The sequence below is a fragment of the Streptomyces sp. NPDC001678 genome (genome assembly GCF_042892945.1).
In the GTDB taxonomy this organism is placed as follows: Bacteria; Actinomycetota; Actinomycetes; order Streptomycetales; family Streptomycetaceae; genus Streptomyces.
The window spans coordinates 114,404-171,045 of record NZ_JBIAUP010000014.1 but is presented as its reverse complement, the minus strand read 5'-3'; the positions used below and the strand labels follow the sequence as shown (position 1 = coordinate 171,045).

At 73.8% G+C, this 56,642-nt stretch carries 48 protein-coding genes and 1 riboswitch (1 of these 49 cut by a window edge); of the genes, 16 read left to right on the top strand and 32 right to left on the bottom strand.

Annotation, left to right across the window (positions count from 1 at the left end; all coding sequences use genetic code 11):
* The first annotated feature begins 113 nt into the window (after positions 1–113).
* The 3 genes from ACFYZR_RS26420 to ACFYZR_RS26410 all read left to right on the top strand — a co-directional run bounded on the left by ACFYZR_RS26420 (position 114) and on the right by ACFYZR_RS26410 (position 3,270).
* On the top strand, positions 114–638 hold the full coding sequence (locus ACFYZR_RS26420) for a DM13 domain-containing protein (protein WP_391914450.1): 525 nt from the start codon (positions 114–116) through the stop codon (positions 636–638).
* 63 nt (positions 639–701) lie between these two features.
* A complete protein-coding gene (locus tag ACFYZR_RS26415) occupies positions 702–2,231 on the top strand; it encodes an FAD/NAD(P)-binding protein (protein WP_391914448.1) in 1,530 nt (509 codons plus the stop codon).
* 94 nt (positions 2,232–2,325) lie between these two features.
* Positions 2,326–3,270 (top strand): oxidoreductase, encoded by a 945-nt coding sequence (locus tag ACFYZR_RS26410; RefSeq protein ID WP_391914446.1) that lies wholly within the window; start codon positions 2,326–2,328, stop codon positions 3,268–3,270.
* A 17-nt stretch (positions 3,271–3,287) separates the two neighbouring features.
* Here ACFYZR_RS26410 and ACFYZR_RS26405 read toward each other — a convergent pair whose 3' ends face one another.
* From ACFYZR_RS26405 to ACFYZR_RS26395, 3 genes are read right to left on the bottom strand one after another with little or no spacing between them, the layout of a single operon-like run.
* The gene (locus ACFYZR_RS26405) at positions 3,288–3,950 is read right to left on the bottom strand and encodes a methionine ABC transporter permease (RefSeq protein ID WP_391914444.1); all 663 of its coding nucleotides are present in this window, start codon (positions 3,948–3,950) and stop codon (positions 3,288–3,290) included.
* Complete coding sequence (locus tag ACFYZR_RS26400) at positions 3,947–4,957, bottom strand: methionine ABC transporter ATP-binding protein (protein WP_391914442.1); 1,011 nt, start codon at positions 4,955–4,957, stop codon at positions 3,947–3,949. The genes ACFYZR_RS26405 and ACFYZR_RS26400 overlap by 4 nt, the downstream gene beginning before the upstream one ends.
* Positions 4,958–4,960: 3 nt before the next feature.
* The gene (locus tag ACFYZR_RS26395; protein ID WP_391914440.1) at positions 4,961–5,839 is read right to left on the bottom strand and encodes a MetQ/NlpA family ABC transporter substrate-binding protein; all 879 of its coding nucleotides are present in this window, start codon (positions 5,837–5,839) and stop codon (positions 4,961–4,963) included.
* 223 nt (positions 5,840–6,062) lie between these two features.
* Here ACFYZR_RS26395 and ACFYZR_RS26390 point away from each other — a divergent pair, with 223 nt between their 5' ends.
* The gene (locus tag ACFYZR_RS26390) at positions 6,063–6,971 is read left to right on the top strand and encodes a 2OG-Fe(II) oxygenase (protein ID WP_391914439.1); all 909 of its coding nucleotides are present in this window, start codon (positions 6,063–6,065) and stop codon (positions 6,969–6,971) included.
* Here ACFYZR_RS26390 and ACFYZR_RS26385 read toward each other — a convergent pair.
* Positions 6,946–7,653, bottom strand: a complete 708-nt coding sequence (locus ACFYZR_RS26385) for a response regulator (RefSeq protein ID WP_391914496.1) — start codon at positions 7,651–7,653, stop codon at positions 6,946–6,948. The genes ACFYZR_RS26390 and ACFYZR_RS26385 overlap by 26 nt on opposite strands.
* A gap of 11 nt (positions 7,654–7,664) precedes the next feature.
* Entirely contained in the window at positions 7,665–9,725 is a 2,061-nt protein-coding gene (locus ACFYZR_RS26380; RefSeq protein WP_391914437.1) for an ATP-binding protein, read from the bottom strand.
* Positions 9,726–9,943: 218 nt separating this feature from the next.
* Here ACFYZR_RS26380 and ACFYZR_RS26375 point away from each other — a divergent pair, with 218 nt between their 5' ends.
* The 4 genes from ACFYZR_RS26375 to ACFYZR_RS26360 all read left to right on the top strand — a co-directional run bounded on the left by ACFYZR_RS26375 (position 9,944) and on the right by ACFYZR_RS26360 (position 16,991).
* Positions 9,944–11,005 (top strand): radical SAM protein, encoded by a 1,062-nt coding sequence (locus ACFYZR_RS26375; RefSeq protein WP_391914435.1) that lies wholly within the window; start codon positions 9,944–9,946, stop codon positions 11,003–11,005.
* A gap of 44 nt (positions 11,006–11,049) precedes the next feature.
* A complete protein-coding gene (gene lanKC / locus ACFYZR_RS26370; protein WP_391914433.1) occupies positions 11,050–13,632 on the top strand; it encodes a class III lanthionine synthetase LanKC in 2,583 nt (860 codons plus the stop codon).
* Positions 13,633–13,769: 137 nt separating this feature from the next.
* Entirely contained in the window at positions 13,770–16,286 is a 2,517-nt protein-coding gene (gene lanKC, locus ACFYZR_RS26365; protein WP_391914431.1) for a class III lanthionine synthetase LanKC, read from the top strand.
* 153 nt (positions 16,287–16,439) lie between these two features.
* Complete coding sequence (locus tag ACFYZR_RS26360; protein WP_391914429.1) at positions 16,440–16,991, top strand: hypothetical protein; 552 nt, start codon at positions 16,440–16,442, stop codon at positions 16,989–16,991.
* Between the two features lie 64 nt (positions 16,992–17,055).
* Here the strand turns inward: ACFYZR_RS26360 and ACFYZR_RS26355 are convergent, their stop codons facing one another.
* The 10 genes from ACFYZR_RS26355 to ACFYZR_RS26310 form a co-directional block, all read right to left on the bottom strand.
* Complete coding sequence (locus ACFYZR_RS26355) at positions 17,056–17,790, bottom strand: hypothetical protein (protein WP_391914427.1); 735 nt, start codon at positions 17,788–17,790, stop codon at positions 17,056–17,058.
* A gap of 196 nt (positions 17,791–17,986) precedes the next feature.
* The gene (locus tag ACFYZR_RS26350; RefSeq protein ID WP_391914425.1) at positions 17,987–19,558 is read right to left on the bottom strand and encodes an MFS transporter; all 1,572 of its coding nucleotides are present in this window, start codon (positions 19,556–19,558) and stop codon (positions 17,987–17,989) included.
* A 162-nt stretch (positions 19,559–19,720) separates the two neighbouring features.
* Complete coding sequence (locus tag ACFYZR_RS26345) at positions 19,721–20,584, bottom strand: alpha/beta fold hydrolase (RefSeq protein WP_391914423.1); 864 nt, start codon at positions 20,582–20,584, stop codon at positions 19,721–19,723.
* Positions 20,585–20,666: 82 nt separating this feature from the next.
* Complete coding sequence (locus tag ACFYZR_RS26340) at positions 20,667–21,272, bottom strand: response regulator (protein WP_391914421.1); 606 nt, start codon at positions 21,270–21,272, stop codon at positions 20,667–20,669.
* Positions 21,273–21,325: 53 nt separating this feature from the next.
* Positions 21,326–21,568, bottom strand: coding sequence for an antitoxin (locus tag ACFYZR_RS26335; protein ID WP_391914418.1), 243 nt, complete (start codon positions 21,566–21,568; stop codon positions 21,326–21,328).
* A 105-nt stretch (positions 21,569–21,673) separates the two neighbouring features.
* Positions 21,674–23,842 carry an FUSC family protein gene (locus ACFYZR_RS26330; RefSeq protein ID WP_391914416.1) on the bottom strand — a complete coding sequence of 723 codons (2,169 nt, stop codon included), beginning with the start codon at positions 23,840–23,842 and terminating at the stop codon, positions 21,674–21,676.
* Positions 23,843–23,993: 151 nt separating this feature from the next.
* The gene (locus tag ACFYZR_RS26325; RefSeq protein WP_391914414.1) at positions 23,994–24,611 is read right to left on the bottom strand and encodes a DsbA family protein; all 618 of its coding nucleotides are present in this window, start codon (positions 24,609–24,611) and stop codon (positions 23,994–23,996) included.
* Between the two features lie 91 nt (positions 24,612–24,702).
* Complete coding sequence (locus ACFYZR_RS26320) at positions 24,703–25,197, bottom strand: MarR family winged helix-turn-helix transcriptional regulator (RefSeq protein ID WP_391914412.1); 495 nt, start codon at positions 25,195–25,197, stop codon at positions 24,703–24,705.
* 65 nt (positions 25,198–25,262) lie between these two features.
* A complete protein-coding gene (locus ACFYZR_RS26315) occupies positions 25,263–27,830 on the bottom strand; it encodes a phosphatidylglycerol lysyltransferase domain-containing protein (protein WP_391914410.1) in 2,568 nt (855 codons plus the stop codon).
* Entirely contained in the window at positions 27,827–29,173 is a 1,347-nt protein-coding gene (locus tag ACFYZR_RS26310; protein WP_391914408.1) for an alpha/beta hydrolase, read from the bottom strand. The genes ACFYZR_RS26315 and ACFYZR_RS26310 overlap by 4 nt, the downstream gene beginning before the upstream one ends.
* A 172-nt stretch (positions 29,174–29,345) precedes the next feature.
* Here ACFYZR_RS26310 and ACFYZR_RS26305 point away from each other — a divergent pair, with 172 nt between their 5' ends.
* Complete coding sequence (locus ACFYZR_RS26305) at positions 29,346–31,490, top strand: hypothetical protein (RefSeq protein WP_391914406.1); 2,145 nt, start codon at positions 29,346–29,348, stop codon at positions 31,488–31,490.
* On the opposite strand, the gene ACFYZR_RS26300 is transcribed toward ACFYZR_RS26305, so the two are convergent.
* The 4 genes from ACFYZR_RS26300 to ACFYZR_RS26285 all read right to left on the bottom strand — a co-directional run bounded on the left by ACFYZR_RS26300 (position 31,477) and on the right by ACFYZR_RS26285 (position 35,617).
* Entirely contained in the window at positions 31,477–32,631 is a 1,155-nt protein-coding gene (locus ACFYZR_RS26300) for a SagB/ThcOx family dehydrogenase (RefSeq protein ID WP_391914404.1), read from the bottom strand. The genes ACFYZR_RS26305 and ACFYZR_RS26300 overlap by 14 nt on opposite strands.
* A 249-nt stretch (positions 32,632–32,880) precedes the next feature.
* On the bottom strand, positions 32,881–33,663 hold the full coding sequence (locus ACFYZR_RS26295; protein WP_391914402.1) for a class I SAM-dependent DNA methyltransferase: 783 nt from the start codon (positions 33,661–33,663) through the stop codon (positions 32,881–32,883).
* A gap of 271 nt (positions 33,664–33,934) precedes the next feature.
* Positions 33,935–34,957, bottom strand: coding sequence for a hypothetical protein (locus tag ACFYZR_RS26290; protein WP_391914400.1), 1,023 nt, complete (start codon positions 34,955–34,957; stop codon positions 33,935–33,937).
* Positions 34,958–35,020: 63 nt separating this feature from the next.
* Positions 35,021–35,617: a hypothetical protein gene (locus ACFYZR_RS26285; RefSeq protein WP_391914398.1), complete on the bottom strand. Its 597-nt coding sequence runs from the start codon at positions 35,615–35,617 to the stop codon at positions 35,021–35,023.
* 228 nt (positions 35,618–35,845) lie between these two features.
* Between ACFYZR_RS26285 and ACFYZR_RS26280 the strand changes: the two genes are divergently transcribed.
* Entirely contained in the window at positions 35,846–36,268 is a 423-nt protein-coding gene (locus ACFYZR_RS26280; protein WP_391914396.1) for a YchJ family protein, read from the top strand.
* 139 nt (positions 36,269–36,407) lie between these two features.
* On the top strand, positions 36,408–36,863 hold the full coding sequence (locus ACFYZR_RS26275; protein WP_386723871.1) for a hypothetical protein: 456 nt from the start codon (positions 36,408–36,410) through the stop codon (positions 36,861–36,863).
* Positions 36,864–37,092: 229 nt separating this feature from the next.
* On the opposite strand, the gene ACFYZR_RS26270 is transcribed toward ACFYZR_RS26275, so the two are convergent.
* Entirely contained in the window at positions 37,093–37,443 is a 351-nt protein-coding gene (locus ACFYZR_RS26270; RefSeq protein WP_391914394.1) for a hypothetical protein, read from the bottom strand.
* A 719-nt stretch (positions 37,444–38,162) separates the two neighbouring features.
* Here ACFYZR_RS26270 and ACFYZR_RS26265 point away from each other — a divergent pair.
* Positions 38,163–38,537, top strand: coding sequence for a hypothetical protein (locus ACFYZR_RS26265; RefSeq protein ID WP_391914392.1), 375 nt, complete (start codon positions 38,163–38,165; stop codon positions 38,535–38,537).
* A 49-nt stretch (positions 38,538–38,586) separates the two neighbouring features.
* Here ACFYZR_RS26265 and ACFYZR_RS26260 read toward each other — a convergent pair whose 3' ends face one another.
* From ACFYZR_RS26260 to ACFYZR_RS26215, 10 genes are all read right to left on the bottom strand, one after another.
* Complete coding sequence (locus tag ACFYZR_RS26260) at positions 38,587–40,125, bottom strand: carboxylesterase/lipase family protein (RefSeq protein ID WP_391914391.1); 1,539 nt, start codon at positions 40,123–40,125, stop codon at positions 38,587–38,589.
* Positions 40,126–40,216: 91 nt separating this feature from the next.
* The gene (locus tag ACFYZR_RS26255; protein WP_391914389.1) at positions 40,217–40,690 is read right to left on the bottom strand and encodes a C40 family peptidase; all 474 of its coding nucleotides are present in this window, start codon (positions 40,688–40,690) and stop codon (positions 40,217–40,219) included.
* A gap of 4 nt (positions 40,691–40,694) precedes the next feature.
* A riboswitch (cyclic di-AMP (ydaO/yuaA leader) is annotated at positions 40,695–40,872 on the bottom strand.
* Between the two features lie 233 nt (positions 40,873–41,105).
* Positions 41,106–42,074: an endo alpha-1,4 polygalactosaminidase gene (locus tag ACFYZR_RS26250; RefSeq protein WP_391914387.1), complete on the bottom strand. Its 969-nt coding sequence runs from the start codon at positions 42,072–42,074 to the stop codon at positions 41,106–41,108.
* Positions 42,071–42,778, bottom strand: a complete 708-nt coding sequence (locus ACFYZR_RS26245; RefSeq protein ID WP_391914385.1) for a spherulation-specific family 4 protein — start codon at positions 42,776–42,778, stop codon at positions 42,071–42,073. The genes ACFYZR_RS26250 and ACFYZR_RS26245 overlap by 4 nt, the downstream gene beginning before the upstream one ends.
* Positions 42,775–43,701, bottom strand: coding sequence for an NAD-dependent epimerase/dehydratase family protein (locus ACFYZR_RS26240; protein WP_391914383.1), 927 nt, complete (start codon positions 43,699–43,701; stop codon positions 42,775–42,777). The genes ACFYZR_RS26245 and ACFYZR_RS26240 overlap by 4 nt, the downstream gene beginning before the upstream one ends.
* Before the next feature lie 9 nt (positions 43,702–43,710).
* Positions 43,711–44,424 (bottom strand): sugar phosphate nucleotidyltransferase, encoded by a 714-nt coding sequence (locus ACFYZR_RS26235; protein ID WP_391914381.1) that lies wholly within the window; start codon positions 44,422–44,424, stop codon positions 43,711–43,713.
* Positions 44,425–44,480: 56 nt separating this feature from the next.
* A complete protein-coding gene (locus ACFYZR_RS26230; protein WP_391914379.1) occupies positions 44,481–45,482 on the bottom strand; it encodes an SDR family NAD(P)-dependent oxidoreductase in 1,002 nt (333 codons plus the stop codon).
* Between the two features lie 35 nt (positions 45,483–45,517).
* Positions 45,518–46,966, bottom strand: a complete 1,449-nt coding sequence (locus tag ACFYZR_RS26225; RefSeq protein WP_391914377.1) for a hypothetical protein — start codon at positions 46,964–46,966, stop codon at positions 45,518–45,520.
* On the bottom strand, positions 46,963–48,480 hold the full coding sequence (gene pelF / locus ACFYZR_RS26220) for a GT4 family glycosyltransferase PelF (RefSeq protein ID WP_391914375.1): 1,518 nt from the start codon (positions 48,478–48,480) through the stop codon (positions 46,963–46,965). The genes ACFYZR_RS26225 and pelF overlap by 4 nt, the downstream gene beginning before the upstream one ends.
* A 63-nt stretch (positions 48,481–48,543) precedes the next feature.
* Positions 48,544–50,712, bottom strand: a complete 2,169-nt coding sequence (locus tag ACFYZR_RS26215) for a hypothetical protein (protein WP_391914373.1) — start codon at positions 50,710–50,712, stop codon at positions 48,544–48,546.
* Positions 50,713–51,473: 761 nt separating this feature from the next.
* Between ACFYZR_RS26215 and ACFYZR_RS26210 the strand changes: the two genes are divergently transcribed.
* A complete protein-coding gene (locus ACFYZR_RS26210; protein WP_391914371.1) occupies positions 51,474–52,658 on the top strand; it encodes an ABC transporter substrate-binding protein in 1,185 nt (394 codons plus the stop codon).
* Between the two features lie 141 nt (positions 52,659–52,799).
* Positions 52,800–53,732, top strand: coding sequence for a carbohydrate-binding protein (locus ACFYZR_RS26205; protein WP_391914370.1), 933 nt, complete (start codon positions 52,800–52,802; stop codon positions 53,730–53,732).
* A gap of 36 nt (positions 53,733–53,768) precedes the next feature.
* Here the strand turns inward: ACFYZR_RS26205 and ACFYZR_RS26200 are convergent, their stop codons facing one another.
* Positions 53,769–54,701 carry an NADP-dependent oxidoreductase gene (locus tag ACFYZR_RS26200; RefSeq protein ID WP_391914368.1) on the bottom strand — a complete coding sequence of 311 codons (933 nt, stop codon included), beginning with the start codon at positions 54,699–54,701 and terminating at the stop codon, positions 53,769–53,771.
* An 82-nt stretch (positions 54,702–54,783) separates the two neighbouring features.
* The gene (locus tag ACFYZR_RS26195) at positions 54,784–55,353 is read right to left on the bottom strand and encodes an SRPBCC family protein (protein ID WP_391914366.1); all 570 of its coding nucleotides are present in this window, start codon (positions 55,351–55,353) and stop codon (positions 54,784–54,786) included.
* Positions 55,354–55,468: 115 nt separating this feature from the next.
* Here ACFYZR_RS26195 and ACFYZR_RS26190 point away from each other — a divergent pair, with 115 nt between their 5' ends.
* Positions 55,469–56,224 (top strand): DUF2334 domain-containing protein, encoded by a 756-nt coding sequence (locus ACFYZR_RS26190; protein WP_391914364.1) that lies wholly within the window; start codon positions 55,469–55,471, stop codon positions 56,222–56,224.
* A 13-nt stretch (positions 56,225–56,237) separates the two neighbouring features.
* Positions 56,238–56,642, top strand: the start of a protein-coding gene (locus ACFYZR_RS26185) for a glycosyltransferase (RefSeq protein WP_391914362.1). Its footprint extends 714 nt past the window's final position; the window shows 405 of its 1,119 coding nt (coding positions 1–405); it begins with the start codon at positions 56,238–56,240; its stop codon lies beyond the right edge, outside the window.

Genomic DNA, 56,642 nt, shown 5'->3' with positions numbered 1-56,642 from the left:
CGCGTAAGACTGACGAAGCCGCGTAAGACTTTCGTCATCGGAAATCCGGATCCCCGGCCCGTCTTCCCGGCGTTTCCCCATGTGAGAACGGAAACGGCTTCGGGAGGCGGAACATGGGACGCGTACGGCGACTGCTGCGCAAGAAGGTGGTCATCGGCATTCTGGCCGCCGGGATCGTGCTGGCCGGCGCGGGGACGTACTGGTTCCAGCCGTGGAAGCTCTGGGTCAGCGAGACGGTGCGCGAGGCCGCGCCGGCCGCCGCCGCAAACGGGCCCGGCGGGGCGCCGAGCACCCTGGCCACCGGCCGGCTGATCAGCCACGAGCACACCACGAGCGGCACCGTGCGGATCCTGCGGCTGCCCGACGGCTCGCGCACCCTGCGCCTGGAGAACCTCGACACCAGCAACGGCCCGGACCTGCGCGTCCTGATCACCGACGCCCCGGTGAAGGAGGGCCGGGCCGGCTGGTTCGTCTTCGACAAGGGCGCCCACGTAAGCCTCGGCAAGCTCAAGGGCAACAAGGGCGACCAGAACTACGCCCTGCCCGCCGGCCTCGACCTCGATCGCTACACCAGCGTGAGCATCTGGTGCGACCGCTTCGACGTCTCCTTCGGCGCCGCCGCCCTCACCCGCGCGTGAGCACGCATTCCCGCGCCTCCGCCCGGGCAGGGTGAGAGGGCGAACGGGAAAGGGGAGGTGCCCATGGGGCGAAGCGGGCGGGCCGGGCAGGGCGCGGCGCGTGATGTGGTGATCGTGGGGGCCGGGGTCGCGGGAACCAGCGTGTTCCTGTGCCTGGTGCGCGCGCTCGGCCGGGGAGACGCCGGGCGGGTGCGGTCCGTCCGGATCGTCGACCCTAACCCCGTCGGCCGGGGCCTCGCCTTCGGCGACACCGACCCCCTGCTGCTGTGCAACACCGCCGCCGAGGTCAACTCCCTCCTCGCCGACGAGCCCGCCGACTTCGTCGCGTACCTGCGCCGGCGCGGCCTGCCCGGCGGGCCCCGCGACTGCGTGCCCCGGGCGTGGATGGCCGAGTACTGCCGGGACCGTTTCGAGGAGGCCCGGAAGACCGCCGAGGCCCTGGGCGTCGAGGTCGCCCACGTGCCGGCGGCGGTCGACTCGATCGCCGCCGGCACGGGCACGGTCCGGCTGAGCACGGGTCAGGAGCTGCGCGCCGACGCCGTCGTCGTCTGCACGGGCGTCCACCGCCCCCGCGTCCCGGACGGCTTCGCCGCCTTCACCGGCCACCCCCGCTACTCCCCCGCCCCCTACCCGGCCGCCCGGCTGCGCGACCCCGAGGCGGGGCCGCCGCCCGGCGCCGGGGTCCTGGTCCTGGGCACGCGCCAGTCGGCCATCGACGCGTCCCTGCTGCTGTGCCGGGACGGCCACCGGGTGACGATGACCTCGCCCTCCGGCGTACTGCCCGCCGTACGGGTCTCGCTGGGCGCGCCCGTACGGGACTTCCCGACACTGGAGCGCGTCGCACGGCTCGACCCGGCCGATCCGCTGCTGGAGGAGAAGGTGCGGCGCGCCGTCGTGGAGGCCGTACGGTCGCTCGACCGCACCCCGCTGCGCCGGCAGTCCTCGTCGGCCGCCGACCCCGTGGCACGGCTGCGCGAGGAGACGGCGCTGGTGGAGGCGGACGCATGCGCCTGGCCCGGTGCCGTGATGGCCACGATAGAGGCGGTCATCGAGCTGGGCGCCCGGCTGCCCGCCGCGCGGCGCCGGGCGCTGCTGGAGCGCCACGGCTGGTTCATCGCCCGGTACGCCACGGCGATGACGGTCGTCAACGCGCGCCGGCTGCTCGCGCACGTCGACTCCGGGGCGCTGCGCCTGGCCCGCGCCTGGCCCCGCGCGGTGGCCTTCGAGGCGGGCGCCTGGCGGGTGGAGTGGCCCGGCGCGGGCGGGCCGGAGCGCTTCGGCCACGTGGTCAACGCCACCGGCTTCGACCAGCCCCGGCTGTACTGGTCCGCCGACGGCGGCGCCCTCCACCCGGCGGAGCCGCCGCGCCACTCCGGCACCGTGGACTTCCTGGCGGCCGACCTGCGCGTACGGCGGAGCCCCGGGGCCCGGCCCGAGCCGGTGTGGGTGGTGGGCGTCGGCACCCACGTGCGGATCCCGTTCTCGAACCACCTGCGCAATGTGGCCCGGCAGGCCCGCCGGGTCGCCGAGGAGGTGTCGGGCGCGGCGGGCGGCGGGGAGAGGGCCGCCGTGGCGCGCGGCACCGCGGTGTGAGGCGGGGCCGCCGCCGGGCGCGCCTTCCCTTCGGGCGCCGGTCGGGCGGCGGACAATACGGTCGCCCGTCCGCGACCGGACGCCGAGGAGTCGCATGCGCCACAGCCCGCCCAGCTGGACCACCGAGGACATGCCGAGCCTGCGGGGCCGGCTGGCCGTCGTGACCGGCGCCACGAGCGGCATCGGCTATGTCACCGCGCGCGAGCTGGCCCGGGCGGGGGCCGAGGTCGTGGTGACGGGCCGGGACGCGGGCCGGGCGCGGCGGGCGGCGGAGGACATGGCGGGCGAGGTGCCGGGCGCGCGGGTGCGTCCCGACCTGCTGGACCTCGCCGATCTGGCCTCCGTCACGGGCTTCGTCCACCGGGTGGAGCACGGTGGGCGCCCGGTCGACCTGCTGGTGAACAACGCCGGGGTGATGGGCATCCGGCACCGGGCCACCACCAAGGACGGTTTCGAGCTGACCGTCGGCACCAATCACCTGGGCCACTTCGCGCTCACGGGCCGGCTGCTGCCCCAGCTGCTGGCCGCGCCCGCGCCGCGTGTGGTGACGGTCAGCGCCGCGATCTCCCGCAGCGCGATCGCGGAGCTCTCCGATCTCGAGGGCACCCGCAAGTACCGGCCCTTGAACGCCTACGCCAAGTCGAAGCTGGCCAACGTGCTGTTCGCCCTGGAGCTCCAGCGCCGCGCCGACGCGGCGGGCGTCGCGCTGACGAGCGTGGCCGTCCACCCGGGCTTCAGCGCGACGGGCCTCCAGCGGCACGCCACCCGGCCCGTGCGCGCGCTGGCCCGTCTGCTGCCGGGGCACTTCGTCGGCCAGTCGGTGGCGTCGGCCGCGCTGCCGACGCTGTACGCGGCGACGGCGCAGGACGTCGTCCCCGGCGGCTTCTACGGCCCCACCGGCCGCTTCGAGACCCGTGGCACCCCCGGCCCGGTGGACCTCCCCGCCCCGGCCGCGGACGCCGCGCTCGCCGCCCGCCTGTGGCGGACGTCCGAGTCCCTCACCCATGTCCGCTACCGCTGGCCGGAGGCCGTTCCCTGAGCGAACCGGCCCTCCTCTCACCGTCTGAGCACCTTCCGGGCGAGGAAGTTGCCCAGCAGCTGGGCGATCTGCACGAGGACCACGAGGACGGCCACCGTGACCACCATCACCGAGGTGTCGAAACGCAGATAGCCGTAGGTCATGGCCAGGTTGCCCACTCCCCCGCCGCCGACGGTCCCGGCGACGGCCGAGAAGTCGATCAGGGCGACGAGCATGAAGGTGAAGCCCAGCACCAGCGGGCCGAGGGCCTCGGGGACCAGGACGGTCAGGAGGACGCGCGGCGGGCTCGCGCCCATGGAGCGGGCGGCCTCGATGACCCCGGGTTCGACGGACAGCAGGTTGCTCTCGACGATCCGGGCGACGCCGAAGGTGGCCACGACCGTCATGGGGAAGATGGCGGCCTCGGTTCCGATCATGGTGCCGACGACGCCGCGGGTCACCGGGGAGAGCGCGACGATGGCGATGATGAAGGGGACCGGGCGGATGACGTTGACGAGGGTGCTCAGGACGGCGAAGACCGCGCGGTTCTGGAGGATGCCGCCCTTGCGGGTGGCGTAGAGGGCGAGGCCCACGGCCATGCCGAGCACGGCGGACAGGGCCAGGGTGACGAGCACCATGTAGACCGTCTCACCGGTGGCGTCGACGACCTTGACCCAGAAGGTGTTCCAGTCGGCCTTCATCGGGCCACCGCCTCTGTCTTGCCGGTCAGGCGGGCCAGGACGGCGTCCACGTCCCGTTCGGCGCCGCGCAGTTCGAAGGTGACGCTGCCCAGCGTCCGGTCCTGGACCTCGGTGACGCCGGCGTGGGCGATGGTGAAGTCCACGTCGTGTTCGCGCAGCAGCCGGGAGAGGCCGTCGCCGCCGTCCGCCGGGACGGTCACCAGGCGTCCCGGGTGGCGGGCGCGGAGCCGTTCCAGGGCGGCGGCGTCGGGCACGTCGTGGAGCGCGGAGCGGACGAACGCCTCGGTGACGGGGTGCGCGGGGCGGGAGAAGACGTCGTGGACGCCTCCGCTCTCCACCACCTTGCCGCCGGCCATCACGGCCACGTGGTCGCAGAGTGAGCGGACCACCTCCATCTCATGGGTGATCAGCACGATCGTCACGCCCAGTTCGGCGTTGACGCGCCGAAGGAGGTCCAGGACCTCGCCCGTGGTCTGCGGGTCGAGGGCGGAGGTCGCCTCGTCGCACAGGAGCACGCCCGGTCGCGTGGCCAGCGCCCGGGCGATGCCGACGCGCTGGCGCTGGCCGCCCGAGAGCTGTTCGGGGTAGCGGCGGGCCTGTCCGTCCAGGCCGACGAAGCGCAGGGCCTCCCCGGCCCGTTCGCGGGCCTCGGCGCGGCTCAGCCCGGACAGCCGCAGTGGGTAGGAGACATTGCCGAGGACGGTGCGCGAGCGGAACAGGTTGAACTGCTGGAAGACCATCCCGACGGAGCGCCGGACCTCGCGCCGCCGGCGTTCGCCCAGGGCGCCGAGGTCCTGGCCGTCGACGAGCACGCTGCCGGAGGTGGGTGTCTCCAGGTAGTTGATCAGCCGCAGCAGGGTGCTCTTGCCGGCGCCGCTGTGGCCGACGATGCCGAAGACGCTGCCCCGGCCGACGGTCAGGGAGACGCCGTCGACGGCGCGGAGGGCGGTGCCTCCGCTCCTCCTGTCGGCCGGGAACACCTTGGTGACATCACGGAGTTCGATCACGGTTCAGCCCCGGTCCTGGCGCGTGAGGCGGTCCAGCTCGTGCCGCAGCTCGCCCTGGGGGATGTCGAGGACGTACCGGGCGCCGTGGGCCGACTTCCGGACGGCCTCCTGCACCGCGCGCGAGCGGTAGAGCTCGACGACCTTCCGGATGTTCTTGTTGTCCTTGTCCTTCGCCCGGGCGGCGATGACATTGACGTAGGGGCGGGCGACGGCGCTCTCGGGGTCGTCGTGGAAGACGGCCTGCTCGATCCTGTAGCCGGCCTGTTCGGCGACTCCGGCGTTGATGACGGACGCGGCGGTGTCCTTGAGGGTGCGCGGGGTCTGCTGGGCGTCGACCGGTGTGATCTTCAGGTGCTTGGGGTTGTCGGTGATGTCGTCGGGCGTGCCATAGATGCCGGCCTTGTCCTTGAGGCCGATGAGCTTGGCCGCTCGGAGCACGAGGAGGGCCCGGCCCTGGTTGGAGGGGTCGTTGGGGATCGCGACGCGCGCCCCGTCGGGGATGTCCGCCACCTTCTTGTGCTTGAGCGAGTACAGGCCCATGGGTGCCACGGAGGTGGAGGTGACGGGCACGATGTCGGTACCGTTCTGGCCGTTGAACTTGCTGAGGAAGGCCAGGTGCTGGAAGGCGTTCAGTTCGATGTCGCCGTCGGCCAGGGCCTTGTTGGGCAGCTGGTAGTCGTCGAAGTTGACGATCTTGACGTCGATGCCCTCCTTCTTGGCCTCCTCGGCGAGGACGTCCCACTCCGGGTCGGCGCCGTTGACCCCGATGCGCACCCGGTCGCCGCCGGCCCCGTCCGACATGCCGCAGGCCGACAGCAGGAGCGCGAGGGCGGCGGCGACGGAGGCCGCGGTGGCACGGCGGCGGGACGGGGAGATTCTCATCGGAGCTCATTCCACGAAAGGAAGTACGGGTGCTGTGCCGTTGATCGTAGGTGTTCAACCCCGCTTTGCCTGGAAATGAAAGGAGGGATTCATGTTCTTGCAATAGAAGCAAGGAAGTCCCCGCGGTGGCGGGAACACCTCCCTTGCCGGGTCCGGCGCGCGGCGCTGCAATCGCCTCATGGTGACGACCCGACACGGACCCCGCCCTCTCAACCATCCGAAGATGGCCACCGGGTTCGACCAGTTCCTCCACGCCCTGCGCGGCCGGAGGCCGCGGCGCGCCGCCGGGCTGCCGGGCGAGCCGCGCTGGCGCCCCGAGTTCGTGGCACGGGACGTCAAGGGGCCGCGTCTGGGGCTCCAGGACTTCGGCTACGCCTCCCACGAGCTCAGCCGCGGCTACGGCGCGGTGGACGACACGGCGCTCGTCGGGCCCGTACAGATCCTCACCCCGGAGGGCCTGGCCTGTCTGACCGAGGTGTGCGACCGGCTGGAGAGCTCGGCCGGCACCGCCCGGTTCATCACCACCCGCCGGGTGCGCAACGCCGATCTGATGTCGGCGTTCATCAACAACATGATCCGCGACCGGGGCTTCCTGCTGTCCTGCTCCCGGCTGGCGGGGGTGCCGCTGATCCCGCATCCGCTGCGGATCCCCACCGTGCAGGTCAACTACTTCGAGGCCGACGGCCGCGCGGACATCGTCAAATGGCACCACGACGGCATGGACCACGTCCTCACCGTCCAGCTCAACGGCTACGAGGACTACGACGGCGGGCGCTTCAGCTACTTCCTCGGCCGCGCGGACGAGTTCACCGGCGCCCGGGAGGGCGATCCCCGGATCAGGGAGGCGCCCTGCGGGGAGCGCGGGGCGGCGCTGTTCCTGCACGGCAGCCGGATCTACCACGCCGTCACCCCGGTGACGCGGGGCCGCCGGGTGACGGTCGTCGTCTCCTTCCTCTGCCCGTACTTCGCCCGCCAGGACTCCAACACCTTCTGGCATCTGGCGGCCGACGACGGCATCCCGGCGACGATCCCGGGCTGGCTCCGGCTGAAGTGGCCGGTGCGGGACCCCGCGATGGACTACAGCCTGCGCGCGGGGAGCCCGGTCATCACCTGGGAGGACCTCCAGGGGTAGCGGACCCGGTCGGCGTCGGTCCCCGCGGCACGTGCCGCAGATAGGCGAGGACGGCGCTGACGCGCCGGTGGAGCTGGGGCTCCTCCGCGAGGCCGAGTTTGGCGAACGTGGAGTTGACGTGTTTCTCGATGGTCGACTCCGACAGGACGAGCTCCGCGGCGATGGCGCGGTTGGTCTTGCCCTCGGCCATGTGCCGCAGGACGTCGAGCTCGCGGCGGGTCAGAGCGGCCAGCGGGGCGTCGGCGGCGCGGGTGTGGCTGCCCATCAGGACCTCCACGATGCGGGGGTCGACGACGGAGCGGCCCGCGGCCACCTCGCGCAGGGCGCGCAGGAGTTCGTCGAGTTCGCCGATGCGTTCCTTGAGGAGGTAGGCGAGGCCGTCGGTGCCGCGCCGGAAGAGGTCGAAGGCGTAGTTCTCGTCGGCGTGCTGGGAGAGCATGACGACGCCGATGCCGGGGTGGCCGGCGCGGATGGCGTGGGCGGCGGCGATGCCCTCGGTGTGGTGGCTCGGGGGCATGCGGATGTCGGCGATGACCGCCTCGGGGCGGAGCTCCTCGACGGCGTCGAGGAGCTCCGTCGCGTCGCCGACGGCCGAGACGACGCGGATGTCGCCGGTGTCCTCCAGCAGCCGGCGGGTGCCCTCCCGTACCAGGTAGTGGTCCTCGGCGATGACGACGCGCATCGGTCCCTCAGTCACAGGTCTCCTTCTCTGAGCCGCTCGGCCAGCCGGGAGCGGATCGTGGTGCCGCCACCGGTACGGCTGATGATCCGCAGGTCGCCGCCGACCGCCTCGATGCGGTCCCGCATGCCCGTCAGCCCCGAGCCCCGGGTGGTGTCGCAGGGGAAGCCCACCCCGTCGTCGACGACCTCCACCACCAGCCAGCCGTCCGAGCGCGCTATGCGGATCGTCACCCGCCCGGCCCGGGCGTGCTTGAGGACGTTCGTCAGCGCCTCGGAGACCAGGTAGAACGCCGACTCCTCGATGTCCAGGGCGAAGCGCACCCGGTCCAGGGAGTCGTCGACGCGCACGGTGACGGGGATCGGCATCCGCCGGGCCCGGGAGGTGACGGCCGCGACCAGGCCCTGGTCGGTTAGGACGGGCGGGTGGATGCCGTGGGCGACCTCGCGGAGCTCGTCGATGACGCGGTAGGCGTCGTCCTGCACCTCGGTGAGCACGGTGTCGACGTCGCCCCCGCGGCCGAGTCTGTTGCGGGCCAGGCGCAGTTTGGCGACCAGGGCCACGAGGTCCTGCTGGATGCCGTCGTGGAGCCGCCGTTCGATACGGCGGCGTTCGCTGTCCTGGGCGTGGACGATCCGGGCCCGGGAGGCGTCCAGCTCGCCCGCCTGGCGCTGCACCTCCAGGACGCGGGTGGACAGTTCGGCGGCCAGGCGCGCGTTGTGGACGGCGAGGGCGGCCTGCCGGGCCAGGGTCTCCACCAGGTCGTGGTCCTCGGGGGTGAAACGGCCCTCGGCCTTGGGCCCGTACTCGATCAGGCCGAGGACGTCGTTGCCGTAGCGCAGCGGGAAGCCGCCCCCGGCCGGGCGGCGGCCCCGGCCGGGCGGCTCGCCGGCGGTGCCCAGGTGGACGGGCAGGTCCCCGCCGCCGAGCCGGACCCGGGTCCAGCTCAGGGTCAGCCCCTGCTGGAGGCCGGCCGCCAGCTGGGGCGCCAACCGACTGAGGTCGTAGGCGTGTTCGAGGGCGCTGCCGAACTGGACGAGCAGTTCGAAGCCGCTGAGCCGCTCGCCGAAGACCCGCCGCTGGGCGAGCCGGTTCAGCCGCTCCCGGACGGGCTGGAAGAGGGCGGTCGCGGTGACCGCGACCAGCACGGACAGCCCGATCGGGAAGTACTGGCCGGCCGTCAGCCCGAGCGTCATCGCCATGCCCAGGTACCAGCCGCTGATGATCAGCCACAGGGTGCCGTAGACGACCGAGCGCCGGATGACGATGTCGACGCCCAGGAGCCGGTAGCGGAAGGCGGCGTAGACGACGGACAGGGAGATCAGCACATAGGGCAGGGCCCCGAGCGCCGAGCCGACGAGGTAGAGGATGCCCGTCTCGCCGTGCCAGGGACGGAACAGCCGTGAGGTGGCCCGGCCCAGGAAGAGGACCGTGGCCACGACGGCGACGGGCAGCACCCCGGACAGGTCCCGGTCCCCGGCGGCCCGCGCGCGCAGAGCGCGCAGCACCAGCAGCGCGGCGCCCACCCCGGGCAGCCAGGCCTCGGGGTAGTAGAAGACCACGAACTCCACGATCCGGGTGGGCACGCCCGCCAGTGGCAGGGCGAACGGCAGGGCCAGCAGCGCCCACAGCGAGCGCAGCACCGGGCGTTCGTAGCGGAACCGGGGGCGGCCGTCGGGCAGCAGGGCGAGCAGGTGGACGACGAGGATGCTGACGGCGAGGTTGTCCCACTCGGTGGGCAGGACGAGACAGGACGCCGTCAGGGACGGCAGGCCGTTCTCGGGCGCGGTGAGGTCCCAGCCGAACGAGGTCGTCAGCAGCGCCGACGTACAGCGGATGCCGATGCTCACCGCCAGCGCCGCGCCGATCAGCAGCAGCCGGCGGGCGACCGGGCTCGTGGGGGCGTGCCACCACGCGAACAGCCCGGCGCAGTAGCACGGGAGGACGGAACCGAGGATCCACGGCAGCGTGACGGTGTTGTTCCGCAGCAGAAACGCTCCGGTGGTCACCGCCCACAGCAGGCACAGCCCGCCGGAGAACGCGGCGACCTGTATCGCACGGCCGTTACCCCTCACACTCACCCCTCACGCGCGACATTATCGGGGGCGCTCCGGCACCAGTCCAGACGATCCCGTTCGGCGCGTATAGCGGAAAACCCCCAGTGGGATCGGAGGATTCCGGGGTACGCGCCGCCGTCCCGGCACGGCAGACTCGGTATATCCGCCTTTTTACCGGCCCCGGCGGCCCGGTGGGACGATCGACTGTGCGATTCAAGGAAAGCCGAAAGGGAACCATGAGCGTGTCTTCCGGTCCCGAGGTGGTCGTCTGGGACACCACCTATGCCTGTCCGCTGCGTTGCTCGCACTGCTATTCGGAGTCCGGCAGGCGGGCGCCGCGGCAATTGAGCCACGAGGACATGCTGCGGGTCGCCGACGCCCTGATCTCGCTGAATCCCCGGGTGGTCGCGCTCTCCGGCGGGGAACCCCTCGTCGTCAAGGGGATCTTCGAGGTCGCGGGCCGGCTCTCCCGGGCCGGGGTGCGCACCGCCGTCTACACCAGCGGCTGGATCATGGAACCCTGGATGGCGGCCGAACTCGGCTCCGTGTTCGACGAGGTGATCGTGAGCCTCGACGGGGCGACGGCCCAGGTCCACGACCGGATCCGGGGCCGGCGGGGCTCCTTCGACCGGGCGCTGAGCGCCCTCACCCAGCTCGACGGGGTCGCCCGGGAGCGCACCCGGCGGGGGCACGCTCCCCTGTGGTTCGGCATCGACTGCGTCGTCGTGCGCAGCAATTTCCCGCAACTGGAGGAATTCTGCACGGCCATCGCCCCGCGCTTCCCGGAATTGCGCACGCTCACCTTCAACGCGGCGGTGCCCGAAGGGCTCGCCAGCCGCCCGGAATTCTGTCGTTTCGAGCTCCTCGACGACGACCGGGTCGCCGAGTTGACGAGCGACGAACGGCGGGCCCGGCTCCAGCGTCTCGCACCGGCCGGGGTACGGGTCTTCACCACCGACAATCAGAACCTCGTGATGCGACCGGACCGTTTCGCCAGTGGCGTCGACACACTGGTGATGCAGATCGAACCGGACGGTGATGTCAGGGCACTGCCCGTGTACGAGGGCACCGTGGGAAACATTCTCCAGGAATCCCCGCTCGATCTGTGGCACCGGGGCGTCTCCCGGCTCAGCGATCCCTTTGTCGTGGAAACGCTGTCGGCGGTGCGCACCATGCAGGACTGGGCGGCGGCCGTGCGCCGCATGGACTATCACTTCGGCTCCCCGGAGGTCCGTTCCCGTATCGAACGCCGCGCGGTCCGCACGAATCCCCCGGAGTTCAGCGCCCTCGCCCACTGACCCCCGGAAGTCCTCGCCCCGAAACGCCCCGAAAGGGACGCGCCGTGCTGACGCTCAAGGACTACGACCGCTTCTGCCTCGCCGACCCCGTCTTCTACGAGGTGCCCGAGCGCTATCCGGACGACCACGAGAGGTTCGCGGCGGCCCGCCGGGAGCCGCCGCCGGGCTGGGAGCGGGGCGAGTGCGGCTGGTGGATCACCCTGCGGCCCGGCCCGGCGGCGCCGGAGGCGGGCTGGCGGATCCATGTGTCGGTGGCACTGCCGGAGCTCGCCCGGGCCATCGAGATCGTCTGGGGGCACTGCGTGGCCCACGCCCTGCCCTTCGACTTCATCCGCAGCCGCGCCACCGCCCGTGAACTGGGCGGCGACCGCGCCGAGCCGCTGCCCGGCAACCGGCTGATCACCGTCCACGCGGGCGACGGGGCGACGCTCGCCCAAAGCCTCGAGGAACTCGCCGTCCTCCTCGCCGGGCTGCCCGGCGCGTACGTACCGGGCGCGCTGCGGCACGGCCCCGGCCCGCTGTACGTCAGCCATGGCCCGCCCGGCCCGGCGGGCCGGCCCCGGCCCGGCGACCGGAGCGTCTTCGCCCCGCCCGACGGGGTGCCGCTGCCCGAGGTGCTCCGGCCCGCCCTGGAGGCCCTGCGCGCCCGGCCGGCGGGCGGCTTCCCCTACCGGGCCGAGCGGGCGCTCGGCAGGTCCCACGGCGGCGGCACCTACCTCGCGGTCGACAAGCGCACCGGCGAGCGCGTGGTGCTGCGCGAGGCCCGGCCGTACGCCGGGCTCGACGAGCGGGGCGAGGACGCCGTCACCCGGCTCGACCGGGAGCGGGCGGCGCGCGAGCGCCTCGCGGGCCTGGACTGCGTACCGCGCGTCCTGGCCCACCTCACCCACGCGGAACACCGCTTCCTCGCCGAGGAGTTCATCGAGGGCACCTCGCTGGCGCGGGCCGCCGCCACCGCCTTCCCGCTCACCTCACCAGGGCCTGCCGCGCGGGAGGCCGCCCCGTACACCGACTGGGCCCTGGACGTCGTGGACCGCACCGAGCGGGCCCTGCACGCCCTGTACGCCCACGGGCTGCGCCTCGGCGAACTCCGGCCGGAGAACGTCCTCGTGCGCCCGGACGGGCGGGTGGCGCTCGTCGGGCTCGGCACGCTCACCGACGCCGGGGACGACCGGGCCCCCGCCACCGGCGAACCCGGCTTCACCGTGCCGCCCGGCCTGGCGGCCCCCGCCGCCCTGCGCCGTCTCCTCGACCGGCTGCGCCTGTGGCTGTTCCTGCCGGTCCCCTACCGCAGCCCCGGCAAGCTCCACACCCTCACCGCCGCCGTCGAGCGGCACTACCCCGTGCCGAGAGGCTTCCGCGCCGGGCTGCTGACGGGGCTGTGGCCCGAGGGCCACCCGGCGGAGGACGACCGGGCGGGCGCGCTGCTGGCGGCCGACCGGCCCGACTGGCCGGCGATCCGCGACTCCCTCGTCCGGGGCATCCACGCCACCGCCACCCCGGGCCGTACCGACCGGCTCTTCCCCGGCAGCCCCACCGGGCCCACGACGCTGGGCGGTCCCGGGTTCGCCCACGGCGCGGCCGGGGTCCTGTACGCCCTCCACAGGGCCGGGACGCGGGTGCCCGAGGAGTACACCGCGTGGCTCCTGGCGGCCGTGCGGCGCGACCCCGACCCCGCGCCCGGCCTCCACGAAGGCCTCCACGGCGTCGCGTTCGTCCTCGACACGCTCGGCCTGCGCGCGGAGGCCCTCGACGTCCTCGGCCGCTGCCCGCCCAAGGGGGACGCGGTGCCCGACGCGGGCCTGGCCGCCGGCCGGGCCGGCATCGCCCTGACCCTGCTGCACTTCGCCTCCGCCACCGGGGACCCCGCGCTCCTGGGCCGCGCGCTGGACCTCGCGGGCGAGCTCGGCCGCGCCGTCGAGGACGGCCCCCCGCCCGCCCCGCCGGGCCGCCCCGCGCCCTACGGGCTGCTGCACGGCGCGACCGGAGCGGCCCTGCTGTTCCTGCGGCTCTACGAGCACACCGGCGACGCCTGCCTCCTCGGCCTCGCCGGGCGCGCCCTGCGCCACGACCTGGTGCGGCTGCGCACCCTCCCCGACGGGACGCTCACCCTCTTCGACGGCACGGCCAACCTGCCGTACCTCCACGGGGGCAGCACCGGGCTCGCGTTCGTCCTGCGCGACCTGCTGCGGTACCGGCCCGACCCCCGGCTGGCCGCCGTGCTGGCCTCGCTCCGGCTCACCTGCGACGCCGTGTACGTGCGCAACGCGGGCCTGCTGCGCGGGCGGGCCGGGTCGGTGGCCGTGCTCGCGGCGCTCGGCGAGCCGGTCACGGGCACCGCGCTCGGCCGGCAGATCGGCCTGCTGTCCTGGTACGCCCAGACCTACCGGGGGCACCTGGCGTTCCCCGGGTTCCGGATGCTGCGGCTCTCGGCGGACCTGGCGACGGGCGCCGCCGGCGTCCTGCTCGCGCTGGGCTCGGCGTTCGAGGGGACCGGGCCCGTCCTGCCCTTCCTCGACCCCCGTCCCGTGGCCGTCCCGCCCGCCCGGGAGGGAGGTGATCGACGTGTCGGAGATCCTGGAGCTACAGGAGCTGGAGGAGGAGACCCCCGCCCAGTGGCCGTGTAGCAACAGCTACCACAGCACCCTCGGACAGGTCTGAGCCGCCCTCGCGGGAGGCGGGCCTGCCGCCGCCGTCCGGTGCGGCGGCGGCAGGCCCGCCGGAGACGCGAGGCACCCCGAACGGCACCGGAGAGGAGCACGGCATGCTCGCTCAAGGCCACCTCGTCGCCGACCCCCTCTTCGTGGACGCCCCGGAGCGCGTGGAGGACACCGCCGTCCGCTTCGCCCACGCCGCCCGCCCGGCCCCACCCGGGTGGCACCGCGCCGAACGCGAGGGCTGGGTGGTCCTGCGGCCCCGGGACGCGCGACTGCCGCCGCAGGGCTGGAAGATCCACGTCTCGGCGACCGCCGAGGAGGCCCCCCGGGCGATCGCCACGGTGTGGGAGTACTGCGTCGCGCGCGGCATCGGCTTCAAGTTCCTGCGCAGCCGCACCCTGCTGGCCCTCGTCAACAGCAAGCGCGCCCCGCGCTCGGCGGGCGGCAAGCTCGTCACCGTCTACCCGTGCTCCGAGGAACTCCTCGAACGCACCCTCCAGGAACTGTCCGCGCTGTTGCGGGGCGTCAAGGGCCCCTACATCCTCAGCGACCTGCGCTGGGACGACGGGCCGCTGTACCTGCGCTACGGGGGGTTCGCGCCCCGGTTCTGCTTCTCCGGCGACGGCGAGTACGTGCCCGCCGTCGTCCGGCCCGACGGCAGGGCGGTGCCCGATGTGCGCGGGGCCGCCTTCAAGGTGCCGTCGTGGGCGGGCGTGCCGCCCTTCATCGCCGGGCGGATCCGCGCCGCGCGGGCGGACGGCGCCGGGGGCTTGCCCTACCGGGTGGAGAAGGCGCTGCGCTTCTCCAACAGCGGCGGCGTCTACCGCGCCGTCGCCCCCGGCACCGGGCGGCGCGTGGTGCTGCGGGAGGCGCGCCCGTACGCCGGGGTCGACGACAACGGCATGGACGCGGTGGCCCGGCTGGGGCGCGAGCACGCCGTGCTGGAACGGCTCGCCGGGCTCGGCTGCGTACCGGAGGTGCTCGCCCGGACGCGGCACTGGGAACACCACTTCCTCGTCGAGGAGTTCGTCGAGGGGGAACGGCTGGAGGAGGCCATGGGGCGCCGCCACCCCCTCTTCCGGCCGGCCGCGAGCCGGGCGGAGCTGGCCGCGTACACCGCCTGGGCCTGCGCGGTCGTCGCCCGCGTCGAGGAGGCGATAGCCGCCCTCCACGGGCGGGGCGTGGTCTTCGGGGACCTCCAGCCGGGCAATGTGCTGGTGCGGCCGGACGGCAGTGTCTGCCTCGTCGACTTCGAGACGTCCTTCGGGATGGACGAGAACTTCACCCCGGCGCTGGGCACGGCGGGCTTCACGGCCCCCTGGGCGCGCTCGGGACCGGCCGTCGACGCCTACGCCCTGGACTGCCTGCGGCTCGCGGTCTTCTGCCCGCTCACCGAGCTGCTGCGCTTCGCCCCCCGCAAGCACGAGGAGCTGATCGGGCACGTCGAGGACCGTTTCCCCCTCCCGCCCGGCTACGGGGAGCGGTTGCGCGCGGGCCTCGCCCCGCCCCCGGACCCCGCCCCGCCGCCCGCGCCCGCGTGGCCGCGCACGGCGGACGGCCCGGCCGGCGACTGGGCGGAGGCCCTCGGTTCCCTGCGCGAGGCCATCACGCGCAGCGCCACCCCGGAGCGGGAGGACCGGCTCTTCCCCGGCGACGTCCGGCAGTTCGACGGGCAGGGCGCGGCGCTCGCGTACGGCGCGGCGGGCGTGCTCCACGCGCTGCACCGCACCGGGCACGGCGGCGGCGCGCGCTTCGAGGGGTACGTGGACTGGCTGGCCCGGGCGGCCGAGCGGGCCCGCTGGCCCCGGCCGGGCCTCTACGACGGGCTCGCGGGCGTGGCCTACGTCCTCGACGAGCTCGGCCGCCCCCAGCAGGCACGGGCGGCCCTGGCCCGGCTGGGCGCCTTCGACCTGCGCGACTGCGGGGCGGGGCTGTTCGGCGGGCTCGCCGGGATCGGCCTGGCCTTCGCGCACTTCGGGGACGTGCCGACGGCGGCCCGGCTGGCGGAGCGGCTGGCGCGCGGCCTCGACGACGACGTTCCCGTACCGGTACCGGCGGCGGGGCTGATGCGGGGCTGGTCCGGGCCGGCCCTGCTGTTCGGCCGGCTCTTCGCCGAGACGGGCGAGGACCGCTGGCTGCGGTGGGCGGAGGCCGCGCTCGCCCGCGACCTCGCCCACTGCGGGGTGTCCCCCGGCCGGCACGTCCACGTGCGCGCGGGACGGCTCCGGCTGACCACGCTCGGCGGGGGCGGCGCCGGCGTCGCCATCGCCCTCCACGAATACCTGCGGCACCGCGAGGACCCGCACTTCGCCGGGGTGCGGGACCGGATCCGCGCGGGCCTGGGCACCGAACTGCTGCTGTCCTCCGGTCTCTTCGAGGGCCACGCCGGGCTGCTCTACGCGCTCGTCCACCTCGGCGGCCCGGCGGACGCGCGCGACGCCCAGCTGCGCGGGCTGGGGCTGCACGCGGTGCGGTTCCAGGGGCGGCTGGCCTTCCCGATGGACGGGCTGCTGAGGCTGTCGATGGACCTGGCGACGGGGACAGCCGGGGTGCTGCTCGCCGTCCACACGGCGCTGCGGGGCACCACTGCGGGCGCGTCGCTGCCGCTCCTGCGCACCGGTTGAGCGTGGCGCGCCGGGGTGCGCGCGCTGTGGCGCGGGCGGGACGGCGGTGCTGCGGGGGCCCGGCGGCGCGGGGTGGTTCCCGTGGACGGTGGGGGTAGGGAGGGCCGGAACGCGCTGTTCCGGGCGCGTCGAGGCTTTGTGGAGGGGTACCGCATGACCGGAAAGCGCGGCATCGGGGTCGCGTTGGGCTCACTGGCACTGATCGCGACCTGCCTGGGGTGGGCCCCGCCCGCCGGGGCCGACCCCCACGGGGGGCATGCCCACGGGTGGCCGGTCACCTGCCAGGGGCTGGAGAACACCTCGTACCGGCCGGGGCTGACGCTGACCCCGCAGCGGGTCGGCATCCGGGCCGTCGCCTCGTACGTCTGCTCGGACCGCCCGGGGCACACCGTCGCGGCCACCGGCGACGTCGTCGGCGTCTCGCCGGAGAGCACGTGTCTCGCGCTCGACACGCCCAGGGGGCACGAGGTCGTGCGCTACGGGGACGGCTCGGTGTCGGAGATCGACTACGTCACCGGCCAGGCCGGGCGGGTCCTGGGCGTCAACACGGTGCGGCTCTCGGGCGTCGTGGTCAAGGGACGCGACAAGGGCGCGGCGGCGGAACGGAACATCGAGCTGGCGCCGACGGGGCTGCCGGTGGGCTGCCTGACACCGGAGGGGGTCCGGCAGGCGGGTGGCGTGGTGCAGTTGCGCATCGTGCCCTGACCCGGGAGGGGGTGGCGGGCGGCCGTCGTTCAGTGGCCGCCCGCCACCCGCAGACCGTCGCCCGTCAGTGCAGCGGACAGCCCTTGGGCATCTTGGCGAAGTCGAAGAACGCGTAGTCGGTGCGACCGCCCTCCGTCTTCGACTTCAGTCGGGGAGTCCAGCCGTTGGGGTCCACGATCTCCTCGTAGATTCCGGCGGAGTCGGGAAGCTTGGGGCGGGCGCGGTCGAGCGTGCCCAAGTCTGCGATCCGGCTGCCATCGGCCCAGTCGTAGAAGTCCACGGACGGGCCCTTCGGGCTGATCGTCATCCGGGCTTCGGTGCCCGCGCCGATGTCCTGGCTCTTGACCACGGTGCACTGCTTGATGACCAATGCCTTGTCCACCGAACAGCCCTGGGGCATCCGGGGGAAGTTGACGATGCCGTACAGGCCGTCGTTGCCGCCGTCGGTCTTGGTGAGCAGCTGGGGAGTCGAGCCGTACGGGTTGAGGATCTCCTCGTCGATGCCGGCGCCCTGCGGCAGCGCGGGACGGCTGCGGTCGAGCGTGCCGAGGCTGGCGACCGGGCCGTCGACCGGGTCGAGGAAGGTGACCGAGGGGCCCTGGGGGCTCATCGTCATCCGGATGCCGAGGCCCGCGCCGACGTGGTCATTCTTGACCACCGTGCACCGGGCGGTCGAGGGATCGGCCGGCGAAGCGGTGCCGGTGCTGTGGGGACCGGCCGCGAACGCGGCGGTCGGGGCGAGGGCGGTACCGGCGAGGACGGCGACGGCCAAGCCGGTACGGAGGGCGTGACGACGCATGGCGACTCCTACGTGTGACAGTACGAGCAGAGAAAGGGGTTTCGGCACCGACCGCCCTCATCCGGCGTGATCCGGGGTGGCTTAGTGGTGCATGAGTGAATCTATGTGGACTTGCGTGGCGGACGAGTTCGCTCCATGTCACAGAAACGTCACAGCACGACCGAACCCGAACAGCCCGCGTTCTCGGGGGCGTTGATCAGTGACCGCCGCCCGTCACCTTGAAGCCGCGCGGGACCATGAACACGGTCAGCAGGGTGACGGCGACGACGATGCCCGCCGAGACGTACGCGGTGGTGGTGAGCGCCTGGTCGAAGGCGTCCCGCGCGGCCGCCAGCACCCGCCGTCCCGTGTCCCCGCCCACCCGCTTCGCCACCTCCGCCGCGCCGCCGACCGAGCCGCGCGCGGTGTCGAGATCGTGCCCGCGCAGCGGAAGGTTCGTCATCCGGTCGGAGAAGACGGCGCCGTGGATGCTGCCGAGCAGGGCCACGCCGAGGCCGACGCCGAGCTCGTAGGCGGTCTCGGAGACCGCGCCGGCCTGCCCGGCGCGCTCGGCGGGGACGGCGGAGACGAGGACGGACGCCGAGGCGGTGATCGCCAGCCCGTCGCCGAGGCCGATCCCGGCCAGGACGACGGCCACGACCGGGTAGGTGGTCGGCTCCGGTGCGAGGGCGAGGAGCAGGAAGCCGCCCGCGAGGGCGCCCAGGCCGGTGGCCAGGACGGCGCGCACCCCGGCGTGGTGCATCAGCCAGGGCGAGCTCAGCGAGCCGGCCAGCATCGCGAGGGCGGAGGGCAGGGTGCGCAGCCCGGCCTCCGAGGGCGAGTAGCCGTGGACGTACTGGAGCCAGAGGGAGATGAGGAACAGCGCGGCGCCGATGGCGAGCATCGCCAGAAGCGTGGCCAGCGCCGCCGCGAGGAACGGGCCCTCGCGGAACAGCCGGACGTCCAGCAAGGGGTCGTCGAGCCGCAGTTGGTGCCAGGCGAACAGGGTGAGCAGGGCCACGCCGAGGAGGAGGGCGCCCACGTCCGAGGGGTGCGGGCTGCCCTTGGCGATGTGCTTGATGCCCCAGGCGAGGGCCACGATGCCGACGATCGAGAGGCCCGCTCCGGGCCAGTCGAGGCCCCCGGGGTGCGGAGCGCGGTACTCCGGCAGCAGCCGCACGCCCACCGCGACCGTCACGACGACGATCGGGACGTTCACCCAGAAGGCCGCCTGCCACTCGAAGTGCTCGACGAGGAACCCGCCCACCAGCGGCCCCACACAGGCGCCCGCCCCGGCCACGGCGGCCCACACGCCGATGGCCAGGGCCCGTTCCCGGGCGTCGGTGAAGATGTTCCGGATGAGGGAGAGCGTCGAGGGCATCACCATGGCGCCGCCCAGCCCGAGCAGCACCCGGCCGCCGATCAGCTGGAGCGAGCTGTGCGCGGTCGCGGCGAGGACGGAGGCGACGCCGAAGAGCACGAAGCCGAGGAGGAAGAGCCGTTTGCGGCCCCACCGGTCGCCGACCGCGCCGGTGGTGACGAGGAGGCCGCCCAGGATCAGCCCGTAGATGTCGATGATCCACAGCTGTTCCAGCGGGCCGGGCCGGAGGTCGTCGATCAGCGAGGGCAGCGCGACGTTGAGGATGGTGGCGTCCATGGCGACCAGCAGCAGGCTGGCGCACAGCACGGCCAGCATCGCCCAGCGGCCGGGGTCCGGTCCGGGGTCCGGCCCGTCTCCCGGTCCGTCTTCCGGTCCGTCCGGTCCGGATTCCTCCGGAGCTCGCGCCATCGGACGACACCTCACCGTTCTCGGGTCCCCGGGCCACCGGCACCCGGAAGGCACCGGTCAGCCCAGTCGACCGGATCCCCGCAGGGCCCGCAACCGGAGGAGGCCGGGCGGGACCGCACGACGGCCCGTCGGCGGCACGGCGGCGGCACGACGGCGCGATCCCTAGGCGACCAGCCCGTCCAGGATTTCCACCACCTCCGCCGGCCGCAGGACGAAGCCGGTGTGACTGGTGTCCAGGCTGTGCACGTCATAGGGGTTGTCAGGGGTCAGCGCGTCGGCCTCGGCGATCAGGCGGTCCTGCATCGCCACCGGAAGCGTGCGGTCGGCGGTGAGCCGGATGTACGTGCGGGCGATCGTTCCCCAGGTGTCGGCCTGCCCGCGGGCGTCGGCCGTCATCACGGCGATGGACTCGTCGGGTTGCAGGATGTTGAGAAAGGCACGGAACTGCTCGTCGGTGGCATCCGCCATGACCGCCGCCTTGAGGGCGGCGAGCAGGGTGGGGTCCGACGTACGGTAGTTGGCCCGGCCGACGCCGAGTGCGGCCGGGTCACCGACGTTCAACGCGTACAGCGGGCCCAGCAGGTTGTCGGCGAACTCGGGTTCCTGCATGTACTCGACCGGGCTGGACCGCTGTACGCACGACCACGCGGATATGTAGACGAGCCTGTCCACCAGTTCGGGGATCTCGTTGCCCACCTGGGTGATGGTGGTCCCGCCGAGGCTGGCGCCCACCAGCACCACGGGCCCGTACCCGGCCACCCGGCGGACGACGTCGACCACCTTGTCCACGTTGTCCCGCAAGGTGACCCCGGCCAGCGTCGAAGGCTCGGCCGCCCAGCCGTCGAGGTCCTGCGGGGCCTGATAGGCCACGGGGTACTGGGCGTCGAAGCCATGGCCCGGCAGGTCGACGGCGAAGCTGCGGTGGCCGAGCAACGCCAACTCCCGCTGTACGGGCGCCCACATGAACGAACTGGACCCGGACCCGTGCACCAGGACGAACGTGGGACCGGCAAGGGGAGTACTCATGATCCGGATCGTAGTGATCACGCCGCGACCCGGCCTCCGATTTTTCGGCGGCGGGCTTCGGCGACGGGCCTCCTCGCCCGCCTCAGTCGAGCAGTCCCCGGCGTACCGCCTCGGCGACCGCGGCCGCCCGGTCGGGCACCCCGAGCTTCTCGTACAGCCGCTGGGTGACGGACTTGACGGTGTTCGCCGCCAGCCGCAGCTCGGCGGCGATCTGTGGGATGCCCTTGCCCTCGGCGAAGCCGAGCAGGACCTGCCGCTCGCGGTCCGAGAGGGCCGGGGCCTCCTCGCCGGCGTGCGGCCGGGGCCCGGTCTCCGGAGGGACCGGCCTGCCGTCGGCGGCCGCCAGCACCGCCTCGACGAACTCGGGCCGTTTGGCGTCCTTGGCGAGGTGTCCGGCGGCTCCCTCCCTGAGCGCCCGGTAGACCACGGCCGCGTCGGTGGCGGCCGACAGCAGCACGACCCGGGTCGGCAGCCCGTCCTCGACGACGGCGTGGATCACGGCGACGCCGTCCATCTTGGGCAGCCGGTAGTCGACCAGGGCCACGTGCGGGACGAGGTCCCTGATGGCGGTCAGCGCCGCGACGCCGTCCTCGGCCTCGGCCCGCACATCGATCCGGCTGTCGACGCGCAGGCCCCGGACGACGCCCTCGCGGTAGGCGGGGTGCTCGTCGGCCACCACCACGGTCACTCTCCGGAAGGGCTCCGCCCCCTCACCCCCCTGGGGGGAACTCCGCGGGCCGGTCACCCCTGGGGGTCCACGGGCGGTTCCGGGGCGGGGGGAGGAGGAGTCACCAACCCTCCCTCGGGGACGGCGTTCTTCGCGGCCTCCTTGCCCTTCTCGATCTTGTCGGAATACTTGTGGCCCGTCTTCTCGTCGATGAAGTCCCCGGCCTTGTCCACCGCTTCATGGACCCTTTCGGGGTTCTCGGCCGCCGCGTCCCTCCCCTTGCCGACGAGGCCCTTGAGCGTGTCGATGAACGACATGGCGTTCTCCTCCCTGTGCGCCGGGTCGTGGGGGCCATGCTGGGGAAAGCCCTTGTCTTCAGCATGCGCACAGCCCGTGAGGGGGCATGCGGAGCACGGCGCGGACTAACCCGAACGGGTGACGACAGGGGTCGCGATCCGTGCGACGTCCTCCGCCACGCCCGTCAGCCAGGCCTCCGCGTCCACCGTCAGCAGGACGCGGGCGGCGTCCATGTGCCCGGCGTGCGAGGCGGCGCTCCGCAGGAGGCCGGACGCGGCGGCCGGGTGGGGGGCCGGGTCGGGGCAGCCGGGGGCGAGGCGGGCCGGGTCGTGGGCGCGCAGCGCCTCGGCGGCGCGGAGGGCGTCGTCGGCCACGCGGTCGGCCAGGAAGGTCAGTTCGGCGGCGGCGTCGGGCGAGAGCGGGGTGGCCCCGAGGGCGGTGCCGTACCGCAGGAGCATCAGTTCGCCGCCGCGCAGCATGTGGTAGCCGGCCAGCATGGCGATCTCCCACGGCGGGTCGGCGGTGCGCCTCAGCAGGCGTTCGCCCCGGTACTGGCAGTACGAGGCCTCGGTCAGGAGCATGGCCGCGCGGACCGTGCGCAGGGGATCGGCGGGTGCGGGGCGGCCGCAGAGGAGGTCCGTGACGCCCCGGCACCCGGCGGCGCCGGCGGCCAGGAAGTCGGCGACGGTGCGGCGCAGTTCGCCCCCGGCCCCGCGCGGCCAGGCGAGCAGGCTCGCCAGGGCGCCGATCGCGCCGCCGATGAGGACGTCGACGAGGCGCACGGCGGACAGCTGCCACTGCGGGGTGGAGAGCTGGGCGAACATCAGCACGATGACGACCGTGAACGTCCCCTGCCCCCACGCGGGTCCGAGCAGCGTGGCCACGGTGAGGCCGACGAGGAGGACGGCGGGCAGCGCCGCCGCGTAGAACAGGGGGACGTCACCGACGACGCGGAGCGCGAGGGCGGCGAGCACGGCCCCCGTGGTCGTACCGGTGATGGCGGGGCGCAGGGCGGCCCGGGTGTCGGCCGCCGAGGTGCGCATGAGGCTGAGGGTGGCCAGGAGGACCCAGAAGCCGTGCGGGAGGCCGAGGGCGCCGACCAGGAGCCGGGCGCCGGCCATGGCCACGGCGACCCGGAGGGCGTTGCGGAAGTGGACCGAGCGGAGCGTCAGGTGCAGCCGCATCCGGTGCCACCACAGCTCGGGGGCCGGCACGGTGGCGTACCAGAACGGTCCGCCGCGCTCCGCCCCGGCCGTGGCGGGGCGGGCGCCCAGGGCGATCCGCGACGCTCGGGTGGCCAGCCGCGCGCCCTCGGCGGCGGAGCGGACGACGGCGTCGTGGCGGAGCCGCTCGGGCGCGGCGCCGGGGAGCCCGTCCGCGCGGACGGCGTCGAAGGCGACGAGAGCGCGGCGCAGCTCGTCGCCCTCGCCGTCGCCGTCGCCCTCGCCGTCGGGAGGCGGGGTGCCGTCGGTCAGACCGGTGGCGACGGGGCGCAGGGCGGTGGCGGTGCGCTCCAGCAGGGCGGTGGCGGCGGGCTCGCCGGACCCGGTGGGTCCGCCGGGGGTGCGGTAGAGGCGGTCGAGCTGGTCGTGGACGTGCCGGACGGCCGCACGGGTGTGGATGAGGGCGCGGTCCCGGGCGGACGGCGAGGTGGGGCGCTCGGCGGGCGGGATCCGGGAGGTGCGCGCCTCTTCGAGTGCCCGCTCGGCGGCGGGCCGGACGTCCTCGCCGCCGTGCGCGGCGGCGGCGCAGCTGTCGGCCACGGCGGCCGTCGCGTGCCCGAGCCGCTCCCGGTACGGGACGGGCGGGGGCTCCCGCCAGCCCAGGCGGTCCAGCAGCCGGTCGACGGCGGCGGTGAGCAGGATGCCGGCGGTCAGCCCGGCCAGGCGGGAGCCGAGGGTGGCGGGGGCGTAGGGCGGGAAGCAGGGCAGGATGTAGAAGAGCTGGCCGGCCGCGCTCAGCCCGGCCGGGACGGGCCCGCCCGTCGCCGCGAAGGCGACGAGGAAGCCCACGGCGAACATGCCCGCCGCGGCGGCCCAGCCGCGCACGGCCAGCAGGGTGCCCGCCGTGACCATGACCCAGCCGACCGGCACCATCGCCAGGAGGACACGGGTGCGGTGCCGGCCGGGGCCGGGGATCTGCGAGAACAGCACCAGCGGCAGGACGCCGAAGATGGCGTAGAGGCCGAGGGTGCGGTCGCCCAGGGCGTGGGCGAAGCCGTAGAAACCGGCGCAGCCGGCGAGGGTGGCCCAGACGGCGCGGCGCGCTGCTGGCAGGATATCGGCGCGAGCCATGGTGTTTTCCCAGGCTAGGCGGCGCGTCGGCCACCGCAACCGGGGGAGTCAGCCCCGGTCCCGCCCTCTCACCGTTTCCTGGCGGGCTTCGCCCCCGGCCCCCCTTGTCCGCGCTGACGCGCGTCGTCCTCAAACGCCGGACGGGCTGGGATCAGCCCGCCATGGCGGCCGCCAGGCGCTCGCTCACCTGGTCGGCCGTGGCGTGGCCCACGGCCAGGACCGTGACGCGCTCGCCGTCGACGGCCAGCAGCGTGGGGAAGCCCTGGACGCCGTACTCCGCCGCGCGGCGGAAGTCCGCGCGGGCGGCCTTGGCGGCGCCGGGGGCCGAGAGGGCGGTGGCCACGGCGTCCGCGTCGAGGCCGGCGGCCTCGGCGACGGTGCGGTAGGTGCTCTCCTCGGAGAGGCTGAGCCCGTCCTCGTAGAACGCGTTCTGGAGGGCGGCGGCCAGCTCGGCGGCGCGATCCGGGGCGACCTGGCGCAGGGCAGCCATGCCGCGTGCGGCGGCCTCGGAGTCCATGACGAAGGAGCCGTCCGCGATCAGCCGGTCGTAGGCCGCGCCGAACCCCGCCCCCGTCAGCTCCGCGATCTTCGCGTTGGCGCCCTGGACGTAGCCGAACTCGCGGATCGGCACGCGGCGGGCGCCGGTGAACAGTCCGCCGGAGACGACCTCCACGGGCAGCTCCGGGTGGCGCCGGGCGGTCTCGGTGAGCGTGGCCGAGAAGCCGTGGGACCAGCCGCAGTAGGCGTCGAAGACGTACACGAGCTTCATGGGGGTACCTCCAGAGGGGATGGCGTGAGCGGTTCACCTGCCATAACAGTATCTGCTTTGTCAGATATTCCGTCCCTCCCCGTCGGGCCCCTCAGCGCAGTCGCGGCAGCGCGTCCCTCGCCGCGTGGCTGAGGAGCCTCAGATCCTCCGCGAACCGCTCCCGGTGCGCCTCGGGCAGCGGCTCCAGGAAGAAGCGGCGGATGTTCTCCCGGTGGATCCGGGCGGCCCGGACCACCGTCGCCTCCCCCGCCGGGGTCAGCCGGACCAGCCGGCCCCGCCGGTCGCCGGGGTCGGCGTCCCGGACCACCAGGCCCGCCGCCTCCATCCGGTCCACCAGCCGGGTCACCCCGCCCGTGGTCAGCACCCGCTCCTGGGCGATCGCCCGCATGGGCAGCCCCGCCTCCCCGGCCCGGCCCAGGATCAGCAGCACCTCGAACATCAGGTGGCTGATCCCGCACTCCTCCTCGATCGCCCGGCCCAGGATGTACTCCAGCCGGTTCGCGGCCCCCTGGAGCCGGCCGAAGGCCAGCACCAGGCCGTCGTCCGCCGCTTCCTTGGCCGTCGCGATCCCGCTCTCGTGTGCCACGTGGCCCCTCTCACCCGTCACCCCTGGCTTGCGTGGCACCCGTGCGCCACTGAAGGAGCCTAGAGCTACGCCGAGAACTGCCGCACCAGCCGCACCCCCTGGACGGCCGTCAAGTGCGGCAGATACGCCTTGGCGACCGCCCGGGTGATGGCGGGCAGGGCCGCCGGGTCCGGGTAGGCCATGTACATCGGCCGGTACTGCGGCTGGAACTTCGCCTTGAAATTGAGCAGCGAGCGGAAGCCGTAGACCGGCTCCAGCATCTTCCCGCCGTAGTCGAGGACCCGCTGCAGGGCGACCGGCGGCTCCTCGGTGGCCTTGCGGGCCAGCGGAGCGCCGGAGAGGCTGAGGAAGCGGGCGCCCTCCTCCTTGAAGCCGAGCGCGGCCGAGGCGATCAGGAACTCCATCGAGCCGCGGAAGCCGTCCGCCCTGCGCCGCATGAAGTCCAGCGTCCAGCCGGCGGGCGTCCCCTCCTCGTACACCGGCATCCAGCTGGTGATGCCGTGCACGGTGTGCTCGGCGTCGACGGCGAGGAGGCAGCGCACCGCCGGGTCGTCCAGCTCGTCGAGGCCGCCCAGGGTGAAGTCCATCTCCGGCAGGCCCTTGTCGGCGACCCACTCCTCGGAGATCGACCGGATCTGGTCGGTGACGGCGACGGGGGCGTCGGGGAAGGACCACCACTCGGCGGTGATGCCCTCCTTCTTCGCCTTGTTCAGCGCCGTGCGCACGTCCTGCCACTTCTTGCCGGTGAACGCCAGGTCGGGCAGCGGCACCACGGTGTCCTCGGCGACCTGCACCGAGCGCCAGCCCAGCCGTTCGGCGGCCTCGCGGGTGGCGGCGCCGACGCTGTAGAAGCAGGGCGTCCAGCCGCGCTCGTCGCAGTGCCGGGCGAAGCCGGCCACCGCGTCGGCCCGCTCCTCCGGTACCCCGAAGGGGTCGCCGGTGGTCAGCGCCACCGTGGCGATGACCCGGTAGGCGACGGCGGTCCGGCCGTTCGCGGCGAACCAGTAGTAGTTGCCGTCCCAGGTCGTCAGGTACGACAGCGTCGAGCCGCCGTGCGCGACGAGCAGTTCGCGGGCGCGCACGGCCGCGTCGGCGTCGGTGTGGAGCCGGGGCCGGCGGAAGGTGATCAGCAGCGCGATCAGCGTCACCAGCCAGAACACGAGCCCGCAGTAGCGGTAGAGGGTCTCGGCCGTGCCGCCGACCGGCACCGGCCAGTCGGTGAAGTAGCCGAGGAAGGCCGGCGGCAGGTACTCCGACACCAGGCCGCTCAGCAGCCGGCCGATGCCGGCCTCGGGGTCGTACTGGTCGCGCACGGCCCAGCCGATGCCCACGTACGCGGCGGAGGCCAGCAGCAGGGCGCCGCCCGCCACGGCGGCCAGGCCCCCCAGGGCGGAGCGCGGCAGGCGCAGGTCGAAGCGTTGTCGGGTGACGAGCAGGAGCAGCAGGACGAGGACGGGCAGCAGCATCTGCTCGGCGAAGTACTGGACGTAGTCGGCGTGCTCGGTGGGCTCGGCGCCGTACGCGGAGGGGTTGCCGAGGAAGTCGTGGAGCCAGTAGGCGAAGAGGGCGATCCAGCCGAGGTGGAGCAGGACGGCCAGGCTCCAGGCGAGCCGCAGTCCCCGGCGCAGCCCTTCGGCGAGGACGAGGAGGACGACGGGGACGACGACGGCCATGGCGACGGCGGGCGAGTCGTAGAAGCCGCGGACGGCGTCGGCGGCGTGGCAGTCCCGGGCGGACTGGGCGCAGGCGTCGGCGACGTCCTGGGCGCTGGGCCGGGTGGAGACGTAGAGCTCGTTGAAGGTGCTGAAGGGACCGTAGGCGTCCTTGTAGAGGATGGCGGTGATCGGGCCGATCGCGGCGGCGGCCACGACGAGGGCGACGAGCACCCGGGCCTCGGTGTGGGAGGAGTGCAGCGGTCGCAGGGGCCCGCGGCGGCGCAGGAGCAGGGCTCCCACCGCGAGCCCGGCCACCGCGCCGCCGAGCCGCAGCACGCCCTGGAGGTGGCCCACGTACAGGGCCATGACGAGGGAGAAGGCGACGATGCCGAGCCGTACCCGGCGGCGCCACAGGGCGGTGAGCCGGTAGCTGAGGACGGCCCCGACGGCGAGGGCGCCCACGGTGGGGGTGACGGACAGGTCCTGGGTGAGGCTGTCCAGCCACTGCTCGCCCGCCAGCGAGCCGAGTCTCACCGCCCCGACGCCCAGCAGGGTGCCCAGGATCTGGCCGCCGAGGAGCGCGGCGGCGGTACGGGCGACGCCCAGGCGCCGCTCGGCGGGGGTGACGAGGAGCAGCACGATGACGGTCGAGCCGATGTACGCGCCGAGCCCGGGGCACCACAGCAGGGAGCTGGCCGGGGTCCACCAGCGGCCCTCGGCGAGCGCGGGCACGCCGACGGCGATCCGTTCCATGCGGTGCGGGCGGGGGCCGGAGCCCAGGGAGCCGGTGACGGCGCCGACGATCCACAGCACGGCGAGGAAGCCCAGGGTGAAGGGGGCGTGGCGGACGGGTACGAGGAGCCGGTCGAGGGTGGCCCGCCAGGGGTGGGTGCTGTCGCCGGTCTCCGGAACGTCACCGGGGGCGGGTACGGGTGGCGGGGCGCCCGGCCCGGGGCCGTCGCCGCCGGGCGCGCTCACCGGATCAGTCCCGTCTCCCGGGCCAGCCAGGGCAGCTGCCTCTCCAGGCCGGGGCGCCAGACGGCCCAGCTGTGGCCGCCGGGCAGCAGCACGAACTCGGCCCGCATCCCGGCCTTCACGGCGGCCTCGTAGACCTTCCGCTGCTGCGGCCGGTAGGTGCTGTCGTCGCTGCCCGCGACGAAGGCGGCCTTGGTGTCGGGGAAGCGCTGCCGGGCCATGACGTCCAGCGGGTTCACCTTCTCGTAGGCGGCCGCGTCCCCGCCGAAGGCCTTGTCGATCGTCCTCTGCCGGCTGCCGAGGGTGGGCGCCTCCTGGCCGGAGATGTCGTTGACGACGCCGTAGACCTGGGGGGCGTTCACACCGAGCTGGAGGGAGCAGGTGCCGCCGAAGGAGAGGCCGGAGACGGCCCAGGAGGTGCGGGCGGCGGCGACCTGGAGGTGGGAGCGGATCCAGTCGGGGACGTCGGTGGCGAGGTAGGTCTGGACGTTGCCGAGCCGGGAGTCCAGGCAGAGGGTGTTGGCGAACTGCGAGCCGAGCGGGTCCACGACGGCGACGACGGGGGCCAGGCCCTGGTGGTCGCGGGCGAAGGCGTTCATCATCTCGACGAGCCGGCCGGAGTTGATCCACTCGTCGGGCGAGCCCGGCTGACCGGCCATCAGGACGAGCACGGGCAGCAGCGGGCGCGGGGTGGCCTTGTAGGCGGGCGGCAGATAGACGTACGCGCTGCGGGCCTTGAAGCCCGAGACGGTGCCGGGGATGTCGGTCCGGGAGATCGTGCCGGTGTCGGCCATGCCCGCCGGGGGCCGCCACACCTCGGAGAGCGTCTTGCCGGGCGGCACGGACAGGGTGGGCCCGGCGGTGCCGGTGGCCTCGGAGAGGCGGGTGGTCTTCTGGAGCCAGGCGTTGAGGGCGCTGCGGGTCGTCGGGTACTGGTCGAAGTGGCGGTTGATCTGCGAGGCGCCCATGAGGACGACGAGCAGGCCCGCGAGCACGGCCGGGAGCCAGTACCGCGGCCGCAGCAGCGGCAGCCGGAAGGCGGTGAGGCACAGGCCGAGGACGGCGACGCCCGCCCAGAGGACGACCTCCGTCGGCAGGGGGTCGGGGAAGGGCTGGAGCCAGTCGTCCACGGCCACCTGGAGGAGCAGGGTGAGCAGGGCGGCGAGCACCACGGCCGCCGGGGCCCAGCGGGCCCACCACGGGCGCCGCCGGGAGGAGAACAGGGCGGCGAGGGCGCAGAGGCCGACGGCCAGGACGGCGAGCGGGATCCATCCGCTCACCAGGGACCAGTCCAGTGGGCCCGCCGCGAGCCGCGGCGGGCCGTCCGGTATCCGTATCCGCACCACGACAAAATGCTACGTACGCGTCGGTTCCCGGCAACTCGGGGCATGTGGGCGCGGTCTTGCCGGAACTCTTCCCTCCCGCCAGATTCCCAGCAGAATCGCGATTCGCGCGCCGGCCGCGACAGCGGCGACGGATGTCTCCCAGGAGGGCGAAGACATGGACGTGACCCGGAGAATGAGCCGTAGAGGGCTGTTACGGGCGGGGCTGGGGGTGGGGGGCGCCGCCGTGGTGGGACAGCGCCTGGCCCTCGCCGGCCCCGCCACCGCCGCACCCGCCCCGCTGCCCCTGGACCGGGCGGCGTGGGCCGCGCCCGCCGTACGGGCGGGGACCTTCCCCGAGTGGAGCCGCTTCGCCCGGCTGGCCGACGGGACGTTCGACGAGGACGCCGACCCGGTCCGCGACATGAAGCCGGTCATCGACGGGCTCAAGGCGCAGAACGTCAGCGTGATCGAGCTCGACACCGTCCTGTCCAACTGGCTGACGGACCAGGAGTTCACCCAGCACGTCGGCAAGGTGCGGGACTTCGTCGGCCTCGCCCACGCGGCGGGCATCCGCGTGGTCATGTACTACCCGTCGATGGAGCTGATCAGCGTCGGCGGCGAGAAAGGCCGCTCCTTCTACAAGAACGGCCAGGGCAAGGACTGGGTCCAGCGCTCCCTCGACGGCAAGCCCAACGTCTTCTACGGCAGCCTGGTCGTCTGGGTGGACCCGGGCGACGAGAGCTGCTGGCTCAGCCCCAACTCCCCCTGGCGCGACTACTACCTCGGCCGGATCAAGGCCCTCGCCGGCACCGGCCTCGACGCCATCTGGCCGGACGTCCCCATCTACTTCGACGGCGCGCTCAGCTGGTGCGACGGCTCCTCCTGGGCCGCCGCCTCCTTCAAGGCCGACACCGGCCTCGCCCTGCCCCCCAAGGCCGACTTCACCAGCCTGACCTTCCGCCGCTACGTCGAATGGCGCCACCGCAACCTCCACCAGTGGCAGCTGGACATCGCGTCCGCCGGCCGGTCCGTCAACCCCGACCTGGTCACCTTCGTGGAAACCGTCAGCATGGACTACCAGTACGCCACGCTGGTCGGCCTCGACGGCGCGTACCTGCGCACGGCGGAGGGCGTGAGCCAGATGTGGGAGGTGGACATCCTCGGCAACTACGACGGGATGCGCCACGCCACCGCCACCGACTGGACCTGCCTGATCTCGATGTACAAATACGCGCGGGCCGCCAGCGGCACCAAGCCGGCCTGGGCGTTCTCCTACGGCTGGAAGGCCGACGACGCGTCCCTGGTGATGGCCGAGCTGCTGGCCGCGGGGTGCAACCCGTACGAGGTCAAGAGCCCGTTCAAGAACGAGACCACCGACAAGGCCATGCGCACCCGCATGTACGCCTTCGTGGCGGCCAACCAGGAGAAGCTCTACAACGCCACGACCGCCGCCGAGGTCGGCGTCTACCACTCCTCCGCCTCCCGGGACTTCGTCAGCCCCTCGCCGGGCACGGGCATGTACGCCAACGTCAAGAAGCCGGCCGGGGTCAAGGAGTGGTGGAGCTCGGGCAGCGCGGAGGAGAGCTGCGCCAAGCAGGCGTGGCTCGGGGAGTTCCGGGGCACGGTCAAGGCGCTGGTGTACGCGCACGTCCCCTTCGTCACCGTCACCAGCCCCGGCCTGACCGCCGCGGACCTGGCCGGGCTGAAGGTCCTGCTGCTGCCGAACCTCCAGGCGGTCTCCGACGCGGAGGCGGCGGTGCTGCGGGGGTTCGTCGCGGGCGGCGGCACCGTCGTGATCACGGGCCCGGCGCCGACGGCGCTGGACGAGCTGGGGACGGCCCGGAGCGAGTACGCGCTCGCCGACGTCCTCGGCTTCCGCAAGGGCGACGCCCTGCCGGACAGCAAGCAGAACCGGTTCGGCGCGGGGACGTGCCGGTATGTCAAGTCCCTGCCGGGGCACGCGTTCCTGGACACGGCCGACAAGGCCGCCGGTGAGCTGCTGCTCGCCCCGGTGCGCGCGGCCGCGCCGCCGGCGGTGACGCTGAGCGGCGACGACCGGATCCATCTGGAGATGGGGCGGCTGGGCGGTGACGTGGTGATCCAGCTGGTCAACTTCACGGGGTTCGGGGACGTGGCGGCGGCGTTCAAGACCACCCCGGCCGCGTGTACGGTCGCGCTGACCGTGCCCGCCGGGAAGAAGGTGCTCGGGGCGACCGTCAGCTCGCCGGACGCGGGGTCACCCGCTCCGAAAGCGGTTCCCTTCACGGTGGACGGTGGAACGGTGAGCGTTCCGCTGACTGTCGTCCAGTACTCCTTGCTCACGCTCAGCCTGGGCTGAGCGTGGGGCGCGCGGCCGGCGCCGGGCCCGGGCGGCTCCCGCGGAACGCCTCCAGCCCCGCCGGCCGCTTCAGCCCCTCGGTCCCCTCCGGGCCCTCGGCCGGCACCCCGGCGCCGAGCAGGTACAGCGCCGTCTCCTCCACCCCGTCCAGACCCAGCAGCCCCTCGACGGCGGAGTCGGTGAACGCGGCGGTCTGGAAGGGGCCCAGCCCCAGCGCGGTGGCCACCATGGCGAAGGTCTGCGCGAAGTGGCCGGCGTCCATCAGCATGATCCGGTACGTGCGCGCCGTGCGGTACTTGGACCGCAGCCGCTCCGTCAGCGCGGTGAGCACGACGACGAACGCCGCGTCCTCGATCCCCCGCTGGTTCACGCTCAGGCGCGCCACGTCCTGCCACGGCGGGCACTCGGCCAGGAACTCCAGCGCGTGCGTGAGCACGTTGTAGTGGTAGACGCCGGGCGCCACGTCCGCGACCCGGCGCACCAGCACATACGCCTCGGTCTCCTGTCGCGCCCCGGCCGAGGCGCTGGTGCGCTGCATGAGCCCGCCGTAGGCGTCGGCGTCGATGAAGGCGGCGGGGCCGAACACGGCGGCGAGCAGGGCCGAGAAGTCGGCCAGCGGCACGTCCCGGTCGGCGAAGGCGCGATGGGTCCGGCGGCCGTACAGGACGTCCTCGAAAGGGGCGTCGAGGCGCCGGGGGGCGCGGGGCAGCAGGATGGTGTCGGCGTCCGGGTAGGACTTGAACAGCGCGGGCCGCTCCCGCTCCGAGGCCAGGCGGGCGCGGAGTTCAGGGGTGTCCTCGGTGTAGGGGGCGTCCCTGGTCATCGCGTGGAGGTAGCGGGCGCTGACGTTCCACTCGGGCCAGGCCGTCCCGGCCACCTCGTCGCCGTCGGCCCCGGGGTCCCCGTCGCGCACGACGAGCCCGGCGGCCTCCAGTTCGGCCAGGGACTGGAGGACGGATTCGGGGTCGAAATCGGGGAACCGGGTGGCGGCTTTCTCCTCCTCGATCCATTCCCCCAGCTCGTTGAGCAATTCCGCGCCCAGGGGTTCGAGGGAAACCGTGGTACGGGTGCGGTAATTCTCCGCGACGAATGTGTTGTCATGCCAGTAGCACACGATGCTGCGGGCTCGGCGGACGGGCAATTTCGCTCCTCACAGGATGTACCGTGGCCGGGCCCGCAGGGGGCCCGGCCACGGTCACTTTCACGCGGAGTGCAGCACGAGGTACTTCTCCTCGGTGACAACCGGCTTGGTGTTGACAACCATCTTGCGCATGGGGCCCACCTCCTTCACATTCGGATTTCACCGGCGGCCGGCCGGATGGCCGACCGGGATCGTGGCGGAGCCGCGCCGCGCGGGGCGGCGGCTCACGACATGGCGGAGCCGGCGGTGCTAGCGGCTCGCGACATAGAGGATCTTCCGGCCGCGGATCTCGTCGCCGGAGTCGGTCAGCTCACCGGCGGTGAGACCGTGGGCGGCGACGAGCCGCAGGCCGGCGGCGGTGAGCAGCCGTCGCACCGTGGCGTCGGAGTGGTGGCGGTAGACGTGCCGGGACGTCACGCGCCGCCAGTCCTCCCCCGTGCGCCGGAAGTAGGTGTGGGTGACGTCGACGACCGCGTCGGGCTCCACCGGCGCGGGCCCGCCCTGCCAGACGTCGAAGTGGCCGTCCTGGTCGACGATCCGCGTCACCGCGTAGGCCCGCTGGTAACTGCCCAGCGTGTTCATGTCGAAGACGAAGATCCCGCCGTCCGCCAGCTGCCGGGCCACGCTCCGGAACGCCCGCTCCAGCTGCTCGTCGTCGGTGAGGTAGCTCAGCGGCTCGCTCATGCACGTGACGGCGTCGAAGGAGCCCAGCACCGGCAGGTCGCGCACATCGCCGACCGTGAACGGGATGCCGGACCCCTTCGTCCGGGCGCGCTCGATCATCGACGGCGACAGGTCGCAGCCGGCCACCTCGTAGCCCAGGTCGCGAAAGGCGAGGGTGCTGTTGCCCGTTCCGCAGCCGACGTCGAGGAGTATTCGCCCGCCGGACCCGTATTTCTCGATGAGTTCGTGGTAGAAGGAAACCCATCGGGAGAAGAGCGGGTCCACGGCGAGCACATCGTAATCGGCGGCGACCGTTTCATAGGCGGTCCGTGCGTGATGGAAATCCGGGTCCGCGGTTTCCGTGGACATGCGACCACCCCTCGACTGGAACTCCTGTTGTTTCTGCTGCTGGTGTTACCGGCATGAACATATGCCGCTGAAAAGTGACCGGTCAAGACAGTGGATGCGGCCGGGATATGACTGACCGGATGCATGCTCATGGAAACTTCTGTGGTTTAAAGAGAGACGACCGGGGGTGCGGGCGAAGAACCCGAGTTCCGGGGCCCTTCCCCGTCCCGGCAGGGACGCCCCCGCGTCCAGCGCCGGCCCGTCCGACGGCCCGGCGGGGGAGCCGATTCGGTCAACTCCGGGGAGCCGGGATGCGCCACAGGGAGCTGGGGCGGTCCTCTCCCCCCTCGTGGGACTCGAAGGCGATCCAGCGGCCGTCCGGGGACCAGCTGGGGGCGCCGTCGTAGGTGTCGGGGTTCCTGGTCACCCGGACCGGGGCCCCGGTGCCGTCGGCGGGGATGACGAAGATCTGCGGCAGTTCGAGGCCGCCCGCCGTGGAGGAGAACACCACCGACCGCCCGTCCGGCGACCAGCTGGGGTCGGTGTGCTCCCCCGCGCCCCGGGTGAGGCGGCGCAGCCCCGAGCCGTCCGCGTCCATGACGTACAGCGCCCAGTCCTCGCCGTCCTCATCGCGCCGCTGGAAGACCAGCCGGTCGCCCTTGGGGGACCAGTTGGGCTGGCGGTTGTCGCTCCGGGTGGCGGGGCCGTCCAGGAGCTTGGTGGCGCGGCTTCCGTCGCGGCGGACCTTCCACAGGGAGCCGAGCGCGGCGCGGTCGCCCGAGCCCTCGCGCTCGACGCTCTCCTGGAAGACGATCCATGTGCCGTCCGGGGAGAAGCTCGGTTCCAGATAGCCGGAGGGGCCGCCGTGCTCGGTCACCCGGGTGGGCCGTCCGCCGGGCTTGAGCACCCAGATCTCGTCCCGGCTGTCGCCCGCCCGGTCGGAGGCGAAGGCCACCTCGCCCCCCGGGTTCCAGCTCGAACCCGGCAGGTTCACGGCCGCCTTGTCCTTCTCGTCGATCAGGGTGCGGGGCGCGGCCCCGGGCGTGCCGCCATCGCCGCCCAGGGGCAGGACGCGCAGGGCGGCGGCGCCCTCGTTGTAGCCGTCCTCGAAGACGGTGAAGAGGAGCGACCGGCCGTCCGGGGAGAACGCCGGGTTCTGGGCGCTGGCCCGGCGGCCGCCGCGGAAGAGCGGCTCGGCCCGGTCGGCGCGCCGGGGGCCCGACGGGCCCGGGTCCGGTTCCTCCGTGTCCTCGCCGCCGCAGGCGGTCGTCAGGGAGGCGGTCAGGATCGCTGCGACGAACAGACGTCTACGCACCGGGCCGACCGTAGCGGAGCCGGCCGCCGTCGAACAGGGGTGTGCCGGAAGGGGCGGAGGTGGCTACAGGCCCGGCAGGGGTGCCGGTACCGGAGGAAGGGGTGCCGCGTTCGTCAGGAGCTTGGGCACGGAGGTGAGGAGGGCCTGGAGGTCGGCGGTCACCTGGCCGACGAGTGCCGTGACCTTGCCGACGTCCTTGACCTGGACGGCCGTCAGCAGGTCGTTGACGTCCTTGAGCAGGGTGTCCAGCTGCGATTTGACGTCCGAGACCGGGTCGACCGCCAGGCCGTCGGTGCCGGGGCGGGCCGGGGTCTTGGCCTTGACCGCCCGGACGTCGGCGAGCAGCCGCTCGGCCGATTCCCGCAGCCGCACTCTCAAATCGCGCAGGTGCTCCACGTCGGGGTTCCAGGAGTCGGCCTCTTTGACGATCCGGGAGCCGAGGTTGAGCGTCTCGCCCAGGCTGCCGATGGAGTCCGAACGGCTGTCGGCCTCGGGGGCGGACTCCACGGCGGATTCCACGACGGCGGGCTCCACGGCGGCGGGCGCCACGGCGGCGGGCCGCGCCGCGCGGCCGGCGGCGAGCGCGGGTCCGGTGACGCCCAGGGTGACCGAGCCGCAGACGAGGGCGGTGGCTATCGCGATGAGCTTGGTGCTGCGCATGCGGAAGATTCCCTTCGAGACACCTGCCGGGACGCGACCACCGTCCGCCGCGCCGGATGGGCGCGCAACCGGTCGCTCTTGGTGACCGGCACCGGACCCTCGGCCCCCACACCCGGCTGAGCTGGGAATTCACCCGAAAGAACAGCGGGGCGGCGCCATCCGGCCCTGCGGCCGAAAGGGTTCGCCCCCATGGCCGGGGACGCTCCCTGGGCCAGGCAGAATCGAGGGGTGTCCAGAAGAAGCTCACGCTCCCCGAAGCCGCCCGTCGTCACCGCCGGCTCGCCCTGCCCCTGTGGGCTCGACGCGACGTACGGCGACTGCTGCGGCGCCTTCCACGACGGCCGCGCCACGGCCCCCACCCCCGAACGCCTGATGCGCTCGCGCTACAGCGCCTTCGTCGTCCTCGACCCCCTCTATCTGCTGCGCACCTGGCACTCCTCCACACGCCCGGCCGACCTCGACCTCGACCCCGGGATCCGGTGGACGGGGCTCGACATCCTGGCCACGACCGGCGGCAGCACCTTCCACAACGACGGCACGGTCGAGTTCCGCGCCCACTACGAAGCACACGGCGAGGCCGGCTCCCAGCACGAGCTCAGCCGCTTCGTACGGGAGGACGACCATTGGGTGTACCTGGACGCGGTGGAGTAGGGCGTGGCCGTCCGACCTCGGTGTATACACACGCTGGGGTGAGACTGCGAGATCTCGGCCACCTGGCGTGAGCGCGCAAGTACCGTCTGCGTTCGGAGTATCGGACGTATGAAACGCTCACGAGAACAGGCGGAACAACATGAGGACAGCCTTCCGTGCCTGCGCGATCGTCGCGGCGAACCTGCTGGCGGTCGCCCTGGCCACGACGGCGGGGCAGGCCACGGCCGCCCCCTCGCATGCCGCGCACCGTGCGCAGGGGTGCCGGGGCGACGGCACATCGTTCACCGACAGGCTCATCCCCGGCCACTGCCTCCAGAACGGCGGCTACCGCCTGGAGATGCAGTACGACGGCAACCTCGTGCTCTACTCCGGCTCCCGCGCCTGCTGGGCGAGCGGTACCGACGGGACGAACGGGGTCTACGCGAAGTTCTCCGGGGACTGGAAGCCCGACTCCCCCTACATGACGCTGGAGTCGCCCGTCGGAGAGCTGCGGAAGTACCGCGGGAAGTACACCGGGCTGCACAAGACCGGGAACGTCAGCCTCAACAACAAGGGCGAGGTCTGGATCGCCTACGGGAAGATGGCGGGCTGCTGACCCGGCGCCAGGGTCCGGCAACGAAGTTTCAGGCGACGCCCGCGCGCACGAGGAGAGTGCCAGAGTCTCGTCGCCCGGCAGGGGCACGACGCGCGCGTCGACGTCCGTGGAGCCGCTGCGCTTGAGCAGATCGGCCCACGCCCTGGGCGGGTACTGCCAGCGCAGGACTGTGAGTTCCCGTTGCCGGCCTTCGAGCCACTTCCCGAGCATCCGCTGGGGGCCGTACACGTCAGGGCTGGGCTCGGCGTGGCACGGCGGGCCACGTGAGTGCGCCACCGTACCGGCGCCGCCCTTCCGCCGAGGAGCGTGCGCCGCAGTCCGCCCGCCCGGCCCATGAAGCGGCCCGGGAGCGCTCGCGGGGCCCCCGGGCCTGACCGGGAAGCGGCCCTGGAAGTGCTCGGCGCAGAACCCCCTTCGCAGTGATCAGGTACGACACCGCCGCGTGGAACAGGCGGTTCGCGTACACCTCGTCGAAGGGGTGGTCGCGCATCAGCAGCAGGATCTCCCGCTCCCACACCTCCGGCTTCACGTAGTCCCGGGGGTCGCGGACCTTCGGCCCGACCTCGACTGCCGTTGCCACGCTGTCCTCCCTCGGTGCTCGATGCCTTCGCCCCACGGCCGGGGCACGCCCTCAGTGCACCGCACCCACACCGCTCCGGGTGATCCATTGCCGCAGGTCGCACGCGGTGTGCAGATGCTGCACACGCCCTCGACGGGCTCTGCGGCCACGCGTACCGTGAGCGCGTCGGCCCCACGCCCACGGGGGGTGTGATGAGCACCGATCCGCTGTGGAGGACGGCCGAAGCCGCCGCCCTGATCGAACGGCGCCAGGCCGGTGCCCTCATCCGGCTCGGCCGGACCCGCCGCGCCTGGCCCGGGTCCAGGCCCTCTTCGACGCCGGCCGGCACGCCCAGCTCCTCGAAACGCTGCCGGCGCTGCTGGCCGATGCCCACGCCGCCACCCGCGACGGTTCGCCTGCGGCGTACGCGACCCTGTCCTCGTGCTACTCCCTGGCATCCCGGGTCCTGACGAAGACCGGTCGTTACGAGCGGTCCCGGCTGACTGCGGACCGGGCCCTGACTTACGCGGACCTGTCCGGCAGCGCCATCGCCACGGCGGAGGCATCCCGCGAGCTGAGCATTGTGCTCCGGCACCAGGACCAGGCACAGGCAGCCCAGCGCCTGGTCGACCACGCCCTGACCGCCGTCGAGCGCACCGGCCTGGCCACGCAGGCGCAAGCGATGGCGTACGCCCAGATGCTCTGCCGGACGCCTGCCCGACCGGCCGCCGGCGGGCGCCGTGTTCTCGATCAGCCCAGCCGCGGTCACGCTCTACGAGGTCGGCGTGTACTGGGCCGTCGGCGACGCCGGCACCGCCCTCCACGCCGGACGCGGCCTGCACCCCGGACAGTTCTCCACGGCCGAACGACGCGCCCGCATGCACACCGGCCTCGCCCGCGCCTGGTGGCAGTGGGACAAACCTCAGCAGACCGCCGACGCTCTCCTCCACGCCCTGCGCGTTTCCCCGGCGGAGGTACGGGACCGCCCCGCCATCCGGCGAGTCGCCGGCGATCTGATCGGCCGGCACCCGCGCACCGCCGGCGTACGGGAACTGGCCTCGGCCCTGGGGGCCCGCCTCCGGACGGAGAGGACGGCGAAGACGGAGAACGGGTGAAGCCGGACGGTCCCACAGGCCCGGCCGGCCGCCGTGCCCCCGCCCCCCGTCAGGCGGGCAGGTCGTACGGCCGGACCGTGTGTCCCTCCCAGACCTTCCTGGACGGCTCCTCCGGGTACGGCGCCGTGCTCGTCTCCGTGTCGAGGAGGCGGGTGAGCCGTCCGTCGGCGGTCCGGTGGGCGGGCCAGCCCGGGTCGCCGTGGGTCGCGAAGGCCGTCCACGAGCGGCGGATCTCGTCCCCGAGCGCCCTCAGGTCCTCGGGGACCGGGCCCTCGCCGAGCAGCAGCCGGGCCTGTGGGGCGTCGTAGGTGCCGAACAGCAGGGACACGTCGAGGCCGTGGGGGGCGCCGAGCGCCCCGCCGAGGGCGGGGGCGGGCCGGCGCAGCTCGTACAGGTGCGCCGTGCCGCCGCCGGCGGTGTGGGCCTCGGCGAGGTGGAGCGAGGGCATGCGGAACAGGACGTCGCTGTGGACGGTCTCGAAGAGGTCCACGGGGGCGGCGTCCGGGTAGGCGGCGCGGTAGGCGCGGGGGCCGTCGGGGGCGGGGGCGAAGGCGTTCAGGGCCGTCGTCGTGTCCTCGTCGGTGACCTTGTCCCGGCCGCCGCTCATCACCAGGAACGGCCGGAACTCGTCGCGGGTGTGACCGGTCAGCAGGTCCACGCCGCTCGCCCGGCCGTCCGGCAGGAGGGTCCAGGGGGTCTCCGGTACGAGGTCGCCGTCGATCACGATGGAGAACGGGGAGCCGGTGCGGGCCAGCGGTCCCCAGCGGTCGGCTTCGGCGGGCAGGCCGTACATCATCGGGGTGATCGCCTCGGCCAGCCGCCACGGGTCGATCGTGGCGAGTCCGGCCGCGGTGGGTGTGGTGCCCAGCCGCCCGGCGAGTTCGGCGGCGAGGCCGGAGGCGAGGGCCGGGGTGGTGTAGAGGCCGGGGACGGACTGGGCGATCGCCCGGCGGAAGAGGCCGGCGGCGCGGGGCACGGCCAGCAGGGTGGCTATCGAGCCGGCGCCGGAGGACTGGCCGGCGACGGTGACGCGCGCGGGGTCGCCGCCGAAGCCGGCGATGTTCTCCTGGACCCATTCCAGGGCCGCGATCAGGTCGAGCAGCCCCCGGTTGGCGGGGGCGCCCTCGAGGTGGGCGGAGGCCTCGGCGCCCACCCGGTAGTTGAGGGTGACCACGACGAGGCCGCCCTGCCGGGCAAGCAGCCCGGCGTCGTAGAGCGGGTCGCCCGCGTGGCCGGAGACATAGCCCCCGCCCAGGATCCATACCAGTACGGGCAGTCCGGAGCCGCCGGGGTCCGGGGACCAGACGTTCAGGGTGAGCCAGTCGTCGCCGGTGGCGGTGCCGGTCGCGGGGATCGGGCCGGACTGCGGGGGCGGCGGGCCGAACTCCACCGCGTCCCGCACGCCGTCCCAGGGCCGGGCCGGACGGGGGGCCATGAAGCGCAGCTCGCCCACGGGCGGCTGGGCGTAGGGGATCCCCCGGAAGACGGCGAGGCCGTCGGTGGTGCGGCCCCGTACGGTGCCCTGAGCCGTGCGGGCCTCCGGGCCGTCGATACCGGTGACGCCGGTGACGTCTGTGACATCGCTCATCGTCGCTCCCTCCCGCGCCCGGAAGCGGTCACCCCCGTGCGCGAACGCGGATGTCGGGCGGTCCGGGTCACGGACCGCCCGATCAAGGAGCCTAGTTGACGCGTCCGTACCAGACGCTGCCGGTCCAGATCTTCTCCAGACGGACCGTGGCGCCGGGCTTGGGGGCGTGCCAGATCTTGTTGCTACCCGCGTAGATCCCCACGTGGTAGACGTTGCTGCCCGAGTGGAAGAAGACCAGGTCACCGACCTGGCGGGAGCCGCCGGAGATGTGCCGGGTGCGGTTGTACTGGTCGGCGGCCACACGCGGCAGGTTCTTGCCGGCCTTCTTGAACGAGTACTGGGTCAGGCCCGAGCAGTCGAACCGGTTCGGGCCGGCGGCGCCGTACTGGTAGGGGGAGCCGGCCTTGCCGGCGGCGACCTTCAGGGCCTGCTCGCCGGGTGTGGCCGCGGAGGCCTCGGAGGCGAGGCCGGGGACGAGCACCGATGCCGCCAGTGTGGCGGCGGTGACGGCCGAGGCGGCGCCGGCCCGGGATATGAGAGCAGGTATGCGAGGCATAGCAGACATGCCGAAGCCCTTCGACATCCGCCTGCGAAAGATGACCTGTCGGGTTCGGGCTGCGAAGTTGCCCGGCCGGATTTCCCGGCTTCACCCCAAGGACCACCGACTTCGTGATCCGTAACGCTTGGGTCTCCCGCTCCTGCCGATCCATCAATTCGATGCCGCACCCGGTGCGGCGGCAGGACTCGGCGTCCGCCCGGGTGGCCCGCCATGGTGACGGGATCTTGTGTTCGGTGAGAGATCCTGCACCATGAATCATTCAAATCCGGTACCCGGGCGGCCATCTGTGAACTTCTTCACTTCGGGAGCAGAACCGGAACCGCACTCCGCGCGCCCCCGCCGAACTGGCCCTAAACCCTTGTAACGCCGGGTACTTGCAGCATGGAACGAGTAATTCCGGAGGACCCTTCGACAAGGTCCTTCAGCAGGGCTGCCGCCAGGTGTCCAGCTCCAGCTTCTTCTTCATCGAGCTGAGCCCGAGCCGCCGCGCCGTGGGGCAGAACTCCCCCGTCGACAGTTCGTATTCGACATGGAAGACCGCTTTGTCACGTTTCACGAAGGGGGTGAGCTTCTCGCACTCGTCGTACTGCGCGCACTGCTCGTTCACCGCGAAGTCGAAGGTGTCCACCAGCTGCGGGATCTGGTCCAGGTCGTTCTTCAGCCCGATGGCCAGGCCCCGCTCATGGGCGAGATCCGCCAGCATCCGGTTGAAGGCGAGCTGGTGGTCGGCCGTCAGCGGAAAGCCGGTGCCGTTGCGGAATCCCTCGGTCAGATCGGGTTCGACGGCGTCGAATCCCTTCTGCCGGCACATGTCCATCCGGGCCGCCATGAGCGGCCGCAGGGTGTCGAGGCGGCGGATGTCGAACCATTTCTCGCCCTTCCACCCCTTGTTCTTGTTGCCGAGCAGGTTCTTGGGGAATTTCCCCTGGTCGGGCCGGAAGTCCTCCCAGGCACCGGCATTGATGTAACAGATCACCTTCCGGCCACGGGAATGCAATTGGGCCACGGTTTCGGCCGAATTCTCGAAGCCGTCGATGTCGTAGACGGGGGCGTCCACCGAGGTGTCGGCCTTTCCGTCCAGCTGCCACTGCCAGCGGGTGCCCGGACGTGGCTGCCAACGGGCCCCGGCCGGCGCCGAACCCGTGGCCGGACCGCCGGGTGAGGCGGAGGCGCCCGGCGTCCCCGAGGCCTCCGGCGCACCCGAGGCGCGAGGGGCGTCCGAGGCGCGGGGTGCCGCCGTGGCACCGTCGTCGTCCCGGTCCGGCCCGTCGTCGTCCGCGGGCGAGGCGGAGCAACCCGCCAGGACCAGCAGCAGCGCGGCGCACAGCCCCGCGCGGACGCGCCACGCGCTCTTGCCGCGCCACGCCCCCATGCCACGCCCCCCGCTCATACCGTGCCCCCCGTCGTGAGACCGGCGGCCGCCCGCGGCACCGAGCACCAGGGGTTGGCCCCCGTGCCCGGCACCGCGCAGTGGACCGCGGCACCGCGCGCCCCCGCCGTCCGGGCCACCTGCCCCTCCCGCCCCTCGGGCACGCCGTGCACCAGATGACAGAACCGCTCCGGTGGGTGTCCGGTGGTCCACTCCGGCACCCGGGCGCGCCGGTAGTCCTCCCAGGTGCCCTCGAAGGTGACCAGGAGGTCGGCGAGCGAGGCGTAGCCGGGGGCGGGGTGGGTGCCGGGGTTGAGGACGGCCGTACGGGCGCCCAGCACCCGGGCGGCCAGCACCATGCGGCGGTAGCGGGGCAGCGGGGTGTCGTGCGCCGGGACCTGGTCGAGGAAGACGCCGTCCACGTCGTACCACCGGCGGTGGCGGCGGATGTCGGCGACCACGGCGCCCGTGCGGCGGTGGCCGTAGCCGGTGTCGACGTAGCCCAGCAACCGGACGCCCGCGGCGCGCAGCGCTCGCGCGGCGGCGCCGAAGGCGGGGTCGGGGCGGCCGCCGGGGCCGTCGGCGGCGTTGAGCACGACCCCGTACAGCCGGGGGGCGGCGTCGAGCAGCGCGGCCCACTCCTCGGGGTGGGTCGCGGGGTGGACGTAGAGGGGGACGAGCAGCCGCCCGGCGTCCTCGTGGGCGGCGGGCGTGGTGGTGGTCATGGCACGGGCTCCGTGGCGGGCACGGTGGCCCACAGGTCGGTGAGGGAGTCGGCGAAGGAGTGCCGGGGGACCCAGTCCAGGGCGCGTCCGGCGGCGGTGATGTCGGCCTGCTGCCAGGGTACGGCGGCGGAGCGCGGCGAGCCGTCGCCGTCCTCGGCGACGCGGTCGCCGACCGGGCCGGTGAACCCGGCGGCGCGCAGCAGCCCTTCGGCCACGTCGCGGACGGGGCGGGCGGTGCCGCTGCCGATGTTGAGGACGGCGGGCAGGGGGCGGGGCGCGGTGACGGCGAGGGCGACGGCCTCGGCCACGTCGCGCGGGTCGACGAAGTCGCGGTGGGCGGAGAGGTCCCCGGTGCGGACGCGGCCGTCGGGTCCCGCCCGGCGCAGTTCGGCGGCGAGGCGGCCGGGGAGGGAGGCGGCCGGGGCGCCGGGGCCGACGGGGTTGAACACCCGCAGGACGACGGCGTCCAGGCCGGAGCCGGTGACGGCGAGGGTGCCGGCCAGTTTGCTCGCGCCGTAGAGGCCGAGCGGGCGGGCCGGGGCGCTCTCGCCGACGGGCAGCCGGGCCTCGGCGGGCCCGTACTCGGCCGCCGAGCCCAGATGGATCAGGCGGGCGTCGGGAGCCGCCGCGCCGAGGGCCTCGCAGAGCACGGCCGGGCCGCGGGCGTTGACGGCGGTGAGGGTCACGGCGCTGCCGCCGACCGCGCCCGCGCAGTTGACGACGGCGTCGGGGGCGGCCTCGCGCAGCAGGGCTGCGAGCCGCTCCGGGCCGGTGGCCGCCAGGTCGACGGGCAGCTCGGCGACGGGCGGCCCGTCGGCGGGGGCACGGCCGGCGACCCGCACGTGCGCGCCCGGAAGGGCGCGCAGGCGCGAGGCGGTGTGCCGGCCCAGGAAGCCGGTGGCGCCCAGGACGAGAATGCGCATCGGAGCCGGTCACGCTCCCTTGATCAGCAGGTCGCGGCGGACGGCGAACTCGGCGTTCGCCCGGTCGTAGTCGTCGGGGCGGCCGATGTCCAGCCAGTAGCCGTCGAATTCATGGGCGTTGGGCGGGGTGCCCGCCGCCAGCAGGTCGAGGACGAGCTCGTCGAAGCCGAGCGGCAGTCCGGGAGTGTAGCGGTCGAGGGCGTCGCGGGAGACTCCGTAGACGCCCATGGAGACGCGGTAGTCCATGCTGGGCTTCTCGGCGAAGCCGACGACCCGGCCCGCCTCGGTGGTCAGGACGCCGAAGTCGATGCTGACCCGGCGGGGGTAGGTGGCGATGGTCAGGGGCGCCCCGGAGGCGGTGTGGTCGCGCAGGACCTCGCCGAAGTCGAGGTCGGTGAGGATGTCGCCGTTCATCACCAGGAAGCGCTCGGGGAGCCGGTCGGTCATGGTGAGGAGCGGGCCCATGGTGCCCAGGGGACTCTCCTCGGTGGTGTAGTCGACTCTGATGCCCCACTGGGAACCGTCGCCGACGTAGGCGCGGATGATGTGGCCGAGGTGGCCTATGGCGAGGGTGCAGCTGGTGAACCCGGCGCCGGCCAGCTGGCGCATGACGATCTCGAGGATGGCGTGCTGGTCGCCGATGGGCACCAGGGGCTTGGGCAGCGCGGTGGTGTACGGGCGGAGCCGGACGCCCTTGCCTCCGGCGAGGATCACTACATGCATGGGGTGCCGTTCCTCTCTTGTGCCGCGTGGGTGGTACCGCGTGGGTGGACGGAACGTCAGACGTTGTAGATGCCGGTCTTGTAGCGGCCGAGGTTGGCGGGGTCGCGGAAGAAGGCGACGGTCTCGGCGAGGCCCTGCTCCAGGGTGTGGGCGGGGGCCCAGCCGGTGGCGGCGCGCAGCCGGGAGGAGTCGCAGACCAGCCGCATCACCTCGGAGCCCGCGGGCCTTACGCGCTCGGCGTCCTCGGTGACCTCCAGGTCGGTGTCCATGAGCTTGCCGATGAGGGTCACCAGGTCGCCGACGGAGATCTCCTCGCCGGTGCCGGAGTTGAAGGTGCGGCCGAGGACGGCGGCGGCGGGCGCGGTGCCGACGGCGCGGAAGGCGGCCACGGTGTCCTTGACGTAGCTGAAGTCCCGGGTGGGCCGCAGGTCGCCGAGGGTGATGGCGCGCTGTCCGGCGGCGACCTGGCCGATGACGGTGGGGATGACGGCCCGCATGGACTGGCGGGGGCCGAAGGTGTTGAACGGGCGCAGGGTGACGACGGGCAGGCCGAAGCTGGCGTGGTAGCTGTCGGCGAGCCGGTCCCCGCCGGCCTTGGAGGCGGCGTAGGGGGACTGGGTGTTGATGGGGTGGTCCTCGGTGATGGGCACGGTCCGCGCGGTGCCGTAGGTCTCGCTGGTGGAGGTGTGGACCAGGCGGGGAATGCCCAGGTGGCGGACGGCCTCCAGGACGTTGAGGGTGCCGGTGACGTTGGTCTCGACGTAGCTGTGCGGGGCCCGGTAGGAGTACGGGATCGCGATGAGGGCGGCCAGGTGGTAGACGGTCTCGGCGCCGGTGACGAGGCCCTGGACGGAGCCGGGGTCGCGGACGTCGCCGAGGACGACCTCGACGTGGTCCATGACCTCCCGGGGCAGGTCCTCCAGCCAGCCGAAGGACGAGAAGGAGTTGTACTGGACCATCGCGCGGACCCGGTGGCCGTCGGCGACGAGGGCCTCCACGAGGTGCGATCCGATGAATCCTTCGGCGCCGGTGACGGCGACGAGTGCTGATGCGGACACGAGGGCTCTCCTCTTCAGGGCTTCTTCACGGTGGCTCAGCGGTGGGTGGTGATCCGGCCGAGCAGGGCGGTGGCCACGGCGAGCAGGGCCGCCGCCGCACCGGAACAGATGACGAGCTGGTCGGTGACCGGGGCCGCCGTGCCCAGCCGGAGCGCGCCGGCCTCGGCCGCGGCGGCGGCCAGGCAGAGCAGGGCCGGGGGCCAGGCGGTGCCGTAGGCCTGGAGCAGCAGGCCCGTCCACAGCACGGCGCCGAGCGCCAGCAGGGCGGCCAGCCGGCCGGGGGCGGGCGGTGCCCCGCCGGGCCACAGCGCCCCGACGGCCAGGACGAGCGCGGTCAGGGCCGCCAGGTAGCCGGCGGCGCACAGGGCGAGGACGCGGGCGGCCCGCCACAGCAGCCCGGTGGTGGTCGTGGCGGCGGCGAGCGCCGCGAGCGAGCGGCCCCGGCAGCGGTAGAGCAGCCATTCGGCGGGGCCCATGCTGAGGGTGAGGGCGATGACGGCGGGGCCGCCGGTGCCGCCGTCGTGGTGGGCGAGGGCGTCGCCGAGGGCGGCGAAGGTGGTCAGCAGTCCGCAGCCCAGGCCGAAGAGGCCGTAGGGCAGGGAGGCGGCGGGCGGGGGCACCGGCCCGGAGGGCGGTTTCTCGCCGCGCCGGGCGCGCAGCGTCTCGTACCCGGCGGCGAAGAGCGCGCCGCCGACGGTGGCGAGCAGCAGTCCGGTACCGAGGACGGCCGGCGGCCGGGCGGCGATGAGCACCGCTCCGCCGGTGGCGGTGGGCAACAGGGCGAGCAGCAGGAGCCGTTCGCGGCCGAGGACGAGCAGGGTGGTGGCGGCGGCCAGGTAGAGGGCCTGGCCCGCAGCGAAGAGAAGCACGCCGGCCGGGGCGCGCAGGGCGAGCGCGGCGGCGGTGGCGAGGAGGGCGCCCAGGGGGGCGCCCACGCTCAGGGAGCGGCCCGCCGCGGCCCGGCCGCCGGCGGCGAGGCGGAGGTAGGCGCGGTGGGCCAGGCCCTGGTTCCAGGCCCAGGCGGTGAGGGCGGAGGCCACCAGCGCCCAGGTGCCGGCGGGCATCCCGAAGCGGTCCCGGGCGCCGGCGAGGAGGGGTGAGCCCAGCGCGTAGCCGAAGCCGGGCAGGGTGAAGACCACCGAGCGCAGCAGGGACGCTCCCGGCCCGGCCTTCCAGGGGTCGGGGCGCGGGGCGGGTTCGGGGTGGCCGCGCGGCACCCGGGCGAAGAGTTCGGCGGCGAGCTCGAAGGCGTCGGCGCGGCCGTAGCGTTCGGCGATCTGCTCGCCGGTGAGGCCGTCGGCCTCCAGGACGGCGGCGATCTCGTCGGGGTGGACGGCGGCCGCGCAGACGTCGGCCAGTTCCTCGGCGAGTTCGTCGAGGGGGTCGGCGGCCCACCGGGGCCGGGAGCGGGTCCCGGTGGGCGCGGCGGCGAGTTCGTGCGAGGGTTCGGGTTCGCCGGGGACGAGGCGCAGCAGTCCGCTCATCCCGCGCCGCCTGCGGCCATGGCCATGACGGGGGCGGGCCGGTCGGCGGTGACGTCCACGGGGACGGGGCGCCGCAGGCCGGAGAGGTCGTGGTAGATGTCGCGGAATCCGTCGATGGTCTGCCGGAGGGTGAACTGCTCGATGACGCGCAGCCGTGCCGACTCCCCCATCTTGGCGCGCAGTTCGGGCTCGCGCAGCAGTCGCAGCGCGGCGGCGGCCATGGCCTCGGGGTCGCGCGGCGGGACGACCAGTCCGCTGTCGCCGACCGCCTCGCGGACGCCGCCGACGTCGGTGGAGACGGTGGCGCGCCCGCAGGACATGGCCTCGATGAGGGTGAAGGGGAAGCCTTCGCTGATGCTGGAGAGCATCACCACGTTGCCGGCGGCGTAGGCGTCGCGGATGTCGTCGACGCGTCCTTCGAAGGTGACGGCGTCGGCCACGCCGAGTTCGGCGGCGAGGCCCTCGCAGGCGGTGCGGTAGCCCTCGCCGCCGCGTGGGGTGCCGCCGAAGAGGCGCAGCCGGGCGTCGGGTATCTCCTTCCGGACGATCGCGAAGGCGCGGATGAGGGTCTCCAGGCCCTTGATGGGGTCGACCCGGCCGGCCCAGCTGAGGGTGGGCAGGTCCGGCTCGGGGCCGGCGGGCGGGAAGGCGGCCGGGTCGACGCCGTTGTAGACGGTGCGGATGCGCTCCGGCGGGGTGCCGCCGTGCTCCTCCCAGCGGCGGTTGTAGCGGTTGCCGGGGGTGACGAGCGCGGCGTTGCGGTAGCCCTCCTCGGCGAGCAGCCGGAACAGGCCGAGCATCACGGCCTTGACGGGCCAGCGGTACGGCTCGGCGCGGAAGCTCAGGTAGCGCTCGCGCAGATAGATGCCGTGCTCGGTGAGGAGGAAGGGGGTGCCGTGCCGGTGGTGGGCGATGAGGCCGGGGAGGGTGGCCAGGCCCCCGCTGACCGCGTGGGTGATCCCCTCGGCGGGGGCCGGTGCGGCGAGCGGGCGCAGGGCGTGCTCCAGCAGGTCGGTGGCGGCCAGCGCGTCGTGGAGCGTGGGGCGCGCGGCGGCCGTGGCGAGGTGCGGCCGGTTCCAGAGCCGGGCCAGCAGCCGGGCGGCCGCCTCGCCGCGCAGGGCGGCGAAGAGCGTGCCGTCGGCGGCGTGGTCGGCCAGCCGGTAGAAGGCGGGCGCGAAGAGCGCTTCGCGCGCGGGGTCGAGGAGGGAGCTCAGGAACTGTTCGTAGGTGGCGAGGAAGTGGCGCAGGTGCCGGCCGCGCGGGGCGCGGCCGGCCGGTGGCGGGCCCCACAGGGGGAAGGTGTCCACGGCCTTGACGTGGCCGGGCAGTTCCCAGGCGAGCGGCTCGCGGCCGGTGCCGGTGACGGCGATGACGTGGAAGTCGACGTCGGGCATGCCCTGGACGAGCTGGTCGCACCAGACGCTGACCCCGCCGTGACTATGGGGATAGGTGCCCTCGGTGAGCAGGGTCACCGAGGGAGTGGCGAACGCCGGTTCGGCTGACGGTCCGTGCATGAAAGTCGGTTCTCTCCAGGAGACGGTGGGGCGAGGTGGTGCAGCACGGAGGTACGAGCCGGTTCAGCGCCGTTCGGTGTGCCCGGCCCCGAAGGGGACGCGGGTGGTGACGCCCGGGGGCACCGGGAGGGCGGCCGCGGGGGCCTGGATACGGGTGGCCCTGCCGTCCGCGCCACGGGTGGCGGGGGTGTCGGCGGGCAGGGTGAGGGTGAGCTGGGTCTGGTCGGCCGCGGGGGTGCTCCAGCCGGAGCGGGCGCCGGCGTAGGGGGTCCCGAAGGCGGTGCCGCCCTGGGCGGTGGTGCCGTTGGGTACGGTCGCGGTGGTGTGCAGCCCGGCGGGCGTGGTGACGGTGACGGTGTTGCCGACGCGGTAGCCGGTGACCTTGCCTGCGGTCACGGCGGCGTTCCAGGCGGCGCGGCGGCTCAGCTCGTCGCCGATGTCGCGCTGGCGGAGGTTCACGAGCGGGGTGTTGTCGGCGTAGAGGCCGGCGTAGTCGGCGAGGACCTTCTCCAGGACCGTGTAGCCGATCCGCTCCTCGGAGAGGTTCGACTGGTGCATGAAGTGCGGGCGCGGGTCGTTGGCGAGGACGTGGCCGAGGGCGATGCGGGCCTCGAGCGGGGCGATGTAGTTCTGGAAGCCGGTCTTGACGTCCAGGGGCTTCTTCAGGCAGGTGGTGGTCTCGGGGAACTTCTCGCAGGTGCCGCTGCCGCCGTCGGCCTTCTTGGTGTAGAGCCAGTTGTACTCGTCGGTCTGCTCGGTGGCCTTGCCCACGTTGTAGTACACGTTCATGGGGTAGCGGGGCACGGTCAGGGCGGAGCCGACCGGGCGCTGCTCACGCTCGCGCGAGGTGTCGCTGGCGATCCACTTGACGCCCGTCTGGGCGAGGACAGGGGCGAGTTCGGGGTTGTCCTGGGGCTGCTGCGGTGTGGTCTTCAGGCCCGAGTGCTCGCCGGTGACCAGCTCGTCCTTGTCGAGGGTCAGGCCCTGGCGGGCGGCCCAGCGGAGGTTCTCGTCGACCTGGTAGGCGATGGTCTGCCGGCTGACCCAGCGGGTCTTTCCGGCGGCGTCGGTGGCGCACTTCCAGGGCACGGAGCTGGTGTCCTGCTCGCAGCCGAGGAAGGCGTGGGTGTAGGTGTGGTTGATCCAGCGGAAGGACTTCTGGTCGGCGACGAACTGCTGGAGCAGCGGGTCGGGCGCGCCGCCGTGCGAGGCCCGGTACTCCTCGCTGCCCACGCCGTTGTAGGCGAAGTCGATGGGCAGGTTGTGGGCGGCGGACCACTGCTTGGCGTACTGCGCGTCGGCGGCGGTCATCCGCAGGGAGGGGGCGCTGGGGTCGGGGTTGCCGGGGCAGTCGACGTCGCCGGGGGTGCACTTGAGCTTGGTGTCCCAGCGGTCGTCGGCGGCGAAGACGTCGTCGACGTGGACGCCGAAGTAGTTGCGGGCGGCGCCCAGGTGGACGCCCCGGGTCAGCCACTCCACGATGCCGCGGGAGACCAGGCGGAACTGGGTCTGGTAGCGGTTGGCGACGAAGGTGACGACGAGTTCGCTGCGGCCGTCGTGGTCGTACTGGCCGATCAGCGAGCCGCGTCCGGAGCCGCCGGGGACGGGCGCGTCCACGAGGCTGGTGTAGCTGGCGCCCTTCTCCTGCTGTGCGAGCGGTACGGCGATATAGCCGTAACTCTCCTTGACGGCCGGGTCGTTGTCCTCGAAGGGAACGTTTTTCTTGAGATAGCCGAAGGGTCCGGCGGCGCCCGCCGTGGTCACCTGGGCGGTCTGCCCGTCGAGCGGGCCGGCGTAGCCGCCCGCGTCGGGGGTGTTCAGCCCGACGGCCGGGCGGGCGTAGGTGTAGGCGTCGGCCTGCCGGATGCCGAATCGTTTCTCGTAGCCGGCGAGGGCCGTCATCTCGGCCGAATCGGCGCCGAAGGGGTTGTCGTTGGGCAGGACCACGCCCTGGAACTTGGCTCTCGGTCTGCCGTCCACGGTGTCGCTGAGGAACGCCTCGTCGACGCGCGGGCGGGCCGCGTCGGCGAGATCGAGCCTGGTGTACGGGGTGCCGGCCGCCTCCAGCTCGGCACGGACGGCCTCGACGGCGGGGCCGCCGTCGTCGACCACCAACAGGCGCAGGTCGATGCGGGGCGGCAGGTCCGCCGCGCTCGCGCTGCCTGCGGGCAGCGCCATCGTCAGCATCGCGGCGGCGGCCCAGGCCGCGGCCGCGCGCGTCGTACTCCCCATGTGCGTCTCCCCCCGGACGGAGCCGCGCGTCGGGGTGCGCGGGCCTCCGTACCTGACACGTGCACGGCGTCCCTGACGAACGCCGTCGCACTTCGAGTGATCGCGAGCGGCCCCCTGACGGCCGGGTCCCCACTCCGGCCGCGAACGTCCCTCCCCTGCCAGGGAACGGACGCCGATGTCCGGTTCCCAGCCGCGCGCCCGGAGCCCGGGGCGCGCGACGACGACGCGGGCTCCGGGCACGGGAGTGCCACGGCTCCGAGAGGCATCGCTGCCCTTCGTCCGCTCAGCCATATAGTGCGTCATGCCCGAAGCCCGCGCGGGGCGCACCGGGGACTCGCCCGGCCGGTCTCCGAGGGGCGTTGGCCGAAACCCGCCGCGGCGTCCGGCACCCCTTCCCGCCGGCCGCCGGGGGCCCGCCCGGGGGCATTCCCGAGGTGACCTGTGTCAACTTCCGTATACAACGTCACCGGACGTGTGTTCAGGGGCCGGAGGCACATCCGCCTCCGCTGGTTCCGGACGTCACGAGATCGGCCGGATGACGGCTGTCCGGAATGCCGGTTCCAACACGGATTCAAGCGCCGTGACCGTCAACTTCCCTACGGAGAACGGACGGCAATCGTCCGGACTCGATCGTTCGAGTGCGCGAGACGATACGGAATCACCCTTCCGGGTCCGGGGTGACACGTGTCAACCAGGTTGCGGGAGGGGGACGTTGATCTACGAGAACCGCGGGGAGCGACAGCGGAACGGGGGGCGGGCTGGTGGCTCGTGGGCGGACGGGAGAGCTGTGCGTGGGGGCGGTCGTGCCGCGGACGGGGCGGCTCGCCCGGCTGGGCGACCCCCTGCTCTACGCGCTCGGCAGGCTGGCCCCCCATCTGGCGGGCGGGGTGCGCGGCCGCCCGGTCCGGCTCGCCTGGCGCGACAGCCGCTCCGGCCCCGACGGGGCGCGCCGCGCGGTCGCGGAACTCGTGCGCGACGAGGGGGCGTCGGCGGTGGTGACGATGGGCGGCACCCGGGTGCTGCCGGCCGTGGCCGACGCCTGCGAGGTGCTGGGCATCCCCTGTCTGTCGACGGGCCTCCCCTGGCAGGCGTACGCCCTGAGCCGGGGCGCGGAGCCGGGGCGCGCGTTCCGCTGGACGTTCCACTTCGGGTGGGGGCTGGACGACATCGCCGCGGTGTTCGCGGAGATGTGGGAGCGCGTGGGGCCGCGCCGCACGGTGGGCTGCCTGTGGAACGACGGGCCCCAGGGGCGGGCGCTGCGCCACCCCCGGGACGGCTTCGCGCCCGTGGTGGCGGCGCGCGGCCACACCCTGGTCGACCCGGGCGGCTACCGGGAGCCGGCCACCGGGTTCGCGGGCATCGTCCGGCGGTTCAAGGAGGCCGGGACCGATGTCGTCACCGGCGCGGCCACCGTGGCGGACCTGGCTCTCTTCCACCGGCAGGCCCGCGAGGCGGGGCTGCGCACCCGGCTGATCACCTGTTCGCGCCAGCTGGACTGCCCCCGGGCGTCGGCGGCCCCGGACGGGCTGGCGAACGCCAGGATCGCCACGCTCGTCTACTGGACGCCCCGGCACCCCTACCGCTCCTCGCTGGACGACACCACGGCGGCCCGGCTGGCCCAGGACTACCGGATCACCACCGGGCGGCCCTGGCTCCAGCCCCTGGGCCCGGCCCACGCCCTGCTGGAGGTCGCCGTCCACGCCCTGACCACCGCCGCCGACCCCACCGACCGGCACGCGGTCGCGGCGGCCCTCGGCGCGACCCGGCTGGCCACGGTCGCGGGACTCCTCGACTTCACCGCCGGGCCCGTGCGCAATGTCGCCCCGCTGCCGCTGATCGGCGGGCAGTGGCGGCCGGGGCGGGGCGGGGCGCGCGAGCTCGCGCTGGTCACCAACGCCCGGCTGCCGCACATCAGACGGGACGCGGAGCTCACGGTCGGACTCTGACCGGGCTCCGGGCCGGGCTCTTGGCCGGGCGGACCCGGCGGCTGGTGCCGCTGGGTCCCTTGACACTCCAGAGATTGTCATGGACATTCCCATCGCCGGAGTCCGCAGGCGCTCCCCACCCCCCTTCCTGCTGGAGTTCATGTGAACAGACACCGGACCTCCCTCATCGCGGCCCTGCTCACCGTCCTGGCCACCCTCGGCGCCACCGCCCGCACGACCGCCTCCGCGGCCGCACCCGTCCCCGCCCCCGACGCCCCGCACCGGGGCGTGGTCACCGGCGCCCGTACACCCGACCGCTCCCCCGGCCGCGACCGCGCCGTCCGCGCGTTCGAGAACGGCCGCCGGGCCCGGGCCGGCGCGTGGGCGCACCACCCGCCGACCGCCACCGGCCGCCCCGCCGCCGACGTCACCCACAACTGGTGGGGCGTCTTCCCCCGGCCGGGCTCGCACGACGGCATCACCGCCACCCACACCGTCGACCCGTCCTACAAGGTCTCCGACGCCGACAACTTCACCTACGCGCCCACCACGAAGGCCCAGAACTCCTGCATGGAGGTCGTCACGGCGTACTGGAACAGCGGCGACGAGATCTGGGCCTGGGACTGGTGCGGCAAGGGCGGCCCCGCGAAGGTGCTGACCGTCGACGCGGACTTCCTCGCGACGTACACCACCACCGCCACCGGCGGCGGCCGGAGCTACAGCGTGCAGCTGGTACGGGACGCGGCGAGCGGCAACCGCTGGTCCTCGTACCTCTACAACGTCCGGACGCGCAGCTGGAACCTGCTGTACCAGCAGTCCGGCACCGATCAGAGCGGCCTGGCCCACGGCTGGGACATGTTCGAGATCTACGCGAGCGTCGACCCCGGCACCGGCGTGGGCTACTACTGCGCGGAGGCGCGCAGCACCGTCTTCGACAGCAGCGCCGTCCAGCTGCGCGCCAACGGGGCGTGGAAGCCCGCGAGCCCGTCCGACGCGCCGTGGACGGAGGAGCGGCCCGACGGACGCGCGTTCCTCTGCCCGCCGCTGCGGTTCCTCCGGGCCGGGGCCAACGACCACTGGACCGTACGGCAGTGACCCGCGCCGGGCGGCACCGGGCCACGGCCCGGCGGCTCACGCCACCGCGATGACGATCTTCCCGGTGAGGTGCCCGTGCTCGCTCGCCCGGTGCGCCTCGGCGGCCTCCGCCAGCGGATAGACCCGGTGGATGGGCAACTGGAGGATCCCCGCCTCGTGGAGGGCGAGGGCGGCCTCGATCGCGGGCACCGTGCCCGCTCCCGTGCCGCCCGAACTGAAGCGCGCGCCGTGGCGCCGGGCGCCCTCCGCGTCGGCGATGGACAGCACCCGGCCGGGGTCACCGGTCAGCTCCACCGACACCGCGACCGCGTCGCCCTTGCCGACCGCGTCCAGCGCCGCGTCCACCCCCTCGGGGGCGATCCCCCGCACCCGCCCTGCGAGGCCCTCCCCGTAGGCGACGGGGAGGGCCCCCAGGCCCCGCAGGTACTCGTGGTTGAACTCGCTCGCCGTGCCGATCACCCGGACGTCCCGCGCGCGGGCGAACTGCACGACCATGGTGCCCACCCCGCCGGCCGCGCCGTGGACCAGCAGCGTCTCCCCGGCCCCCACGCCCAGCTCGTCCAGGCTCCGCAGCGCCGTCTCGGCCGCCACCGGAAGGGCCGCGGCCTCCTCCCAGGGCAGCGAGAGGGGCTTGACCACCAGCTGGTCGGCGCGGGCCAGGGCCTGTTCGGCGTAGGCGCCGGTGAGCGTGCGGCCCAGGACGGCGTCCCCCGCGCGCACCTCCATGACCCCCACGCCGACCGCCTCCACCAGGCCCGACGCCTCCACACCGGGGACGTGCGGCAGTTCGGTGGGGAAGACCGCTTCCATGGCACCGCTGCGGATCTTGTGGTCGAGCGGGTTGACGCCCGCGCAGCGGACGGCGATCCGGACCTGCCCGGGCCCGGGGGCGGGCAGATCGGCGTCGCCGAGCCGGAGCACTTCGGCGGGGCCGAAGGAGCTGAAGGAGATGGCCTTGGTCTTGGTCATGGAATCACCATCATCGAAAATCAGGATTTTCCGTGCCAGGCCGGGCCGTCCCGCCCCTGAATTCGCCCTGCGCCCTGCCGCCCTACGCCCCCGCTCCGGCGCCCGCCCCGGCCCCCGCGTCCCGGGCCGGCTCCTCGGCGAGCCGCCTGACGCCCTCCAGGGTGGCCCGTATGCCCTCCCGCAGCTCGCCCAGGCGCATGGCGAGGATCTGCTCCTCGCGGTCCGGCATCCGGCCGATCGCGACGCTGAGCCCGGAGGGCGCCGGCCCGACCCGCACCGACTGCCGCAGCAGCGTCCCCCCGTCCTCGGGCCGGAGCTCGAACTTCCAGGTGGCGAGCGGGTACGCGGGATCGGCGACCCCGCCCCCGAACCGGTTGTCCGGATCCGTGACCGCCCAGCCGAACAGCCGCTCGGGCTCCAGGGCGACGATGTACGAGACGGTCCGCCACTCGCCGCCCACCGGGTGGCGGTTGTGGCCCTCGAAGGCCGCGCCGAGCACCGGCCCGGTGGCGCCGTCCAGCCACTCGACCCGCTGGAGTTCGGTGCTGATCCGGGCGGGCAGGCCGATGTCGGCCACCAGTCTCCAGACCTCGGCCGGGGCCGCGCCGATGTGGACCTCTTCCTGGACGCCGGGCCCGTCCGCGTAGCGCATACGTTCTCCTGAACTCCGGTTGCCTGTCACTCCGTCGAACAACAGTCTGCACCCGGAAGAGGGTGTTCACCCGGACGTACGGCGCACGTCACACCGGCCGGAGGATCCTGGGAGGGTGACAGCGGTCTTCGTGGTCTCGGTGCACGACGTCGCCCCCTGGAGCTTCTCGCGCAGCCGCCGTTGGCTGGCCGAGCTGGACGCGCGGGGGGTGCCCGCGACGTTGCTGCTCGTGCCGGGCGCCTGGCGCGGGCCCCGGCTGCCGGACGACCCGGCCCTGGTGCGCTGGCTCCACGAGGCGGCCCGGCGCGGGCACGAGCTCTCCCTCCACGGCTGCACCCACCGGGCCGTGCCCGGCGGCCCGCCCGCGCGGCGCTGGCTGAACCGTGTGCTGGCGCGCGGCTGCGCGGAGTTCTGCGCGCTGGACGAGGCGGAGGCCCACCGCCGGCTCACGGCCGGACTGGCCGCGCTCGCCTCCGTGGGGATCGCCCCGGAGGGTTTCACCCCGCCGGGCTGGCTCGCCTCGCCGGGGTCGCTCGCGGCCCTGCGCGCGGTGGGGCTGGAGTACACCACCAGCCACTTGGCGGTGCACGACCTGCGCACCGGCGCCCGGCACCGGATGCCGGCGCTGTCCCACCGGCCGGGCGGCCTCGGCGAACGGGCCGGCGCCCACCTGATGCGCACGGCGGCCGGCCGGTGGTCCGGGCGCGGCAGGCCCTTCCGCATCGCCCTCCACCCTGCCGACCTGGACCGGCCGGGCCTGCGCGAACACGCCCTGGAGGCCGTCGACCTCGCCCTCGCGGCGGGGGCCCGCCCCTGGACGTACGCCGGGCTGGTGCGCGCCCGGCGGCGCCCGGGGGACGACGACGTATGAGGGACGGCGGCGCGTGAGGATCGTCCAGCTCGCCAACTTCCACGGCCCGGCCTCCGGCGGCCTGCGGACCGCGCTCGACGCGCTCGGCCGCGGCTACGCGGCGGCGGGCCACGAACGGGTCCTCATCACCCCGGGCCCCCGGTACGGGGCGTGGCGCGACACCGCCGGGCTCCGGGTCGCCCTGCCCGGGGTCCGGGTGGGCGGCGGCTACCGGCTGATCTGCTCGCCCCTCGCGCTCCACGCGCTACGGGCGCTGCTGGCGCGCCTGGCACCGGACTCCGTCGAGGTGTCCGACAAGCTCACCCTCGTCCACGCCGCGCACTGGGCCCGCGCGCGGGGGATACGGGCGGTGCTGCTCTCCCACGAGCGCCTGGACGCCATCCTGGCGCCCCGGCTGCCGGCCCGGCTGCCCCTGGGG

What these genes read in the sequence shown, in the direction of transcription:
- ACFYZR_RS26285 (WP_391914398.1), bottom strand. Translation starts at nt 35,617, where the DNA reads ATGCGCAGCACCAAGCTCATCGCGATAGCCACCGCCCTCGTCTGCGGC.
- ACFYZR_RS26395 (WP_391914440.1), bottom strand. Translation starts at nt 5,839, where the DNA reads ATGAGAATCTCCCCGTCCCGCCGCCGTGCCACCGCGGCCTCCGTCGCC.
- ACFYZR_RS26225 (WP_391914377.1), bottom strand. Translation starts at nt 46,966, where the DNA reads ATGAGCGGACTGCTGCGCCTCGTCCCCGGCGAACCCGAACCCTCGCAC.
- ACFYZR_RS26415 (WP_391914448.1), top strand. Translation starts at nt 702, where the DNA reads ATGGGGCGAAGCGGGCGGGCCGGGCAGGGCGCGGCGCGTGATGTGGTG.
- ACFYZR_RS26355 (WP_391914427.1), bottom strand. Translation starts at nt 17,790, where the DNA reads ATGCGTCGTCACGCCCTCCGTACCGGCTTGGCCGTCGCCGTCCTCGCC.
- ACFYZR_RS26335 (WP_391914418.1), bottom strand. Translation starts at nt 21,568, where the DNA reads ATGTCGTTCATCGACACGCTCAAGGGCCTCGTCGGCAAGGGGAGGGAC.
- ACFYZR_RS26195 (WP_391914366.1), bottom strand. Translation starts at nt 55,353, where the DNA reads ATGCGCTACGCGGACGGGCCCGGCGTCCAGGAAGAGGTCCACATCGGC.
- ACFYZR_RS26405 (WP_391914444.1), bottom strand. Translation starts at nt 3,950, where the DNA reads ATGAAGGCCGACTGGAACACCTTCTGGGTCAAGGTCGTCGACGCCACC.
- ACFYZR_RS26245 (WP_391914385.1), bottom strand. Translation starts at nt 42,778, where the DNA reads ATGACCACCACCACGCCCGCCGCCCACGAGGACGCCGGGCGGCTGCTC.
- ACFYZR_RS26375 (WP_391914435.1), top strand. Translation starts at nt 9,944, where the DNA reads ATGAGCGTGTCTTCCGGTCCCGAGGTGGTCGTCTGGGACACCACCTAT.
- lanKC (WP_391914431.1), top strand. Translation starts at nt 13,770, where the DNA reads ATGCTCGCTCAAGGCCACCTCGTCGCCGACCCCCTCTTCGTGGACGCC.
- ACFYZR_RS26260 (WP_391914391.1), bottom strand. Translation starts at nt 40,125, where the DNA reads ATGAGCGATGTCACAGACGTCACCGGCGTCACCGGTATCGACGGCCCG.
- ACFYZR_RS26385 (WP_391914496.1), bottom strand. Translation starts at nt 7,653, where the DNA reads ATGCGCGTCGTCATCGCCGAGGACCACTACCTGGTACGGGAGGGCACC.
- ACFYZR_RS26305 (WP_391914406.1), top strand. Translation starts at nt 29,346, where the DNA reads ATGAGCCGTAGAGGGCTGTTACGGGCGGGGCTGGGGGTGGGGGGCGCC.
- ACFYZR_RS26240 (WP_391914383.1), bottom strand. Translation starts at nt 43,701, where the DNA reads ATGCGCATTCTCGTCCTGGGCGCCACCGGCTTCCTGGGCCGGCACACC.
- ACFYZR_RS26255 (WP_391914389.1), bottom strand. Translation starts at nt 40,690, where the DNA reads ATGTCTGCTATGCCTCGCATACCTGCTCTCATATCCCGGGCCGGCGCC.
- ACFYZR_RS26350 (WP_391914425.1), bottom strand. Translation starts at nt 19,558, where the DNA reads ATGGCGCGAGCTCCGGAGGAATCCGGACCGGACGGACCGGAAGACGGA.
- ACFYZR_RS26325 (WP_391914414.1), bottom strand. Translation starts at nt 24,611, where the DNA reads ATGAAGCTCGTGTACGTCTTCGACGCCTACTGCGGCTGGTCCCACGGC.
- ACFYZR_RS26345 (WP_391914423.1), bottom strand. Translation starts at nt 20,584, where the DNA reads ATGAGTACTCCCCTTGCCGGTCCCACGTTCGTCCTGGTGCACGGGTCC.
- ACFYZR_RS26250 (WP_391914387.1), bottom strand. Translation starts at nt 42,074, where the DNA reads ATGAGCGGGGGGCGTGGCATGGGGGCGTGGCGCGGCAAGAGCGCGTGG.
- pelF (WP_391914375.1), bottom strand. Translation starts at nt 48,480, where the DNA reads ATGCACGGACCGTCAGCCGAACCGGCGTTCGCCACTCCCTCGGTGACC.
- ACFYZR_RS26235 (WP_391914381.1), bottom strand. Translation starts at nt 44,424, where the DNA reads ATGCATGTAGTGATCCTCGCCGGAGGCAAGGGCGTCCGGCTCCGCCCG.
- ACFYZR_RS26200 (WP_391914368.1), bottom strand. Translation starts at nt 54,701, where the DNA reads ATGACCAAGACCAAGGCCATCTCCTTCAGCTCCTTCGGCCCCGCCGAA.
- ACFYZR_RS26275 (WP_386723871.1), top strand. Translation starts at nt 36,408, where the DNA reads ATGAGGACAGCCTTCCGTGCCTGCGCGATCGTCGCGGCGAACCTGCTG.
- ACFYZR_RS26330 (WP_391914416.1), bottom strand. Translation starts at nt 23,842, where the DNA reads ATGGCTCGCGCCGATATCCTGCCAGCAGCGCGCCGCGCCGTCTGGGCC.
- ACFYZR_RS26410 (WP_391914446.1), top strand. Translation starts at nt 2,326, where the DNA reads ATGCGCCACAGCCCGCCCAGCTGGACCACCGAGGACATGCCGAGCCTG.
- ACFYZR_RS26215 (WP_391914373.1), bottom strand. Translation starts at nt 50,712, where the DNA reads ATGGGGAGTACGACGCGCGCGGCCGCGGCCTGGGCCGCCGCCGCGATG.
- ACFYZR_RS26360 (WP_391914429.1), top strand. Translation starts at nt 16,440, where the DNA reads ATGACCGGAAAGCGCGGCATCGGGGTCGCGTTGGGCTCACTGGCACTG.
- ACFYZR_RS26390 (WP_391914439.1), top strand. Translation starts at nt 6,063, where the DNA reads ATGGCCACCGGGTTCGACCAGTTCCTCCACGCCCTGCGCGGCCGGAGG.
- ACFYZR_RS26295 (WP_391914402.1), bottom strand. Translation starts at nt 33,663, where the DNA reads ATGTCCACGGAAACCGCGGACCCGGATTTCCATCACGCACGGACCGCC.
- ACFYZR_RS26420 (WP_391914450.1), top strand. Translation starts at nt 114, where the DNA reads ATGGGACGCGTACGGCGACTGCTGCGCAAGAAGGTGGTCATCGGCATT.